This is a genomic window from Marinobacter maroccanus (genome assembly GCF_002933275.1).
GTDB classification, from domain to species: Bacteria; Pseudomonadota; Gammaproteobacteria; order Pseudomonadales; family Oleiphilaceae; genus Marinobacter; species Marinobacter maroccanus.
Window position 1 is genome coordinate 1 of record NZ_PSSX01000002.1, and the last position, 57671, is coordinate 57671.

At 54.0% G+C, this 57671-nt stretch carries 48 protein-coding genes (1 of these 48 running past the window's edge); 27 read left to right on the forward strand and 21 right to left on the reverse strand.

Features of this window, described 5'->3' with window-relative positions; all coding sequences use genetic code 11:
- The first annotated feature begins 110 nt into the window (after window positions 1–110).
- A complete protein-coding gene (locus KEHDKFFH_RS02610; RefSeq protein ID WP_104320484.1) occupies window positions 111–929 on the forward strand; it encodes an HNH endonuclease family protein in 819 nt (272 codons plus the stop codon).
- A gap of 833 nt (window positions 930–1762) precedes the next feature.
- Window positions 1763–2389: a hypothetical protein gene (locus KEHDKFFH_RS20040; protein ID WP_146084188.1), complete on the forward strand. Its 627-nt coding sequence runs from the start codon at window positions 1763–1765 to the stop codon at window positions 2387–2389.
- An 18-nt stretch (window positions 2390–2407) separates the two neighbouring features.
- On the opposite strand, the gene KEHDKFFH_RS02620 is transcribed toward KEHDKFFH_RS20040, so the two are convergent.
- The 3 genes from KEHDKFFH_RS02620 to KEHDKFFH_RS02630 form a co-directional block, all read right to left on the reverse strand.
- Window positions 2408–3685: a hypothetical protein gene (locus KEHDKFFH_RS02620; protein WP_104320486.1), complete on the reverse strand. Its 1278-nt coding sequence runs from the start codon at window positions 3683–3685 to the stop codon at window positions 2408–2410.
- Between the two features lie 201 nt (window positions 3686–3886).
- A complete protein-coding gene (locus KEHDKFFH_RS02625) occupies window positions 3887–4165 on the reverse strand; it encodes a hypothetical protein (RefSeq protein WP_104320487.1) in 279 nt (92 codons plus the stop codon).
- Window positions 4166–4522: 357 nt separating this feature from the next.
- Window positions 4523–5449, reverse strand: coding sequence for a helix-turn-helix transcriptional regulator (locus tag KEHDKFFH_RS02630; protein WP_104320488.1), 927 nt, complete (start codon window positions 5447–5449; stop codon window positions 4523–4525).
- Between the two features lie 111 nt (window positions 5450–5560).
- On the opposite strand from KEHDKFFH_RS02630, the gene KEHDKFFH_RS02635 reads away from it, so the two are divergent.
- From KEHDKFFH_RS02635 to KEHDKFFH_RS02670, 8 genes are read left to right on the forward strand one after another with little or no spacing between them, the layout of a single operon-like run.
- The gene (locus KEHDKFFH_RS02635; protein ID WP_104320489.1) at window positions 5561–6649 is read left to right on the forward strand and encodes a CBASS cGAMP-activated phospholipase; all 1089 of its coding nucleotides are present in this window, start codon (window positions 5561–5563) and stop codon (window positions 6647–6649) included.
- A gap of 45 nt (window positions 6650–6694) precedes the next feature.
- Window positions 6695–7729 carry a cyclic GMP-AMP synthase DncV-like nucleotidyltransferase gene (locus KEHDKFFH_RS02640; RefSeq protein WP_104320490.1) on the forward strand — a complete coding sequence of 345 codons (1035 nt, stop codon included), beginning with the start codon at window positions 6695–6697 and terminating at the stop codon, window positions 7727–7729.
- A gap of 8 nt (window positions 7730–7737) precedes the next feature.
- Window positions 7738–9522, forward strand: coding sequence for a ThiF family adenylyltransferase (locus KEHDKFFH_RS02645; protein ID WP_104320491.1), 1785 nt, complete (start codon window positions 7738–7740; stop codon window positions 9520–9522).
- Window positions 9519–10058, forward strand: coding sequence for a Mov34/MPN/PAD-1 family protein (locus KEHDKFFH_RS02650; protein ID WP_158253180.1), 540 nt, complete (start codon window positions 9519–9521; stop codon window positions 10056–10058). Before KEHDKFFH_RS02645 ends, KEHDKFFH_RS02650 begins: the two co-directional genes overlap by 4 nt.
- The gene (locus tag KEHDKFFH_RS02655; RefSeq protein ID WP_104320493.1) at window positions 10059–12512 is read left to right on the forward strand and encodes a type I restriction-modification system subunit M; all 2454 of its coding nucleotides are present in this window, start codon (window positions 10059–10061) and stop codon (window positions 12510–12512) included. It begins immediately after the preceding gene.
- Window positions 12506–13789, forward strand: coding sequence for a restriction endonuclease subunit S (locus KEHDKFFH_RS02660; protein ID WP_104320494.1), 1284 nt, complete (start codon window positions 12506–12508; stop codon window positions 13787–13789). The genes KEHDKFFH_RS02655 and KEHDKFFH_RS02660 overlap by 7 nt, the downstream gene beginning before the upstream one ends.
- A 44-nt stretch (window positions 13790–13833) precedes the next feature.
- Entirely contained in the window at window positions 13834–16926 is a 3093-nt protein-coding gene (locus tag KEHDKFFH_RS02665) for a type I restriction endonuclease subunit R (protein WP_104320495.1), read from the forward strand.
- On the forward strand, window positions 16913–17641 hold the full coding sequence (locus tag KEHDKFFH_RS02670) for a M48 family metallopeptidase (protein ID WP_104320496.1): 729 nt from the start codon (window positions 16913–16915) through the stop codon (window positions 17639–17641). Before KEHDKFFH_RS02665 ends, KEHDKFFH_RS02670 begins: the two co-directional genes overlap by 14 nt.
- 260 nt (window positions 17642–17901) lie before the next feature.
- Here the strand turns inward: KEHDKFFH_RS02670 and KEHDKFFH_RS02675 are convergent, their stop codons facing one another.
- The 5 genes from KEHDKFFH_RS02675 to KEHDKFFH_RS02695 all read right to left on the reverse strand — a co-directional run bounded on the left by KEHDKFFH_RS02675 (window position 17902) and on the right by KEHDKFFH_RS02695 (window position 21531).
- Entirely contained in the window at window positions 17902–18288 is a 387-nt protein-coding gene (locus tag KEHDKFFH_RS02675) for a hypothetical protein (protein WP_104320497.1), read from the reverse strand.
- A 1-nt stretch (window position 18289) separates the two neighbouring features.
- Window positions 18290–18766, reverse strand: coding sequence for a cyclin family protein (locus tag KEHDKFFH_RS02680; RefSeq protein ID WP_104320498.1), 477 nt, complete (start codon window positions 18764–18766; stop codon window positions 18290–18292).
- A gap of 114 nt (window positions 18767–18880) precedes the next feature.
- On the reverse strand, window positions 18881–19666 hold the full coding sequence (locus KEHDKFFH_RS02685) for a porin family protein (protein WP_104320499.1): 786 nt from the start codon (window positions 19664–19666) through the stop codon (window positions 18881–18883).
- A 10-nt stretch (window positions 19667–19676) separates the two neighbouring features.
- Window positions 19677–20453, reverse strand: coding sequence for a hypothetical protein (locus KEHDKFFH_RS02690; protein ID WP_104320500.1), 777 nt, complete (start codon window positions 20451–20453; stop codon window positions 19677–19679).
- A 118-nt stretch (window positions 20454–20571) separates the two neighbouring features.
- Entirely contained in the window at window positions 20572–21531 is a 960-nt protein-coding gene (locus tag KEHDKFFH_RS02695) for a helix-turn-helix domain-containing protein (RefSeq protein ID WP_104320501.1), read from the reverse strand.
- A 254-nt stretch (window positions 21532–21785) separates the two neighbouring features.
- Between KEHDKFFH_RS02695 and KEHDKFFH_RS02700 the strand changes: the two genes are divergently transcribed.
- Together KEHDKFFH_RS02700 and KEHDKFFH_RS20475 are read left to right on the forward strand one after the other, a co-directional pair.
- Window positions 21786–24149, forward strand: a complete 2364-nt coding sequence (locus KEHDKFFH_RS02700; RefSeq protein ID WP_198412729.1) for a DUF1254 domain-containing protein — start codon at window positions 21786–21788, stop codon at window positions 24147–24149.
- Between the two features lie 124 nt (window positions 24150–24273).
- Window positions 24274–24408, forward strand: coding sequence for a hypothetical protein (locus tag KEHDKFFH_RS20475; protein WP_277872173.1), 135 nt, complete (start codon window positions 24274–24276; stop codon window positions 24406–24408).
- Window positions 24409–24421: 13 nt separating this feature from the next.
- Here the strand turns inward: KEHDKFFH_RS20475 and KEHDKFFH_RS02705 are convergent, their stop codons facing one another.
- The 3 genes from KEHDKFFH_RS02705 to KEHDKFFH_RS02715 form a co-directional block, all read right to left on the reverse strand.
- Window positions 24422–24832 carry an ACT domain-containing protein gene (locus KEHDKFFH_RS02705; RefSeq protein ID WP_104320502.1) on the reverse strand — a complete coding sequence of 137 codons (411 nt, stop codon included), beginning with the start codon at window positions 24830–24832 and terminating at the stop codon, window positions 24422–24424.
- Between the two features lie 96 nt (window positions 24833–24928).
- Entirely contained in the window at window positions 24929–26665 is a 1737-nt protein-coding gene (locus tag KEHDKFFH_RS02710) for an isocitrate/isopropylmalate family dehydrogenase (protein ID WP_104320503.1), read from the reverse strand.
- A gap of 30 nt (window positions 26666–26695) precedes the next feature.
- Window positions 26696–28165, reverse strand: coding sequence for a malate:quinone oxidoreductase (locus KEHDKFFH_RS02715; protein ID WP_104320504.1), 1470 nt, complete (start codon window positions 28163–28165; stop codon window positions 26696–26698).
- Between the two features lie 277 nt (window positions 28166–28442).
- Here KEHDKFFH_RS02715 and KEHDKFFH_RS02720 point away from each other — a divergent pair, with 277 nt between their 5' ends.
- The 6 genes from KEHDKFFH_RS02720 to KEHDKFFH_RS02745 all read left to right on the forward strand — a co-directional run bounded on the left by KEHDKFFH_RS02720 (window position 28443) and on the right by KEHDKFFH_RS02745 (window position 37454).
- A complete protein-coding gene (locus tag KEHDKFFH_RS02720) occupies window positions 28443–29627 on the forward strand; it encodes a thiamine pyrophosphate-dependent dehydrogenase E1 component subunit alpha (protein WP_104320505.1) in 1185 nt (394 codons plus the stop codon).
- A 1-nt stretch (window position 29628) separates the two neighbouring features.
- Window positions 29629–30606 (forward strand): alpha-ketoacid dehydrogenase subunit beta, encoded by a 978-nt coding sequence (locus KEHDKFFH_RS02725; RefSeq protein ID WP_104320506.1) that lies wholly within the window; start codon window positions 29629–29631, stop codon window positions 30604–30606.
- Window positions 30607–30632: 26 nt separating this feature from the next.
- Window positions 30633–32231, forward strand: coding sequence for a dihydrolipoyllysine-residue acetyltransferase (locus KEHDKFFH_RS02730; RefSeq protein ID WP_104320507.1), 1599 nt, complete (start codon window positions 30633–30635; stop codon window positions 32229–32231).
- A gap of 9 nt (window positions 32232–32240) precedes the next feature.
- Window positions 32241–34079 carry a protein kinase domain-containing protein gene (locus tag KEHDKFFH_RS02735; RefSeq protein ID WP_104320508.1) on the forward strand — a complete coding sequence of 613 codons (1839 nt, stop codon included), beginning with the start codon at window positions 32241–32243 and terminating at the stop codon, window positions 34077–34079.
- Between the two features lie 288 nt (window positions 34080–34367).
- Window positions 34368–35333 (forward strand): ABC transporter substrate-binding protein, encoded by a 966-nt coding sequence (locus KEHDKFFH_RS02740; RefSeq protein ID WP_104320509.1) that lies wholly within the window; start codon window positions 34368–34370, stop codon window positions 35331–35333.
- 117 nt (window positions 35334–35450) lie between these two features.
- A complete protein-coding gene (locus KEHDKFFH_RS02745; protein ID WP_241956413.1) occupies window positions 35451–37454 on the forward strand; it encodes a methyl-accepting chemotaxis protein in 2004 nt (667 codons plus the stop codon).
- A gap of 76 nt (window positions 37455–37530) precedes the next feature.
- Here KEHDKFFH_RS02745 and KEHDKFFH_RS02750 read toward each other — a convergent pair whose 3' ends face one another.
- The 3 genes from KEHDKFFH_RS02750 to KEHDKFFH_RS02755 form a co-directional block, all read right to left on the reverse strand.
- Entirely contained in the window at window positions 37531–37782 is a 252-nt protein-coding gene (locus KEHDKFFH_RS02750) for a hypothetical protein (protein WP_064227974.1), read from the reverse strand.
- Window positions 37783–38016: 234 nt separating this feature from the next.
- Window positions 38017–38169 (reverse strand): DUF1127 domain-containing protein, encoded by a 153-nt coding sequence (locus KEHDKFFH_RS20205; protein WP_192875738.1) that lies wholly within the window; start codon window positions 38167–38169, stop codon window positions 38017–38019.
- Window positions 38170–38339: 170 nt separating this feature from the next.
- Entirely contained in the window at window positions 38340–38591 is a 252-nt protein-coding gene (locus KEHDKFFH_RS02755; protein ID WP_104320510.1) for an HP1242/YdcH family protein, read from the reverse strand.
- 167 nt (window positions 38592–38758) lie between these two features.
- Between KEHDKFFH_RS02755 and KEHDKFFH_RS02760 the strand changes: the two genes are divergently transcribed.
- Entirely contained in the window at window positions 38759–39727 is a 969-nt protein-coding gene (locus tag KEHDKFFH_RS02760; protein ID WP_064227976.1) for a beta-ketoacyl-ACP synthase III, read from the forward strand.
- Window positions 39728–39873: 146 nt separating this feature from the next.
- The gene (locus KEHDKFFH_RS02765) at window positions 39874–40146 is read left to right on the forward strand and encodes a YebG family protein (protein ID WP_104320511.1); all 273 of its coding nucleotides are present in this window, start codon (window positions 39874–39876) and stop codon (window positions 40144–40146) included.
- A gap of 34 nt (window positions 40147–40180) precedes the next feature.
- Here the strand turns inward: KEHDKFFH_RS02765 and KEHDKFFH_RS02770 are convergent, their stop codons facing one another.
- A complete protein-coding gene (locus KEHDKFFH_RS02770) occupies window positions 40181–42637 on the reverse strand; it encodes a YbcC family protein (protein WP_104320512.1) in 2457 nt (818 codons plus the stop codon).
- The gene (locus tag KEHDKFFH_RS02775; protein WP_104320513.1) at window positions 42634–44253 is read right to left on the reverse strand and encodes an NADH-quinone oxidoreductase subunit L; all 1620 of its coding nucleotides are present in this window, start codon (window positions 44251–44253) and stop codon (window positions 42634–42636) included. Before KEHDKFFH_RS02775 ends, KEHDKFFH_RS02770 begins: the two co-directional genes overlap by 4 nt.
- A gap of 100 nt (window positions 44254–44353) precedes the next feature.
- Between KEHDKFFH_RS02775 and KEHDKFFH_RS02780 the strand changes: the two genes are divergently transcribed.
- The 4 genes from KEHDKFFH_RS02780 to KEHDKFFH_RS02795 all read left to right on the forward strand — a co-directional run bounded on the left by KEHDKFFH_RS02780 (window position 44354) and on the right by KEHDKFFH_RS02795 (window position 48604).
- Window positions 44354–45265 (forward strand): LysR family transcriptional regulator, encoded by a 912-nt coding sequence (locus tag KEHDKFFH_RS02780; RefSeq protein WP_104320514.1) that lies wholly within the window; start codon window positions 44354–44356, stop codon window positions 45263–45265.
- A gap of 90 nt (window positions 45266–45355) precedes the next feature.
- Window positions 45356–46846, forward strand: coding sequence for a flavin-containing monooxygenase (locus tag KEHDKFFH_RS02785; protein ID WP_104320515.1), 1491 nt, complete (start codon window positions 45356–45358; stop codon window positions 46844–46846).
- Between the two features lie 81 nt (window positions 46847–46927).
- On the forward strand, window positions 46928–47605 hold the full coding sequence (locus KEHDKFFH_RS02790) for a FadR/GntR family transcriptional regulator (protein WP_104320516.1): 678 nt from the start codon (window positions 46928–46930) through the stop codon (window positions 47603–47605).
- A 3-nt stretch (window positions 47606–47608) separates the two neighbouring features.
- Window positions 47609–48604, forward strand: a complete 996-nt coding sequence (locus KEHDKFFH_RS02795; RefSeq protein WP_104320517.1) for a bile acid:sodium symporter family protein — start codon at window positions 47609–47611, stop codon at window positions 48602–48604.
- 14 nt (window positions 48605–48618) lie between these two features.
- Here KEHDKFFH_RS02795 and KEHDKFFH_RS02800 read toward each other — a convergent pair whose 3' ends face one another.
- Complete coding sequence (locus KEHDKFFH_RS02800; protein ID WP_104320518.1) at window positions 48619–49263, reverse strand: molecular chaperone DnaJ; 645 nt, start codon at window positions 49261–49263, stop codon at window positions 48619–48621.
- A 130-nt stretch (window positions 49264–49393) separates the two neighbouring features.
- Here KEHDKFFH_RS02800 and KEHDKFFH_RS02805 point away from each other — a divergent pair, with 130 nt between their 5' ends.
- From KEHDKFFH_RS02805 to KEHDKFFH_RS02815, 3 genes are all read left to right on the forward strand, one after another.
- Window positions 49394–51544: a TonB-dependent receptor plug domain-containing protein gene (locus tag KEHDKFFH_RS02805; RefSeq protein ID WP_104320519.1), complete on the forward strand. Its 2151-nt coding sequence runs from the start codon at window positions 49394–49396 to the stop codon at window positions 51542–51544.
- A 110-nt stretch (window positions 51545–51654) separates the two neighbouring features.
- Complete coding sequence (locus tag KEHDKFFH_RS02810) at window positions 51655–52554, forward strand: ABC transporter substrate-binding protein (protein WP_241956414.1); 900 nt, start codon at window positions 51655–51657, stop codon at window positions 52552–52554.
- Window positions 52547–54490, forward strand: a complete 1944-nt coding sequence (locus tag KEHDKFFH_RS02815) for a HAMP domain-containing hybrid sensor histidine kinase/response regulator (RefSeq protein WP_104320521.1) — start codon at window positions 52547–52549, stop codon at window positions 54488–54490. Before KEHDKFFH_RS02810 ends, KEHDKFFH_RS02815 begins: the two co-directional genes overlap by 8 nt.
- Before the next feature lie 38 nt (window positions 54491–54528).
- On the opposite strand, the gene gorA is transcribed toward KEHDKFFH_RS02815, so the two are convergent.
- The 4 genes in view from gorA to gspL are tightly spaced (at most 56 nt apart) and all read right to left on the reverse strand, a layout consistent with a single transcriptional unit that may run on beyond the window.
- Window positions 54529–55890 carry a glutathione-disulfide reductase gene (gene gorA, locus KEHDKFFH_RS02820; protein WP_104320522.1) on the reverse strand — a complete coding sequence of 454 codons (1362 nt, stop codon included), beginning with the start codon at window positions 55888–55890 and terminating at the stop codon, window positions 54529–54531.
- Between the two features lie 28 nt (window positions 55891–55918).
- Window positions 55919–56590 carry a GNAT family N-acetyltransferase gene (locus tag KEHDKFFH_RS02825; protein ID WP_104320523.1) on the reverse strand — a complete coding sequence of 224 codons (672 nt, stop codon included), beginning with the start codon at window positions 56588–56590 and terminating at the stop codon, window positions 55919–55921.
- Window positions 56591–56646: 56 nt separating this feature from the next.
- Window positions 56647–57177, reverse strand: a complete 531-nt coding sequence (gspM, locus tag KEHDKFFH_RS02830) for a type II secretion system protein GspM (RefSeq protein WP_104320524.1) — start codon at window positions 57175–57177, stop codon at window positions 56647–56649.
- 4 nt (window positions 57178–57181) lie between these two features.
- Window positions 57182–57671 carry the final stretch of a type II secretion system protein GspL gene (gene gspL / locus KEHDKFFH_RS02835; RefSeq protein ID WP_104320525.1) on the reverse strand. Its footprint extends 815 nt past the window's final position, so 490 of the gene's 1305 nt are visible here — the last part of the coding sequence; the start codon falls outside the window, past its right edge — the gene reads right to left on this strand; the stop codon is at window positions 57182–57184.

Genomic DNA, 57671 nt, shown 5'->3' on the forward strand with positions numbered 1-57671 from the left:
ATTCACACATCTTTATGTTGGGAGGAGAAAGCTATCGGCTAAAGCAGAAGACCACAAGCTAGACTATGAAAGGTGGGTCAATTTTATTGGCCAAAGGTGGGTCAAAATAAATGGCCATTGACAAGCGCGCTCGGCAATTGCTCAACAGTGATAGAAAGGAAAAGAGACTTTTGAAGTTTAATGCCAGGAATACCGTGCTCTGCTTTCTCGGTGTGTGCTTAATCTCATTTACACAAGGCGTACACAGCAATTCGGTCGTTAAAAAGTCAGGTTCGGGACTCTGCCATCCTCCCGAAAGTCGCTGGTACGAGCGCACGACGGATTTTCAAGACTTTGATTCAGTGGAGAGCTGCCTTAAGTCGGGAGGCCGGTTACCCAAGGGCCTCTCCGAAACTCTGTTATCTGACCTGGGAAAAGATGAACACGCACCCAATGGAGCTGACACTTATGCCAGGGAACGTTTCGGGCACGGCTGGTCCGATACTGATAACGACTGCCAAGACAGTCGCGCTGAGGCACTGATTGAAGCTTCGAGCACGCCCGTTATGTTTGATAGTTCCAATGGCTGCCGAGTCGTGAGAGGGCGCTGGGTGAGCCCCTTCACGGGAGAAGTTATCCAAAATTCTTCTTCAATCGATATAGACCATGTTGTTCCACTCCGATGGGCTTGGGATCATGGCGCGCGAGATTGGCCAGATGGGAAAAGGGAGGCCTTTGCGAATGACCCACGCAATCTTTGGCCTGTTGAAGCCCGCTTGAATCGCAGCAAAGGGGCTAGGGGTCCAACGGAATGGTTACCACCAACGAGCAAATGCCAGTACATTGCAAGGTTTTTGCGCATCACCAAGCTTTATGGTCTCGATTCCACATCACCAGGATCGAACAATCAAAAGGAGGAGCTTCGACGTCTTCTTGAACGCGAGTGTTAGTTCAATGCGTCCCTGAATCCACCTCTTGAGATGTCTGCTAGCTTGCTACAGACGGAAAAATCACTTGAAGCTCGACGTTGAGTTCACAGGGAGTTTTCGGCTTCGGCCTTGATATGGCAAAGCTTCTGATACCGAAGGGGCCAGTTATACGTCAAAATTCAAAACGACGTATAACTCCAGTTGAAACGACGGTAAGAGCTTCGCCAAAAGGATTTCTTCGGGCTCATCAGTTCGCTTCGAATGCATTGTGTGGAGTATTCTTCCCACCTGCTGCGAAACGTACGGGCGATCGGTAACAGCTATAGCTCCAAACCAAATATGCTATGATCGAGGACAAGACAATGACGATAACGGAGAGATGGAAGATGGTTGGTCCAAAGGTTATCTAGTTCAATGGGTTACGCTTGGTTTTCGGAGTGGTCTCCAGATTGCTCTTAGAGGATCGGATGCTGAAAGCCTCTCTAAAATCGACCTAAGTCGTCGGGCTTGCCTAGCTCCCCTCCCAAGGGAAGCGATCAGTCCTTTCGAATCTGGGTACCCCTGAAATCCCACGAATTACCGCTGAACCCGCTGTGCAGCACAACGGCTTGAAGTCTTTCAAGGCAGTCACCTCGATTCTCGATTCAGCAACGCCAAGGCATCCTGATCCTCACCCCTTAAGTCCGCATTCGCATTCTGTAGTCGGCTCGGCATTTGCGCCTGACTTTCTATTGCCCGGCCTGTCAGCTAGTCAATATGTCAGAACTAGTAGAAATTGGATTCTCACCAGAGTGCGAATAACTGCTTAAGTCGGTAAGCTCATTTGTAAATCATTAGACGTGAGAGACGCGAAATTGGGAAACGTATTGGGATTCCTGCCTTGGGCAGTCGACTCCGCATGGTCTTACATCAGTGCACAAGGGCCAGAGTTTGCACTTAGTATTGCCGCCATATCGCTTGCCGTTTGGAACGGACGACAATCATCGCGACATTCAGCTCTTTCAGTTTTGCCAGCCTTTTCTGCATGGGCCGACTATCCACGAGACAAAAATCGTGACTGCGAAATCCGTTTGGCTAATAAAGGTTTTGGGCCCGCCATAATTGAGGACACCATGGTTTTCTTTAACGGGCAGCGCAAAAAAGGATTCCAATTTGAAAGCGTCGAATTAGCGATTGAAGAGGCGTTTGGCAAAGACTTGGAAAATTGCTATCAGGTTGCGACTGGCGAGCGTGGACATGCTATCGGAGTGGGGGAAGAGATACCTCTAGCCGGGTTCACAGTACAACCGGGACTGGTTGATCTTGGCCACAGCGCATTTGGCGACCGGCTCCGTCCAATGACTGTGACAATCAAATATCGAGACATCTATAGCCGCAAATGGGTGTTCATCGTGAGAAACTTCGTTGGCCACACATTGCGGGTCAACAGTCCGAGCTACTTTTTCTGGCAACGGTTCCGTTTTCGGAAGTACCTAGGCTGAAAGTCACTCAAATTCGCGTTAATCACGCGGTTTTTTCGCATCGTAGATCTCCTCGGGCGTCTTCCAAACCCTCAAGACCTCCAATACATTCGGTATCCGCGCCAATGCGCGTGCCGAACGCAAGCGTTCATGGAGTAGTGCTTTGTCTTCTTCGCTGGAGTGGCCAATCGCAGTTTCCAGCTCGTCGAAGAATTCATGGATCCTCTTGAATCGCCCCCATTCCGCAATGATCCCTTCGAGCGCTTCTGTGCTTTCGGTTACAGCCTCCTGCCTGATCTTATTGTCTTGTTCTATTCGCCACTTTTCTCGTTGGCGTGCCCATTCTTCTCGCTCTCGGCGAATTTGTTCCGAGGCCACTGCGAACTCTTCAGAAATCTCGGTCGTCGCTTTCCGTAATTCTCGTGCCACAGTTTTCGCGAACCGCCTTAAATCTTGCGCATCTCGAATTGTCCATTCTTTCTGCCAACTGGTTCTGAGATAAGGGCTGTAAGCTCGCAGACGGAATTGGCCAGATGGCCGGTCTTGTTTGCTGGGCCAGCGAGACGCCATCCATCGCTGTGACTTTTTCAGATCCTTGACGGGAACATACTTTCCGTCCGTGTAAACGACTTCAACTTCGTGACTGTTCTCAATAAGTGTCAGCCCGATGGCAACAGATTCGAGGTAGACGAGAGTGGAGCGACCAGGTGACCAATGGTTTACGTCGTAGCGGTCTTTGCCGTCTTGAGGCCGATCATCAACCTGAGGTCTTTGAAACTGCTTGTTCGAGGCCTCAAGCCTGACCGCCCAACCGCGATTTTCAAATTCCTGGAACAACGTATTTGCGATACACAGTGCCCTATCAAGCTTCTGTTCTGAGGTGATGATATCCACCAAGTTCCACTTGAACGGTTTCAAATATCCGTTGCCGGTCTCACGGCCCCTAAGAAATAGATCCTTCGCGCCTCTTATGAGTGGATGGAGTGACCCATCACGAATTGGGCGAGGGCGCTTGGTTCGACGATTGTGCAGTTTGAATGGCTTTGGCTTAACAACGTTTTTCGTGGGATCGAAGATTCCAGAGCGGCACCAGACCAGATCGTGATCAGGCGAAGGAGCGGGGAGTGGAGGCACCGGCACTTTGTGACCCGCAGCCAATTTGCTCCAATAACCGCGTTCTGGTCGCGGGACATTAAGGCTGGTGCAGACGCGGGCCAAATAGCTGGAGGAGACGCCATATTTTTTCCCGAGCGAAGTCATGGGCTCCCGCCAGACCTGATCATATAGCGTTTCACGACTGACATCGTCCATAGTCATTGTGCAGGTCCGTATTCGGGCAGGTAATCGACAAACTTGGGCAATCGAACTTGCCCCTGGCGTCGAGAAATCAGAAAACAGCTCTTTGAAAATTTCAAAATGAAAACGGGAGTCTCGGCACTCACCCGGTCAGAGAGTTAGAGGAGAGCTGGATTGTATTGAGTGCCGCACTGCATCGTTCACGAACTCTTGGTGGAGCTTTTATTCGTTTTCACACGCAACGATTTTGAAACCATGATCAAGTAGCCTTTCATTTAGCTCAGCGGTTCCGCTCTCGAAAGCCTCTTTAGCAGCACATTCGGCCGCGAATGCCACTTTTTGTTGCCTTCCGACTCGATTCAATAATGTTTTAATGTCGCTCCACTCAGAAACATAATTGGCACTTATTTCGGAAAGGTTTAGCTCAAGAAAGACGGTGTCGCCATCAATGTCTCTCTCGATGTCGATATCCTGCTCATGCTTGTATTTTGCATCTACCATATTTCGTTGTCCCTGTAAGATTAATTTTTTTGAAACAGTCGTATAGAAGGTTAAATAAAAAGTCGAGTCAAAGCACCAACCATTGTGCAGATCTACCCGGTAATCATTTCTAGCCCAAGAGAGCCTGAAACATTTCGGTCAATTCTGCAAAAGCCTGCCCCCTGCCTGAGATGCTGCTTTTCCCAGTGGCGGCGAAAATCAGACCAAATTTAATTCGCTATCGTCGAGCTGGCTCACCGAGAATTCCGTCCTCACGGGGTAAACTTGAGACCTTCTTCGCAGCTTTATTGCTGGTGAGCACGTCTTCGACTTATCAAAATCCGAAGAATTAGCGTTCGAAGCAACGCTCTCAAGGATTTATTTGGTGGTACCGGCGTCACTTGGGCTTTGATACCCTGGTGCTAAAAAAGCATTCTTCACACCGTACAGCGCAAGAGGGTCTTTCAAACAGAGCATATACTCTGGACCGGTAAGGCTGTGGTCGGGGGAGCAATCCACTTGCCAGTGCCGCAGTATATAGCCCGCATTCGCAGCCCGAACTCTCACGTGTTTCACGCCATTCGTCATTCCGAAGTCACGCTCAATAATATCCGGTGATTTCTGCGCTGGGTGAGGAATCAGGTCTATATCTACAATTCGGTTCCACTGATCATCAGCCTGCATAGTCTCGTGCCGCTCAATCTCCGACTTCTCGACCACTTCAGTCCCCTCCATCCGCGTAAATACGAAATCGCGGAACTCCCCGGATTTTCTATCGAAGGCCCGGGCGTGCCAGCGCAATCCGTCATTTACCATGGCGAATGGCACGATCTCTCGCTGTGAAAGGCCGCTCGAATGGGAATGGTAGCTTAGAGCAATTACTTGCCGCCTGTGAATTGCTCGGGTAACGGGTGCGAGCACGTCAAGGTCAGGCTTATTCAACGCGGTTGGTAGTTCGCAGCGGATGAGTGCTTCTCCAGCAGGATTCGCACCATCCCCGAACCCCTGGGACAAAGCAGTCAACACTCGTTCTGGGATGTGAGGAAAGCTTGGCTTGAAGGATGGGCCAGTCACATACGTCTTTTCTCTTCCATCAAAATTGATGTTACCGGGAAAGTATTCTCGATAAAGGCCAAGGTCCCTGGTCGCCATGGCAGGGGCTATGCCGAAGCGTTTCATTAGATTTTGACGACCGATGTCACCAAGAAAGTAAAGGCGAAGGTCGATGTAAGAAAGTCGCTCAATTTGCTTTTGAGTCAACTCGGAAAATGCATCGGGCTGAAGTTCATTCTTTGAATTTTTCATCCATTCATTGTGCCACGTTACCGGAGGCGGTGAAATCGTTTTTTATCGCTTGCCATAATCATTATGATTAGGTAACGTGATCAATAGTTGATCAATGCGTGGAGGGCAGAGATGCGACCATACAGAGTCCTATCAATTGATGGCGGTGGCATTCGCGGCATATACAGTGCCGTACTTTTGGATGGCCTTGCTAAACGGATAGCTGATGCCAATGGTGCTCCGACAGAAAGGCTGGATGTTGGAAAAGCTTTTGACCTAGTTGTGGGCACCAGCACTGGTGCGCTGTTATCTACAGCCCTTGCCTCGGGGGTGGCACTAGAAGACGTCATAAAACTCTACAAAGAGCAGGCTACCCGCATTTTCTCGAATCCTACTCCGCCAAGTAATCTAAGGATGAAGTTTTACAAATGGATAGGTGGGTGTCTCGGCAAACCTGCAAATAGCTCAGACGCACTCCAAGAAGCGTTACTCAGCGTTTGGGGGAACGAAACCGTCGCAGAGATGTACCAGAGGCGAGGCATTTCACTCTGCATTCCCTCCATCAATGCAGAAACACATCAGGCATGGGTTTGGAAGACACCGCATGACACTCGCGAGAATCGGCTACAACGAGACAATAATTACCGGTTGGTCGATGTTTGCATGTCCTCTGCGGCTGCGCCACTGATCCTCCCAATTCATGGAGTGGAAAAACCTAAGGACGCCGCAAGGCATGTTAACTGGTTTGTGGATGGCGGACTCTGGGCCAACAATCCAATTATGGTGGCATTGGTTGAGGCATTGAGTTTCGCGCCGGAAGATGCCCCGATTGAGATAATTTCTGTCAGCACTTGCCCACCATTCAAAGCGCCAAGGGTCGATTCGACCTCTTGTAATCGCGGATTAATGGGTTGGTCTGGCGGTATTGGCATGATGGAAATGGCTCTGGATTCTCAATCCGGTGCATATGACTACATGGCGAAAGCCCTATCCACCAGTTTGGCGGGCAGGGTGAAATATGTCCGTCTCTCAGACCCTCCTGTTAGCACGGAAATTGCCAGCGAATTGAGGATGGATAACCCGTCCGAGAAAAATATCAGCGCCCTAGTAGGGCTTGCCCATCAAGCAATCGACCTGAATATCAGTGAAGCAACCACAGGAGATAAGAGTAAGGCACTCTGCGCACAGGTTTTTTCAAATTTGCAGGCAGTTGCGGGTTAGAAGCGCCCGTTTTAGACGCCGGTAATCCGAGTGAGGTGACTGAATATGTTCGACAGCTCAAACCAGATATCGAAGTACCACAACGACCAGGTCAACCTACCGAAAGCTGAGCGGGACAAGATGCGTTCGCGTCGCGACGCGAATCGGAAACGACTGAAGAAGGGGTTGGCTAAAAATCAGAAGCCTTCACCCGTTGGTTGTCATTCCCAGGGTTCTTACGCCATGTGGACCATGGTGCAGGACGCAAACTGCGACTTTGACATCGACGATGGCGTGTATTTTGAAAAGGCTGATCTCGTTGGTCGCAATGGAGGAGTGATGACGGCCCTTCAGGTACGCCAGATGGTCTGCGATGCTTTGGGGACAGAAAATAATTTTTCCCGCTCGCCAGAGCTTCTGAAAAACTGTGTCCGCGTTTATTACAAGGAAGGGCACCATGTGGATGTGCCCGCCTACCGCCGCATCGCGACCGAAGACTTCTTGAGCGGAGAGACGACCTATGAATATGAGCTGGCCAGTGCTGACTGGAAAAGTTCAGACCCCCGAGCGGTCACCCGATGGTTCACACAGGTAAACCAAGAGCTGAGCCCAGACCCCAATTCGAACGGCGGGCAGTTCCGTCGGGTCGTTCGGTTGTTAAAGAAATTTGCTCGCAGCAGGCCATCATGGAAGTCCACTATGGCCTCGGGGTTTATGCTCACGAAATTAGCCCAAGAGGAATTTCGGCCCTCGGAGGGACGGGACGACAAAGCGTTGCGTAACACAATGAAGGCAATTTCGAACCGCTTGGCCTTCAATGAAACCGTCAATCATCCAATTCTTTCAGGGGAAACCCTGACAAACGATAACGACGGGCGTCCGGCCTTCATCAAAAAATGCCTCGATGAAAATTTAGCGCACCTTGCCGTTCTCGATGATCGGGACTGCACCCATAAGCAAGCAATGAAGGCTTGGGACAAAGTTTTTAAATCAGACTGGTTCATCCACCAACCCGAATCCGGGGAGGCTGTTCGAAAGGCTTCCGTTTTCGGGGTTCCAACAGAGGCGGTGGATAAACGCGGTGGTGGGCGGTTCGCCTGAGATGCCCTATGAATCTTATTGAGAAGCGGCATACAACGGCAACATCCGAAATTGATGAGTGGCTTCAAGGATTGGAGCTACCCGTGGCACGTCTCGCTCAATCGGCTCTATCTCGCTTAGGCTTTGGTCGGTTCAGCGAGGGCTGGTCCATGCCGCTACCGATTGATGGTGGCGGCTCGATGCTCCTATTGCTCGACAGCCGTTTTCCATATTCTGTTCCTCGAATCGCCGTTTTAGAACGCGATGACATTTTGCTTTGGCCACATGTCGAGCACAACGGACTCCTCTGCATCGCAGGTGACAACGCAAACGTTGCGACATGCCAGCCACTTGAGATAGTTCGGAACACCCTGTGCGAGGCTGAAACCTTGCTTCAACAAAACGAACGCGGGGAACTCGAAGATGACTATTTGATCGATTTTCATGCATATTGGCGCAGGAACATCGATGCATCAGAATCCACGATTTATTCGATTACCGACCACCTGGATCAGAGTCGAATCGTCAGTGCCTGGCATGGAAAGAGCGGGTACTGGGTAGGAGAGACACCGGGTGACCTTCTGGGCTGGTTCAAGAACCGAAATGGAGAGCCGCCAGAGGGAAAAACGAAACCAGCTGGGTTAATAAAGTTAATTCGCTTACCCGAGCCTGCGGAATACCCTACGACGGTCGTGCAACTCCGTCATATGCTCGCTCATTTATCCCATGGTGGCCTGAGTGTTCTTGATCAGCTGCTACAGCAGGAGCCACAGCGCGTGGTTGTGTTGCTAGAAGGTTTAACGGCAACAGATGAGAAAGCCTCTGCTGGCCTAATCATCCAGGGGGCGAGTAACCCTCGAAGCAAGTCCAACCGCGTGAGAGCACCTCTTTCAAAAGGGTTCCGACCTGGCCGTGTTCCAGGGAAAATTCTTGCCACTCGGTATAGCTTGAGGCGAGCGCCGGTTACAGCATTGGATTCCAGTCGTAGTCGTATGGATCCGTCTATCATTTCCGTGATTGCCTCGAAAAAAGTGGCCATTATTGGCTGCGGGTCCGTGGGTTCTTCAGTGGCGCGAATACTCGTCCAAAGTGGCGTAAACAATTTGGTCTTGGTCGACCCAGAGCGACTCGGCTGGGAAAATATCGGAAGGCATGAGCTTGGTGCTCAATATGTCGGAAATAGCAAAGCTGAAGCCCTGGAAAAGCACCTCCGTAGAAACCTACCCCACGTAAAAGACATCCGCGCTGTGAACAAAGATCTCGTCAGGGCTATTTCTGAGGATTCGCGGTTATTCGCGGGCTGTGACCTCATTATATCAGCCACAGCAGACTGGAATTCTGAAAGCGCCCTGAACGACTTGCAGATCGAGGGTGAGATTCATTGCCCGATCATCTACTCTTGGCTCGAAGAAAAAGCAGCTGCTGCCCACGCTCTTGTCGTTTTTAGGGAGAATCGTGGTTGCTTTGCATGTGGGTTTGGGTCAACGGGAAAAGCCAAGGTGTCCGTCACCCGATGGCGCGAGGCTAAGGCAGACCTCCAATGTGGCGGAGGTGTCAGTGTTTATGGGAGCGCGGAACTCGCCAATGCTCACGCGCTCACGTCCTCATTGTCGATTGATGTGTTGACGAGTAAGGTCTCGGAGACAATAAGGCGAGCGTGGATTTCGGGGGAAGATACTCTTTTTCGGTATGGTGGCTCCTGGAATCAAGACTGGCTATCCGAGCATGGTGAGCCAGAGAAGTATGGTCGAGCAGTTGAAACCGATTGGGATGCAAACTGGGAATGTGTCAGTTGTCGAAAGAGAAAAGGATGATCTACCGATTCAAAATCCATAACATCATCCTGACCGTCGAATTATCCGATTCGGTGCTTGCCCACTTCAACCAACATGCTCAACACTCAGACGCATCCCCGGAAGCTGGGGGGCAACTCTTCGCTAACATTACCGAGGAGGGATGTCACTGGTTCGTTTCAAGTGCCACCGGGCCAAGACCCAGTGATCACCGATCACGGTTCTTCTTTAACCCTGATCGGCGAATTGAGCGGCGTGAAATAAAGGATGAATATGAACAAGGCAAGCACTACGTCGGTGATTGGCACACTCACCCTCAGCAGTCTCCGCAGCCCTCCGCAAGTGATACCCGAAGCATGGGAGAAATATTTGAAAAATCGATCCATCAACTGCCTGGCATTTTAATGATCATTGTTGGCACCCATCCACCGCCCGACGGGGTCTGGGTTTCTATGCACAGCAGTCTAGGAATGGCGCTACCTCTACCATCGTTGTCCGTTCCGGATTCGAACCAAGCACTACCAAAGACCGAAGTACCTAGAGCAAGCGAGAACTAAATGGCAATTAAGAAGACTGATCTGTATTCCTCTCTCTGGGCCAGTTGCGACGAATTGCGCGGCGGTATGGACGCATCCCAGTACAAGAACTATATCCTGACACTGCTCTTCGTTAAGTATGTTTCGGACAAATACGCTGGCAAGAAGCATGGCGCGATTGTCGTTCCTGAAGGCGGCTCGTTTGCGGATATGGTTGCACAGAAGGGGAAGGCGGACATTGGCGATCAGCTCAATAAGATCATCGGTAAGCTGGCCACCGAAAATGACATGGCCTGGCTCTCCAACCCTGAAAACGACTTCAATAATGAAGATCGCTTGGGCAAGGGCAAGGCCATGGTCGACACGCTCTCTTCACTGGTCGGGATATTTGAGAATTTAAGCCTGGGTAAAAATCGCGCAGACGGCGATGACCTGCTGGGCGATGCCTACGAATTCCTTATGCGCCACTTTGCGACCGAATCAGGAAAGAGCAAAGGGCAATTTTATACACCATCTGAAGTCTCTCGCATTCTCGCCAGCGTCCTTGGAATCGACAAAGATACCCGCCAGGACGAGACTGCTTATGACCCGACATGCGGTTCTGGTTCCTTGCTTTTAAAAGTCAACGACCAAGCGCCGAACGGGCTTACGCTCTATGGTCAGGAAAAAGACAACGCGACCGCCGCACTGGCAAAGATGAACATGATCTTGCATGACTGCCCCTCAGCAGATATCTGGCAAGATGACACACTGGCTGAGCCTCATTGGCTTCAAGATGATGGCAATCTGAAGACGTTCGATTATGCCGTAGCCAACCCACCTTTTTCGTCCAAGTCTTGGAGCAGCGGAATAACCATCTCCCAAGATCAATTCAATCGCTTTGAATATGGAGAGCCGCCTGAAAAAAACGGGGATTACGCCTTCTTGCTCCATATCATCAAGTCGTTAAATAGCGCGGGCAAGGGTGCAGTGATCCTGCCGCACGGTGTCCTGTTCCGTGGGAACGCCGAAGCCGATATCCGCCGTAATATCATCCGCCAAGGCTATATTCAGGGCATCATCGGCCTACCAGCAAACCTGTTTTATGGGACTGGCATTCCTGCCTGCATCATCGTCATTGACAAAGCTGGCGCAAAGGCCGAGCGCCCGATTTTTATGATCGACGCCTCCAAGGGCTTCATGAAGGATGGCAACAAGAACCGCCTTCGCTCTCAGGACATCCACAAAATCATCGATGTCTTTAATAAAGGGCTGGTAATTGACCGTTACTCCCGATTGGTGCCCTATGACGAAATAGTCGGAAAGAACGAGTTTAACCTCAACATCCCGCGCTACATTGATTCCAGCGAGCCAGAGGATATTCACGATCTGGATGCGCATCTTAATGGCGGTATCCCTAATCCTGATATTGATGCGTTGCAGGAATACTGGGATGTTTTCCCGACCTTGCGCAGCACTCTTTTTGAAGAAGGTACGCGCGAGGGCTACTCAGAGCCTTTGGTCGAGGAGCGTGAGGTAAAGGCGACTATCCTTTGCCATAACGAATTTGAGAGTTTTAAAGCTGGATGCCTGGAGCTTCTGGAGGGTTGGAAGGACGCCCATCAAGATAGGCTAATGTCGATAGATGTTGGCACAAGCCCGAAAGAGCTTATCTTTGATATCTCTGAAGATTTGCTCACCCGCTTTGGCGACGCCCGGTTACTTTCAAAATATAACGTTTATCAGATCCTGATGGATTACTGGGCCGAAATAATGCAGGACGACGTCTATATGCTGTCCCAAGACGGCTGGAAAGCCGCCAATGTTGTGCGTCAGCTCGTGCCCGTAAAGGATAAGAAGGGGAAGTCCGTCTACAAGGAAGATCATGATTTTGAGTTTGGTAGCGCCAAGATTAAGAAGCGTTATCGTAGCGATATTGTTAGGCCGAAGCTCATCATTGATCGCTATTTTTCGGAACAGCAGGCAGCGCTGAATGATCTGGAAGCCGCTCAGGATGAAGCCACACAGACGCTGGAGGCCTTTATCGAAGACAACAGCGGCGAAGATGGCCTGATTGAAGATGCCAAGAACGATAAAGGAAAGGTCACGCAGAAGGGCATTAAGGATCGATTAAAAGAGAGCACCGATGATGAAGAGATTGCAGCTCTCAAGGAGTGCATTGAACTCGTCACAGCCGAATCTAAAGCCAAGTCTGAGGCAAAAGCCGCAAAAGAGGCACTGGATGATTTGGTCTTCAAGAAAATCCCGACCATTCCCGAAGATGGGCTAAAAGATATCGTCGTTAACGAAAAATGGTATGCACGCGTTGAAGAACATGTCGTCGAAGAAATCGAACGAGTTACGCAGAGCCTTGCCAACCGGGTAAAAACGCTGGAACAGCGGTATTCCAAAACTCTGCCGTCACTGAGCGATGATGTCTCAAAATACACTGATCGTGTCGAAGCTCACCTGAAGAAAATGGGGTTGTCATGGTGAGGAAAGGCTATAAACAGACCGAGGTCGGAGAGATTCCAGAAGACTGGGATGTAAAATCAGTGTCTGATTTTGTCGCACTATTGGAGTCTGGTGTAAGCGTTAACTCAGTTGAGGTTGGGGATATTTCAGGCTCTGAGTGCATTCTGAAAACTTCATGTGTTTTTAAAGGCGAGTTCAAGCCAGAAGAAGCAAAGGCGATTGCTAAAAGGGATATTCAGCGTGCTAAAACGACTGCAAAAAAGAATGCAATTATTGTAAGTCGAATGAATACGCCAGAACTTGTTGGAGAGGTGGGGCTGGTTCCTGATGATTTCAATAACTTATTCCTTCCCGACCGGTTGTGGCAGACAAAATACCAGAGGGGAGTTAATGTTTCTCCTCTATGGCTTTCCAAGTGTATTTCATACCCACCAATCGCGAAGAAGCTAAAGGATAACGCGACTGGTACTAGCAACAGTATGAAGAATATTTCAAAAAATACATTCCTTGAGCTAAAAGTTCCGGCACCAAAATACTGTGAACAGGAAAGAATTGGTCAAGCGCTCAATGATGTAGATGTGTTAATTAAAAATTTGGAGGAGCTAATCGCGAAAAAGTGGGATATAAAAAATGCCATGATGCAACAGCTTCTTACAGGTAAAAAGCGCCTTCCAGGATTCCTCGGGGAGTGGTCAAAAATTAGTATGGAAAAGGATGCCGAGCTTAATGCGAGAATAGGCTGGCAGGCTTTGACTACGAAAGAGTACTTGGATTCAGGTGATTACTTTTTGGTAACCGGTACAGATTTTATTAAGGGGCGGATTAATTGGAATTCTTGCCATTTTGTTGATGAATGGAGATATAGTCAAGACAGGAAAATTCAACTGAAAGAAGGAGACGTCCTTTTAACTAAAGACGGAACCATAGGTAAAGTTGGGTATGTAGATGAATTGAGTTTTCCAGCAACGTTAAATAGTGGTGTTTTTGTTATTCGACCACGTAATGATAATTTTCATCCGTTATTTTTGTTTTATATTTTGATGTCCCGCGTTTTTGACGATTTTCTTTCAAAAATTACGGCAGGGTCAACCATAACACATTTGTATCAAAAAGATTTTGTTACATTCGACTTTTATGCACCATATTTAGATGAGCAAAGGGAAATATCAAAAGTACTTTTTAATATCGATAAAGATATCGAAGCTCATGAAACCAAGTTAGGAAAGGTAAGGGCGTTGAAGGAAGGTATGATGCAAGAGCTTCTGACGGGAAGAACACGCATTGTTGATGAGCCTTAAATGATGAGGTAGCCGAAGAAGAGCGAATGCAAGGGACTTAACTTATGAGTGATGTGGGACAAAGGGAAAGAGAAACTCAAAACCGGATCGTGAAGCTGTTTCATGAGCAGCTTGATTATGAGTATCTCGGTGATTGGCACGACCGCGAGGAGCTTAATAGCAACATCGACGTCGGGTTGCTTGAGGGATGGCTTCAAGGTCGCGGCATCAATGACACATTGATAAAGCGGGCATTGCGGGAACTGGAACAAGCAGCGGCGCTTGGTGACGGGCGGCATCTTTATGATGCAAATAGGGATGTCTACTCACTTCTACGTTATGGCGTGAAAGTGAAAGAAGGTGCAGGAGAGCAATACAGCACCGTTTGGCTTATTGACTGGGAGACGCCGTTTGCCAATGACTTTGCCATCGCTGAAGAGGTTTCGATTAAGGGTGAGAATAAAAAGCGCCCTGATGTTGTTCTTTACGTTAATGGTATCGCTCTCGGAGTGATCGAGCTAAAGCGCTCGTCCGTTTCTGTTGGCGAGGGTATCCGGCAGAACCTGGACAACCAGAAAAAGGCCTTTATCCGGAATTTTTTTACCACTATGCAGCTTGTCATGGCGGGTAACGATACGGAAGGGCTTCGCTATGGAACAATAGAAACCCCAGAAAAGCATTATTACCGTTGGAAGGATGAGGTAGAGAACGGTTTCGACCACTCTCTCGACTTTCATCTCTCCAGAATGTGCTCGAAAGAGCGTTTTCTCGAAATCATTCACGACTTTATTGTATTTGATTCGGGCGTAAAAAAGACCTGCCGCCATAACCAATTTTTTGGAACCAATGCGGCACATAAGTTTGTGCAGGACCGCAAAGGCGGCATTATTTGGCATACGCAGGGTTCAGGTAAAAGCCTCACAATGGTCTGGCTTGCCAAGTGGATACGCGAAAACATTGCAGATGCCCGTGTTCTTGTAGTTACTGATCGCACAGAGCTTGACGACCAAATTGAGAAGGTCTTCACAGGTGTTCAGGAAAAAATCTATCGCACCAAGGACGGAGCAGGACTCATTAGTGCTCTGAATGCCACAACCCCATGGCTGATTTGTTCTTTGGTACACAAATTTGGCCGCCAATCGGAAGAAGGTGATTCCCAGGCGACCGAAGACTACATCAAAGAATTACAGGACAATCTGCCGTCTGATTTTAGTGCCAAAGGCAATATCTTTGTATTCGTGGATGAATGTCACCGAACACAATCCGGCAAACTCCACGAGGCCATGAAGTCAATTCTGCCTAACGCTGTTTTTATTGGCTTCACAGGCACGCCACTACTGAAGGAAGAAAAGAAGCGCAGCATCGAAGTCTTCGGTCCGTTTATTCATACCTATAAATTCGATGAAGCTGTCGATGATGGTGTTGTCCTCGACCTTCGTTATGAGGCACGGGACATTGACCAGTATGTCATCTCTCAAAAGAAGATTGATCAATGGTTCGAGCTTAAAACCAAGGGATTGTCTGATATGGCGCGTGCCCAGCTGAAGCTGAAATGGGGCACGATGCAAAAAGTCCTTTCTTCCCAGGACAGGCTGGAACAGATCGTCAACGATATCCTTATGGATATGGAGACTAAGCCCAGGCTTATGGATGGTCGCGGCAACGCGATGTTGGTGTGCGCGAGTATTTATCAGGCCTGCAAGGTCTATGAACTATTCCAGAAGACTGATTTTGCAGGAAAGTGCGCGATTGTCACGAGCTATCACCCGTCGCCTGCGGATATCAAAGGCGAGGAGAGTGGGGCGGGTTTGACCGAGCGAATTCACCAATATGAAATTTACCGCAAGATGCTCGCAGATTACTTCGAACAGCCCGAAGACGAGGCTATGGGAAAGGTCGAAGAGTTTGAAAAGAGGGTGAAGAAAACGTTCATCGACGAGCCAGGTCAAATGCGCCTTTTGATTGTGGTCGATAAATTGCTCACCGGCTTTGATGCGCCGTCCGCTTCCTACCTCTACATCGATAAGCAAATGAGAGATCATGGCTTGTTCCAGGCGATCTGCCGAGTCAACAGAATTGATGGCGAGGACAAGGATTACGGCTATATCATCGATTACAAAGACCTGTTCCATCGCTTGGAGGGTGCGATTGGTGACTACACCAATGGCGCTTTTGATGGGTATGAGTCTAAAGATGTGGCGGGCTTGCTCTCTGATCGTCTGCAAAAAGGTAAGGAAAAGCTCGATGAGTGCCTTGAGAGTGTAAAAGCTCTTTGTGAAGCGGTGCTTGAGCCCAAGGGGCAAAAAGAATACCGGAATTACTTTTGTGGCGATGTTGCTAAGCCGGAAGAACTGCGCGCCAACGAGCCAAAGCGCTTGTCACTATATAACGGGGTAGCAAAGCTCCTTCGGGCCTATGCCAATCTTGCCAATGAACTAGAAGATGCCGGGTACACGGCAGACCAGGCTAAAGAGATTAAGAGTGAAGTTGAACACTTCAACAAGGTACGGGAAGAGATCAAGCTGGCAAGCGGCGATTATATCGACATGAAGAAGTATGAGCCTGCAATGCGCCATCTTCTTGATACCTATATAAGAGCAGAAGACAGCGAGGTGGTCGCCGACTTCGAAGAACTAGGCCTCATTGACCTAATCGTCAAAAAAGGTTTGGCAGGCCTTGATGATATGCCTGCTTCTATGAAGGCCGATGAAGAAAACATGGCCGAGACCATCGAAAACAACATGCGCAAAGTCATTATTGACGAACAGGCTGTTAATCCAGCCTATTATGAGCGTATGTCTGAATTATTGGACGCACTGATTGAAGAGCGACGTCAGCAGGCCATTGGCTACAAAGAGTACCTAGAAAAGGTCAAAGAGCTATCATTACAAGTTGTGAATGCGGGCGGTATCGATTCGGACGCATACCCCAAATCGATAAACACGCCTGCCAAAAAAGCGCTTTTCGATAACCTCAGTCAGGATGAAAGTCTGGTTTTACGCATTGATACAGCGGTGCGCCACACCAAAAAAGCCGATTGGATTGGTAACCGCATCAAAGAGCGTGAGGTAGCGGGCGCAATCAGCCAGGAGCTTGCCAACGACAGCCGTCTAGAAGAAATTGTGGAACTGGTGAAAAGCCAATATGAGTACCGATAAACGCGTTATCATGGTCTCGGATATTCCAGTAGAGGTTGTTCGAAAGAACATTAAAAACCTTCACCTCGGTGTGTATCCTCCTGAAGGCGTGGTGCGCATTTCCGTTCCATCCCACGTCTCAGATGACAGCGCTCGCTTGGCTGTAATTTCGCGCTTGGCCTGGATTAAGCGTCAGCAGGATCAATTCAGAAAGCAGCCCAGGCAAACACAACGTTGCTACGTTACCGGTGAAAGTCACTATTTCAGGGGGCGTCGCTACATTCTCGATGTTGTCGAACGCACAGGTCCTCACCTTGTCGAACTTCGCTCCAATGCCAAGCTCAAGTTGGTCGTTAATCCGGGCACATCCGAGAAAGGGAGACACTTAGCGATGGATCGCTGGTACCGACACGAGATGAGGGCGGAGGTCAATGCCTTGTTGGAAAAATGGTTACCAAAGATAGGCAAGCCTTTGCGCGATTGGGGTATCAAGCGTATGAAAACCAAGTGGGGCAGTTGCAATACTTCGGCAGCAAGGGTCTGGCTAAATCTTGAACTGATAAAGAAATCCCCAGAGTGCCTGGAGTATATATTGGTTCACGAACTTGCTCATCTGCACGAACGCCATCACAACGACCGCTTTGTCCAGATTCTGGACCAGCTGCTTCCAAGCTGGAGGCGAAGCAGGGATATTCTCAAGAGTGAGCCTCTTGCTCACGAGGATTGGACTTACTGACAGGTTAGTATGTTATTCAGGGATCTACTTCGCATTTTCACAGCCAAAAACTGACCCGCTGGTCGCCAACTGTGCCAACTCAAAGCGTTAGGGGACTTTCCTCTAAATTGTATATTTCCAGCGCCAAGCTTTTTCTACAAGGGCGAGTCTGAGCGGCTCCTCCGTCCGGATATCCTATTTAACATAATATACATTATGCGCAGCTGTATGTGGGATTATGTTTTGGTTTTCGGCTGGTGGATGCCCACACAAAGTGCTACTTATTCGGTCGTTTGCGCAACCGCTGCTGCCCACTCATCTTCTGTCATGTGATCACGGATAACGAATCGGCGATCGAGCGCAAGGGATTGAGCTGCTTCCCACTCGTCATTCAACAGATCAAGTTCCGCCTGCAGGTCAGCAGGACCAGCGTCGTGATCTTTATATAATTCGGTCAAAACCTTGCCGGATTTAGCAAACGTTTTGTCGAATTGCTTCAATTCATCCCGGAGGGCCGCTACCTCCTGCATAACGACTTCGGCCCTGGCCGGTTCGGTGATGGCCTGCTGTGCGAGCCTTTCGAAGCTCTTGAGCATGTCCTGGGTCAGGATCGCGCCGGATGCGTTGGGACCACCCAGAAAAAAAGCAACTATGATTGCCACCAGCATCTTACTGGCCTCCCGCCTGATAACTCATGGTTCTTGGGTTAAGTTCCTTCAACTCAAACTTCGCCAGCTTTCCCCACTCTTTTGCCGTAACAGTTGCCTTCATCTTGCCCATCAACGCCAGGAACTCGGATTGGGCGGCGCGGCGTTCCGCGTTGTATTTCTGAATGAGAGTTTCCAGGGTTTCGCGTTCGGTTGAATAATCCCGGCTCAAAGTCTTCAGTCTTTTCGAATAGTGTTGCACTGCAGTGGCGTGCTGGCTGATTAACTGTTCCCTTTCAGCTGCTAAAGCCGCAAACTTTTCAGCCCTCGCCGGGTTATCTATTTCGTCGGCAATCAAATTCTGGAAATCGGCACGAGTTTCCGCGCGCTGCTTTTCCAGCTCCTCTGGACTCGAGTCTTTCGATTTGCTGGCGCAGCCGATAAAGGTTGATGTTGCGATACTGGCAACGAACACGATAAAAATCGGATTAAGTTTCATTTGTTTATCCGGGTTTTCGGCCTTTGTATGTCTGATCTTTGACCAGTTATGGTTGTTCCGCTATCAGTTCTGCGCAACATATAGTTTTTCAGGTCGGCACCCGATGTGGCTATTTCAGAAGCTGATACCCAGCCCCAGATAGGGACCGCTTGCTGTCATGTCCCAGGTAGTTCCGTCGTCTTCGTAGTCCCAATAAAGCTGGCGATACCCCGCCTTGGCATTGAAATTACTGGAAAACTCCCAGTTTGCACCAACCATGAATTGATACGTCAGATCGGAACCGCCACCCCCGACATCCGCATAGCCCAGCAAGGACCACTGCTTGTTAAGTGGGTGGAGTGCACGCACACCAACCACCGCATCAGTCCAGCTATCCGACTCGCTGGCGCTTGTGACCCCACCGGGGAAAACAATGGCTGGATTCGTCGCAAGGACAACTCTGGCCTCAGTATCGAGCTTCGTGATTCTCAGTGCCCCGACCATATCGATAGCGGTGGTATTGTCCAGAACCCGGTAAGCAACTGATCCCTGGTAGACATACAGCTTGCTTGTCACGTTTAACGCGCCATCGACAGTCACCTGACCGAAGGGCCCGCTTACACTTTTTGAGCCCTCATCAGACAACTTCATGTAAACCGCTTCCAGGCCAAAGGTCCAAGGACCTTTGCTGGCTGTAAAAAGCCCCATAAAACCTGAATCGAGGTCGTCCACGATGTCACTGAAAGAAGCATCCACATCACTGGTGACGCCCCGGATACCAACCCTTCCGTCCATAGCGGCTGCGAACACGTAAGGCGTGGCTTCAAATTGCCAGCCGTCACTCTCAGCCGAGGAAGCCATTTGGCTCAGGCCGCAGGCCAGGACGACCAGCGGAATTGAAATAAACCCAATCAAGCGCATGGGCCCTCCCCTAAAAGTAGAATTTGAGGTAGGCCAGCGCACCATCGTACTGCCAGTTCAAGTCTCCCTGGAAACTTCTTTTTGAGACAGCAACGTCGAGTTCTACAGCATTAATACCAACACCAATCGCGATGACTTCAGTCAAGCTGAAATCGAGACCGACAAAGACGTCGTAAAGCGATCCTTCATAATCACCGTAGTCGACTGCAAAAATTTCGCCGCTCCCGCGCAGCGCCCACCTGTCAGCAAACCGGTACTCTCCGCGCAAACCGATAACGGGCAAGGGTGCTGTAAGGTCGTTCGATTCGACACTGCCGACCGATGATGCTGATAAAGTCGCCTTCATGTCGGCTACATAGAGACCCACAGTTGCACCAAGAAAACTGCGATCGCGTTTGAGGAACATCCAGGTGTATGCAGCTTTATAGATCGAGAGGTCAAGATCGGTATTTACAGTGCTGCTGATGGGATACGTTGTATCCTCCCAGACTATTTCCCTTTCAATCTGTTTCGAGGATGAGCGAGAAAGATCGAATACGCTGAAGTCGAATCGATGTTTCTCTGCGAATCTCCAATAGCCGTCCACGCGAAAAACCGTATCCGATTTCTTGAGTCCAAGGTCGTCTTCCAAGTCTATGTCCGTTCCACGGCCAGACTCCCCGTCAACTCTCGTCTGACTTTCGCGATCCGTAAAAAATGCGCCGACACTAATACTGAATCTTGGGTCTTCTTTAGCGATCGCCGTGCTCGTGATCATCAGCAACACAAAAAGCCAGGTGGCTCGCATGTTATCCCCTCCCCTGTGATTCCTTTCTTTCAGTATTCCTCTGAACGCATCCGCTTGCTATCAAGAAAACGCATGGAGCCGATTTGCGGGAAGAAGATGGGGCGGAGGCTTACAGTTGCTATCGGGTCGCCCGAGCAAGCGTCTGGCTCGGGCACTCACCAAAGGCTTTCTTGTACTGGGTGGCAAACAGGCTCAGGTGGCTGAAGCCCAACCTGAGCGCTTCATTTGTGACTGTGGTTTGGCCACCTGACGCCTTTAGCCTGCTGCGTACATGGTGAAGCCGCATCAGGCGTAGATAGCGGGACGGGCTCGTTCCAAAGGCATCCGCGAAGGCGTACTCCAGGTATCGACGGCTAACACGCATTGCAACGCACAAGTCATCGATGCTCACCGGCTCTTCGGTTCTCTCGCGCATATAACGCTCGGCCCGCTTCGCGACAATGAAATGCCCCCAGGCCTGAGAAATGACTTTCGCCGGAGGGACATCCATCGCGCTCAGAACGGCACCCAGCATATTGCGGAGATCGGTCACCAACCACTCTTCCGCCGGGCTAGCCAACGGACTCTCCGTTAGTCGAAATACGTTTGAGATGGCCTGTCTCAGCTCCGCTAGCGTTTCGGGGGCGGGACGGGTCGTGATACAGGAAGCCACCCGGGGTATGTTCGTTCGAGAAGTGGATTGTTCGATTGCATCGATCCACTCGGGAGGAATGATTAGAGATGTCCACCCGTACATTGCCGAAACATAGCCGCTAAGCTCCTTGCCAGGTGGGAACAGTAACAATTGCGAGTCATCGACGTGATTGCCGTTCCAGGTAGCCTGAGCGCCTCTTGCGAGGGCGCCAATGCTGAATCGCCCAGGGTCCAGTTCGCCCATCACACGGATCGGCAGGTTGACCGCACCGACGTCGATTGAAAGGTCGCCCAGTGACATCTGATCAAGCGCGACGTGGAGATTGCCAGACTTCAGTTGGATAAATTCGAGGTTGGAACCACTGATGGCATGGTTAACCTCGTCCAGATCATGAAACACCGGAGGCTGGTAGTGATTCCCTGAAATACCACGTGTCACGTCCATGGACCGCTCCCTGCGATTTCTTGATAGACCCTGTTTGAGCTTATGCCAGCTGCCACCTCACCGCAAGAAACCCCTCAATAATAAATCCAGCGCATATCGTTCTCCTTCTTACCTACCGCAGCCCCAAGTCCACCGTGTCTTGCGCATAACTGATAGCGCCTGAAAGACGCACCGGTGATGCTAAGGAACGAGCTTTAAACAAGTCACCGGTTCGCACATGCGACAAAAATGGACATCAAGCAGGAGCAATTGCTGTGAAAACATCCCTTCACACCACGTTCAGACTCACCATTGCGAGCGTGTTTGCGCTGGCCATGCTGCCGGCCGGGGCTGCCAGCGCTGCTGCGCCCGCTGTGACGCCAGCGGAAGCCCGCGCCATCGCCAAGGAGGCGTATATCTACGGCTATCCCATGGTGGACGGCTACCGCATCCAATACGGCTACTTCGTTGACAAGACCGACCCCGAATACAAGGGACAGTGGAATGAGATTCACAACATCCCGCGCGTTTACACCCCGGAGGATAAGGCCGTCCAGACGCCCAACTCCGACACTCCGTATTCCTTTCTCGGTGCAGACCTCCGGGCTGAACCGCTCGTTCTGACGGTCCCGGAAATTCCAGAAGATCGCTATTATTCGATTCAGTTCATCGACGCCTATACATTCAACTTTGCCTATGCCGGCAGCCGAACCACCGGTAACGAAGCGGGTAGCATCATGCTGGCTGGCCCGAATTGGGAGGGCGAGAAGCCGCCGGGAATCAAGGAGGTGATCCAGTCAGAGACCGAGATAAACACCCTTATCTACCGCACCCAGCTTTTCGATCCGACCGACCTCGACAACGTGAAGAGAATCCAGTCGGAGTACAAGGTGCAGCCTTTGAGCCAGTTCCTCGGCCAGCCCGCGCCCACCCCCGCACCGGCCATCGACTTCATCAAGCCGATCAGCCAGGAAGAGCAGAAAAGCTCTCTCGAGGTGTTCAATATCCTGAATTTTGTCCTTCAATTCAGTCCGACTGTTCCGTCCGAGAAGGAACTCATGGAGAGGTTCGCCAAGATTGGCATCGGCGCCGGAAAGACTTTTGATCCCACAAAGCTTTCCCCTGAAATGAAGAAAGCCTTCGAGGAAGGCATCGGCGACGCCTGGAAAGAATTTGCGGGCGGCGCAAAGTTATTGGCGGAAGGTAAAATTACCGCCGGCGATGTCTTTGGTACGCGCGCATCCATGAAAAACAATTACTTCTATCGCTGGCTCGCAACCATTGGCATCTGGGGGAATTCAAAACAGGAAGCGATGTACCCTATTTATTTTACTGACGCTAGCGGCGAAAAGCTCAACGGCACTAACCGATATACTCTTCATTTCCCGAAGGGCCAACTGCCACCCGCGAATGCGTTCTGGTCGCTCACCATGTATCAGTTGCCTGAGAGCTTGCTGGTGGCCAATCCTATCGACCGCTACCTCATCAATTCGCCGATGCTGCAGAACCTGAAAATGGATACCGATGGCGGCCTCACGCTCTACATCCAGCACGAGTCACCCGGCAAGGATCTGGAGTCAAACTGGCTTCCTGCACCCAAGGGACCATTCTCAGCTTATCTGCGCATCTACTGGCCGGCAGAAGCAGCCCTGGACGGCTCCTGGACGGCTCCGAAACTGGAAATGGTGAAACAGGACAGCGAAAAGGTGACCGTCGACAACTTCGTTCGCGCTGAAGCGGATACCTACTTCAAGCGTTATGAAGCTGTCGGCGGATTTGGAAAAATGGTCCATATACGTCAGCCGACGCCATTGGATAAACAAGATGTTATTCGCATGAATCAAGACACCCTCTATTCTATCGGGATCTTTGATTTAACAACCCCACTCACTATTACCAAACCAGAAACAGACCGCTGGCAATCAATGTTGCTCATCAATCAGGATCACTCGATTCTGCCTGCGATCTATGAACCGGGCACTTATACGTTCACACAGGAGCAAATCGGGACCCGTTATCTGGCGGTGGTTTTCCGGACTCTTGTGAATGCGAACGACCCCGATGACATCCTGCAGGCGAACGCTTTGCAGGATCAGATAACGGTGCAACAGGCAGACGCGGGCGCGTTGGAGGTCCCTGACTGGGACGAAGAGTCACTGGGTAGAGTACGTGACGCGCTCAATGTCCTGTCTGCCACTCTCAGCGACACGTCTGTCATGTTTGGGGAAAAAGACAAACTCAATCCGATCCACCATCTTCTTGGAACGGCGTTTGGCTTCGGGGGCAACCCGAAGAAGGACGCAATGTACATCAACGTCTACCCCGAGCAAAACGACGGCTCAGTGAACCACAGACTGTCTGTCAAAGACGTCCCTGTTGATGGATTTTTTTCAATTACTGTCTACAACAAGGACGGCTTCATGGAAGCGAACGACCTCGGGATCAATTCGATCAACAACTTGACGGCGATACCTGATCCAAACGGAGGGGTTACAGTATTCTTTGGTGGTTGCGACGACGGTCGGGTGAACTGCATACCAATTACCGATGGGTGGAATTACCTCGTGCGCCTCTATCAACCGGGGCAGGCTCTCCTCGACGGCAGTTGGTCATTTCCGGATCCGACACCTGTGAACTAGGGGTATTTGCATACGAGCAGTAATGGTTTCTGCATACGCCAGGGTCGGAGTTTTCTTCGTATACTAACTATAAGCTTGAATGCGATACCGAGAACCGACTTAAACCACTGGAGGTTTAAAACCTATGAATGTTATCCCTGTGATTACCCTGTTTGGCGGTTTGGCGGCATTCTTCACTCTGGCCATTTCGCTCAGATATGCCGCCGGCAAAACTCAGATGATTCAGAAGCAGAAGGACAACCAACTCACTGGCTCTTAAGAGTCAGTAGCGGTCAGCCATCTGGATTGCTTGCGAGTTCCTTGAGCGCCCTCATAGCCTCATCGGTGCGATCGCTGGGCACAAACATGTGGTCGTGATAGAACCCTGCGATAACGTTGGTGGTAATGCCCCGCTCTGCCAGCAGGCTTGTTACCACCGATGTCAGCCCCAGAGCTTCCAGACTGGAATGGCCCTCAAGGGTGATGCGACGGAAAATTCTGTAGTAGTCCAGGCCCTCCGCTTTGGCCTCCTCAAGAGGAATTACCAGAGTAAGGCCTTCCAGTTCGGCAATGCTGACAATGGGCTTGAGGTGTTCCAGATCGCCATACTTTGCCTTTGGCACAGTGCAGTAAACGTACGTCGTCTCATCCAGTGTTGGCGAGAGCTGCTTGATCAAATCCTTCAGGAACTGTGTTCGCATCATTTTGACTGTCCTTAGGCCGAGAGTCGTTAGAATTCATTGAGGAAGTTTGGCAGCGCTGATTTTCAAACAAATCCTCTCTTTAAAATAGCAAACAGATCACTGGAGCGCCTTTTCCACGGCTTCCAGAAAACCGATCATATCCACCACCTGTTCAGAATCCGGATCAACGGTTTTACCCTTCAGATCGGCAGTAACAATGCCCCGATCGACCGTATCGGTTAACGCGGCCTTCAATTGGATGGCGTATTGACTGAGCGGCTCGTTACCCTCTCTTTCACCGAGAGTTTCCAGGGCGTTGGCCAGCGCGAAAATCAACGCCGACGGGTTGAAATGGGCGACTTTCCCGTCGCTCTCCAGGTACTTTAGATACAAGTCATGAGCCGTGCCATGGGGCGCCTCGAACAGCATGGTGCCGTCCTTGCTCTCGATGATCGAACTGGCGGTCGCCAGGCTGCCACCGAGTGCCGCTGAAATATCCGAGAAGATGTCGCCATCCAGGTTCTGGGAGGGATAAAGTGCGTTTCTGGGTGGGTCGGTGATCATCTTCTTGAGCTGGCTCGAGGGCCGCATGATCATGAACGAGGGCGGCGGCGTGTGTTCGCTGGCCAGTTCCCGGCGCACTTCGGTAATTACGTCGCTGTAGACTTCATCGTACTCCATGTACTCGCGCTTGAGGCCGAAATACACCTCTTTGTCCTTGCGGGAGGCGTCCCGGAAAACCTGCAGAACCCAGTCCTTGATGGCTTCCCGGTCGTTGGACATTAGCAACATGGGGTCGCCTTTCCTGACCCGGCGGGCATGCTTTTCGTCACCGTCGACAATCACCTTGAGGATGCCATCCTCTTTCGCCGCCATGTTGAAGCTACCGTACTGGTCACCGCCACCGGCACTCATGCGTGATATGGACACGTGGGCACCCCGGCCCGGAATGCCAAACTCGCGAAGCTGATTTACCAGCTTGAGCAGTTTGCGCCCGGTGGTGTTGTCCGGCACACCCCAAAGTGCGCGCTCCGGCGGATTGGAGACAATGCGCGCCGCCTGGGCATCAATCAGCTCATAGTAATAATTGAGCCCCAGATCCTCGATCTGCTTCTTGTAGTCGCTGTGATAGATGTCCTCGATCACCGAGCGCATGGCGCCGTCGTAGCCGGGAATCACGGTGTCTTTCAGGCCCAGGTACACATCGCGTTTTTCTGCGATGGCCCGCTGGAAAAAACGGTGGGCCCAGGCTTTAACATCCTCGATGTCGTTGGTTGCCAGCAGCCAGGGATCGCCCTTGCGGATTTCTCGCCGGTGAAGCTCTACCGGGTCGCCACTGCTACCTACAAACATCAGTTTGACCACACCGGTTGCCATGGACAGCTGGTTAAAGCTGTCCTTGATGCCACCAAATTCCATGGTATCCACTTCAATATCGCGCCCTACCCACTCCGGCCGGCGGATATTGAGGTTGCGGAACTTGATGTCTTCCCGGGTAATGTTGCCGCTGATGCCCTTGCGGATCGCGCCGTTAGGGGACTTGGTCGCCAGCGGATGCAGGTTGTTGCCATCCACATTCGGGTGCTTGCGGAGCAAGTCCTCCAGTTGCTGCCGGTTCACCGTCATACCAGCGTTCTTCACCCCCACGCCGTGGCGCTGGAGCGAATCGATTGCATCGATAACCACCTGGCCATTGGTCAGCAGACGGTTTTCCGCGGACAGATCGATCTCCTCAAGCTGAATATCAAGCCGTGAGCTCACGAATTTCTTGAGAATATGCTCGAACGCAACCTGCGCCATTTCGTCACCATGAAGGATAACGAGAGGCGAGGTCACACTGATTCTGCTGTCCATGGGGATCTCCCTGCTGTTTGTTGGCCTGACTTAGTCCTGCTGTGATGCCGATTGTTTGATACCCAACCGCTCGTTGACGGCATCGCGGATTTCCCGGTAACGCTCCGGATTCCTGGCCAGGGTATCGAGATTGTCCTCGGGGAATATCTCTTTTTTCTTTTTACCGGCTTCCTCACTGGTAAAAATAGACGGCAATAGCTGTTCCAGGCAACGCAACATCACTTCCGGCGATACCGAGGCGCCCGGTGATGCGCCCAGCAATGTGCCGTAGGTCTTGTCCCTTGATACCAGAATCTCGGTTCCCATTTGCAGGTCACCATCCCGGATGATCTGCACCCGCTGGCCCGCCTCGACCGCTTTCCAGTTGAACTTCTTGCTCATTCCCGGCGCAAAGCTGTCCAATTCCTCGAACATGCTCTTCTCGCCTTTGAAGGTCTCCGAAACCAGATACTTGACCAGCGGAAAGTGCTCAAGCGCGACGTTCAGAAGACCCGGGATATCGTGCAGGCGCATGGAGCGCAGGTAATCCAGGAAGCCACGGCCTCTTTCCAGAACCGGTTTGAACGAGGCAAAAGGACCGAACAGCAAATAATATTGGCCATTGGCTACCCGCAGATCCAGGTGTGGGACAGACATTGGAGGCGCACCAACCTTGGCTTTGCCATAGGTCTTGGCCCGATATTGCTCAGCCTGCTCGGCGCTGATCGGGGCCTGAAGGAAGCGGCCGCCAACCGGGAAACCGGTGAATCGACGGGCAAAAGGCACGTGACTCTTTTTCAGGATCGGGAATGCCCCACCCCCGGCACCGACAAACAGCACGTCTGCCTTGTACCGACGATCATCTCCCCTGCTCTGTGTCTCTACAAGCCAACTGCCAGACGGGCTGCGATGGACTCGCTTAACGTGGGTGCCGTATTCAATCTTTACACCCAGATCCTTAACCGCATATTCGGCCATTTGCTCGGTCAACGCCCCGAAGTTGACGTCGGTACCCGTTTCGATAACCGTCGCCGCCATTTTTTCATGGCGAGGGCGCTCCTCCATGGTGTACGGGATCCAACTCTTGATCTGGTCGAAATCTTCGGAATAGCGCATCTGTTCGAAGAAATGGTGCGCGGACATCTCGTTGAAACGAAGTTTCAGTTCCTGAATTGATGGTTCGGAGACGATGGTGCAGTGCTTGGTCTGGTTGATAAACGACTTGGGGTTCTTAATGGCCCCCTTCTGGATCAGATAGGCCCAGAACTGCTTGGCCACATTGAACTGGGCATGAATCTTCACCGCCTTTTCGACCGAAATGACCTCTTCGTCCACCGGGGTGTAGTTGAGCTCGCAGTTCGCCTCGTGCCCTGTACCGGCGTTATTGAACACCCAGGAATTCCCTGCCCCCGGGCCATCCAGTCTCTCCAGAATGGTGATATCCAGCTCGGGCGCCAGTTCCTTCGCGATGGTCGCGAAAGTGGTACCCATTATCCCTGCGCCAATGATGATTACATTCATTAAAACTTACCCGCGTGAGTCGAATGTCTGAACAAGGTGGAAAACGTGTATGTATTGACGGTAGCACGCTTCGCCAGGCACGGAAAACGCATCCCGAGCGCTCTTTCCCGAGGGAAAAATCTGAACAGGAGGGTCTACCCCTGGTTCGCAGTTTACGTTAAGGTAAACATTGCCTGGCACGAATCACACCAGATTCCGCCAGGCTGTCTACAATGACATTAACTACACTCCCACAAGGAGTGTTTGTTCCTCAGGCCACTACCCCAGGAAGAGGATTATGACAACAACAAAGTCCAAAGTTGTTTATTCCCCAGTGTTTACCGACGGTGCGGAATTTCGGATTCCCACGTTCAAGCTTCTGAAACAGGACGGCAAGCTCTACAAGAGCGCCAAGGCTCCTGATCTCGACAAAGACAAGGCCCTTCGTATCTATCGGGCCATGGTCACCACCCGGATACTCGACGAGCGCATGCTGGCCGCCCAGCGGCAGGGCCGCCTGAGCTTTTACATGCAGTGCACCGGTGAAGAAGCTGCCGTGATTGGCAGTGCGGCGGCCCTGGATGATGGCGACATGATTATGGCGCAGTATCGGGAGCAAGGCGCCCTCGCCTACCGCGGCTTTACCATCGACGAATTCATGAACCAGCTGTTCGGCAACGAACTGGACTACGGCAAGGGCCGCCAGATGCCGGTACACTATGGTTCGAAGAAGCTGAACTACATGACCATCTCCTCGCCATTGGCCACCCAGATTCCGCAGGCCACCGGCTATGCCTATGGTCAAAAGCTTCGCGGTGAAGGGCACTGCACCATTACCTATTTTGGCGAAGGCGCCGCATCCGAAGGCGATTTCCATGCTGCCCTGAATATGGCCGCGGTCCATCGCGTACCGGTGATCTTCCTGTGCCGGAACAACGGTTATGCCATCTCCACGCCGGCCGCCGAACAGTTTGCTGCCGATGGCGTTGCACCCCGGGCGTACGGTTACAAGATGGACGTGATCCGGGTGGATGGTAACGACATTCTTGCGATGTACCAGGCCACTCAGGAAGCCCGAAAGCTGGCTGTGGAACACAACCGCCCTGTATTGATTGAGGCCATGAGTTACCGCCTGGCGGCCCACTCTTCCTCCGACGACCCTTCCGGCTACCGCAGCAAGGATGAAGAGGCCGTGTGGCGCGAGAAAGATCCGATCCTGCGCATGCGCCTCTGGCTGGAAAGCAAGAAATGGTGGAGCGAGGACGACGAAAAGCAGCTCCAGGAAAACATGCGCCGCGAGGTGCTCGAAACCATGAAGCGGGCCCAGAAACGGCCACCACCGCCGCTTGAATCGTTGGTGAGTGATGTCTACGACGAGGTTCCGCCGGCTCTGGCTGAGCAGTTCGACAAATTGAAAGCGCATATCCGCCGGTATCCGGACGCGTACCCGAAGAGTGCCGAATACGCCAAGGGAGGGGCCTGAGATGACCAAGATGAACATGCTCCAGGCCATCAATAATGCCCTCGACACCGCCATGGCGGAAGACGAGCGAGTGCTCTGTTTCGGTGAGGATGTGGGCGTCTTTGGCGGCGTTTTCCGTGCCACCAGCAACCTGCAACAGAAATACGGCAAGGCCCGTTGCTTCAACACGCCGCTGGTAGAGCAAGGCATCATCGGCTTTGCCAACGGTCTCGCCGCCCAGGGTTCGGTGCCCGTGGCCGAGATCCAGTTTGCCGACTATATCTTCCCGGCGTTTGATCAGATCGTGAACGAATCCGCCAAGTTCCGCTATCGTTCAGGCAACCTGTTCGACGTGGGCGGGCTGACCATTCGCGCGCCTTACGGCGGCGGCATTGCCGGTGGTCTGTACCACTCACAATCACCGGAAGCCTACTTTGCCCACACCCCGGGCTTGAAAATCGTGGTACCGCGTAACCCCCATCAGGCCAAGGGGCTATTGCTCGCCGCTATCCACGATCCCAACCCTACCCTGTTCTTCGAGCCCAAGCGTCTGTACCGGGCCTCGGTGGGCGAAGTGCCGGATGAAGACTATCGCCTGCCTCTGGGTGAGGCCGAAGTCACCAAGGAAGGCACGGATGTAACGATTCTGGGCTGGGGCGCCCAGATGGAAGTGATTGATCAGGCCGTGGAACGGGCCGAGAAAGATGGCATTTCCTGTGAGGTCATCGACCTGAGGACCATTTTGCCCTGGGATGTGGAAACCGTGGCCAACTCCGTGTTCAAGACCGGAAGGCTGGTGGTCACCCACGAAGCTCCCCTGACCGGCGGATTCGCCGGTGAAATCGCCGCCACGATTCAGGAACGGTGCTTCCTGTATCTGGAGTCTCCGATCGCTCGGGTAACCGGGATGGACACCCCATTCCCGCTGGTGCTGGAGAAAGAGCACCTGCCCAACCACCTGAAGGTCTACGAGGCCATCAGGGCGAGCGTTGAATTCTAGGCTGATATCAGGACAGGAGAGCGACTATGAGTGATTTTATACTGCCCGATATCGGCGAAGGTATCGTGGAATGTGAACTGGTCAAATGGCTGGTCAGCGAAGGCGATGTCATCGAGGAAGACCAACCAGTGGCCGAGGTGATGACCGACAAGGCCCTGGTGGAAATTCCGGCGCCCTACAAGGGCCGTGTTTCCCGCCTCTACTATAAGGAAGGCGATATCGCCAAGGTCCATGCCCCGCTGTTCGAGCTGGTGGATGAGAGCGAAAGTGGTGGCCAGGCGCCGGCGGCCAGTTCTCCGGAGCCTGCCAAAGCAGAGCCAGCCAGTGAGACCAGCACCGAATCCGCTACACGCCCAGCGTCTGACGATGACGCGACCGAGGACTTCATCCTGCCGGATATTGGCGAAGGGATTGTCGAGTGCGAGGTGGTGGAATGGCGGGTCGCCGAAGGTGACGAAATCGAGGAAGACCAGCCCGTTGTGGATGTCATGACCGATAAGGCCATGGTCGAGATTACAGCACCCAAGGCCGGGCGCGTTACCAAGCTTTATCATCAGCAGCAGGCCATGGCCAAGGTTCATGCCCCGCTGTTCGCGTTCATTCCCCGGGATCGGGAAGAACCGGACGAGCCCAAAGCCAAAGCGGAGCCCGCTGCTCAACTCTCAACCGCAACGGCCTCACCTGTGGCTTCAGCCAGCCGACAGCGTACTCCTGCCAGCCCCGCCGTTCGTCGCCTGGTTCGGGAGCACGAGCTCAACCTGGGTGACATCGCAGGCTCCGGCAAGGACGGCCGGGTGTTGAAAGCCGATGTGCTGGCTCATCTTGAGGAGGGCCCAAAACCGGCCCAGACTCAGGCGCCCGCCGACGACACCCAAGCTGCCACCACGGGCGGTGCCCGCAGGCAGCCCGCGCCCGAACAGGAAGTTCGGGTAGAGCCTATTCGTGGTATGAAAGCCGCCATGGCGAAAAGCATGGTGAAATCGGCCACCACCATTCCTCACTTTATCTACAGCGAGGATATCGACGTCACCGATCTGCTCAAGCTGCGGGAACAACTGAAGCCGGAGGCAGAAGCACGGGGCTCAAGACTTACGCTCATGCCCTTCTTCATGAAGGCCATGGCCCTGGCGGTTCAGGAATTCCCGGTACTCAACAGCCAGCTCAATGATGACGTTACGGAGATCCACTACCTGCCCCACTGCAATATCGGTATGGCCGTGGATGGCAAGGCTGGGCTTATGGTGCCGAACATCAAGGGCGTTGAAAGCCTGTCATTGCTGGGCATTGCCGACGAGGTGGCGCGCCTGACCGAAGCGGCGCGATCTGGTCGCGTCAGTCAGGAAGACCTCAAGGGCGGCACCATTACCATCTCCAACATCGGCGCATTGGGCGGCACCTACGCATCGCCCATTATCAACGCCCCAGAAGTGGCCATTGTTGCCCTGGGACGCACCCAGAAACTGCCCCGGTTTGATGCCAACGGTCAGGTGGTGGAACGCGCCATCATGACCGTGAGCTGGGCCGGCGATCATCGCATTATCGACGGCGGAACCATCGCCCGATTCTGCAATCGCTGGAAAGGTTACCTGGAATCGCCTCAAACCATGCTCCTGCATATGGGCTGACGTTTCATCATGGCGCAGAAGACGCAACTGCAGCAGTTCTACATTCCCGAAGAGCAGTCGATCTATCTGCTCAGCCATGATGATGCCAAGAAGCTCAAGGACTGGGTGGCGCTCTGCGCTGCCCAGCTCCGCCAACTCGGCTATGAGGACATTGAGCTGATTGGCAAGGGCGCGTACGGCTTTGTGTTCTCTGGCCGCCTCCCCGGAACCGGGGTCGGAGGCCCGGAACATGTGTTCAAGTTCACCCGCATCAACCTGCCCCGGCACCTTCAGGACCGGCTTGAAGATGAAGCCTACATTCTGGAGCAGGTCCGGCACCCCAGGGTGCCCCGGCTGATTTCCTACCAGCGGGCCAATAACCAGCCGATTCTGGTAATGGAACGCGCCGCTGGCCTGAACCTGGAAGAGGTTTCCCTGCGTGATGGCCGTCTGAAACCGCGGCTCATCATCCGCATCGCGGACCAGCTAGCCGATATCCTCCGGAACCTGCGCCGTGAAAACGGTCCCGCTGGCAGGCCCATCGTTCATGGCGATATCAAACCTTCTAATCTGGTCTTTGACGCCAGTACCGAAAACATCGCTCTGATTGACTGGGGCTCCTCCGTGTTCGCCCAGCTGGACGCCAACCAGCAGTTCATTACCGCCAACGTGATGGAGCTGATGTCCGATAACCTGCAGCAAACCAACGCCCGGCTTGGGGACGTCTATTTTATTGGCGATGAACAGCTCAATGGCGGCCTGTCTTCTCCCCGGTTTGACGAACAGGGCGCGGCCGGCACGCTCTATGCCCTGGCCTCCGCGCAATCCTGCCGTTTTGGTCATCGGGCAATCCCGGCTACCTCCCTTGGTCTGCCCATGGAATTCGCCCGCATGCTGGATGGCATGCTGTCGCCGGATCCGGACACACGTCGAAAAGCCGGTGATTACTATCTTGAAGAAATGCCTCGGATGGCCCGGACGGTGATGATCGATCTGCCCGAAAAACCGGACACGGCACAGGTACCCGTGTGGGTGCGCACCTCAGACCAGGAAATTGACACGGTGGTTTACAGCTCTCGAAAGTCTTTCCTACGCGAGGAAGGCGCACCGGAAACCCTGAACGATGTAAACGACGTGCAGCTGGATCGCTACTACAAGAACTTCATGCAGGGCATGGGCGAAACCGAGAAAGCATTCCTGGCGGCCGTCAGCCGGCTTGGGCGCTACCCGGTGGAAGGCGGGCTGGCCGTGCGCTGGGAAACCGATGGCATCTACATTGACACTTCCCTGAACCTGCACGATCCGGCTCTGAAATCGGCGTTTGTTCAGGCGGTCAACAACATGGTTTACCTGGCCCAGGCGATTTACCGGAAGGGGATTTTCAAAAGCTGTCTGTTCAACGCCCGCAACACACTGCACGTTGATCGCGACGAACCGACCCAACCCTTTGTGGTATCACCGGATATGAGGCTGCACTACGAGGTAAGCGCAGCGCCGGAAGTAGAAGATGAAAGCCGGGTCCACTCCTACTTCGAGGATGGCCCGGACCCGGAGGAATTCCTGGTCTTGCCCGACACCATTATTCATGCCCTGGAAGAGCTGAACGCCATTCATCACACAGGCATGATCATTTTCGAAGCCCTGCCCCGCCATCTCAAGATCCACAGCCATTACCGGCTTCTGGACCCCGACAGGGAGCCCGAATTCCGCCGGTTGCTGGACGAGATCCTGTCAGCGGTAGAACAGATTACCGGCCTGGGCGTTTCCGGGTTCATGAAGATGCCTTACAAAGACACCCGGTTCTTTCCCCATATCGAACGCCTGCCTGAGAGGTACTACCCGCGCAATCCAAGGACCGAGCACGCTTAAACCTCATCCCGAGCCAACTTTCCCATGTCCGATTTTTCGGACACTATTGTCCGGTAAAACCAACAAATCCAACCCCGCACGACACCAACTGTCCCGAACACCGGACACTTCACGCAAAAACCGGGTAGCGAGGCCCTCTAAATCTTAAAAAAACCTTTTACAACAGTGGCTTGGCCAACTGGCACAGTTCCTGTATTGAAACAGGTCATAACTACAAAAAATGCCTGAAGAACAAATCGTTAAGCATTCTGTTTTTCAATATTGCTCGGAAAATAATAAGGAACAACTATGCGTTTACTCGTCCTGGCTCTTCTGCTTGTAAGCCCCCTGTGTTTCGGCAAAACCGTTGTAATCATCCAAAGTTACCATCTGGAATATAAATGGGACGCAGATTACATCGACGCTGTACGATCTGTGCTTGGGGATGATCACGACATTCACGTGTTCGAACTCGACACCAAACGTCTGTCGAAACCGGAGTGGCCACAGAAAGTGGCTGAAATCCAGAGCAACATTGCGAACATCAACCCCGATGTTGCTATCCTCGGTGACGACAACGCCTTTGCATTGATGGCTGATCACCTGGTCGGGCAGCAGATTCCGGTTGTTTTCCTTGGCGTGAACGGCGGCCCTGTTCAGCACCCTACCCTCGAGCACCCCCTGGTTACCGGCATCCTTGAGCGTCCGTTTTTCTCGGAAAGCATCCGTCATCTGAGAAAAATACTCCGGCAGAAGGATCGCTTCCTGGTTTTGATGGATGACTCACCTACCATGCGCAACGCAGTCAACGAGTACTTCGGAGACAAGCGTCAGACCACGATCTATGGCTCAGAGCTGGACATCGTCCTGACTAACGACAAGGACACCTGGCTGGACACTGTGGTGAATGCCCATGAGCGCTATGATGCTGTTGTGCTGGGCACCCACCACACGATCCGGGACAAGAAGGGCCAGTACGTCATACCTCACGATCTGTTAAAGGAAGCCTTTTATCGGGCCCAACTCCCCCTGTTTTCGTTCTGGGATATTTTTGTTGGCGAAGAACAAAGCATTGGCGGTTTTACTATCTCGGCCCACCAGGAGGGGCTTACTGCAGCCCGACTGGCATCGCTGATTCTTAATGGCGTCAAACCAGACCGAATTCCCCATCTGAAATCTCTGAGCGGCCACTATGTCTACAGCGAAAGCGGACTGGCGCACTGGAACCTGCAACTGTCGCCTCTGATTGCCAGTCAGTCTAATTTCGTTGAATAGATTCTGATTGCGGGTCTTCCATGGGGCCGGGGCCGATCTCACCAACCGAACTCAGAACTTCAGGTTTGATCGGCCCTGCCGTTAACCATAAAAACAATCCGATAAAAGGGTCGTACTTTGGCTTCTTCATTCCTTGAATCCGCAGAGCGCAAATTAGGCGTACCGGGCAAGCTCCTGATTGCGCCCGTTTTTGTTCTCATACTCTTCGCTTCCGTTACCTTTTTCAGCGTTTCCGAGTTCCAGCAACTTGACCAACGCATGAACACGGTCGCTCGGGATCTGGCACCGGAAACGGCCATTGGCACCGAGTCGGTAATCAGCGTATACCGAATGCGCCTGAGGGTTTTCGACTACTACGCAACCGGCCATGAGGAGACACTCCAACGCTTTGATGAACTGGAGGCCGATTTCAACGCCGTTATGGCCAGAGCACAGGAAAACATTCAGGAGCCGGAGCGCGCCAAGCTTGTGGACCGAATTGAAAACACCACCAAGAGCTATATCGACGCCTTCAGGAACGAGCTGGTACCCGCGAAACGACAAGTGCTCGCCATTATTGATCAGAAGTTGGACGAGCACGGCCCCAATGCAACAAAAGCGCTCAGGCTGGCGCTGAACGGTGTCGCGAACCGGGAGCCAGACAGTGAACTCAGAGCCGGGCTGGAGCAACTCCTCAACGATGCCCTGATCATGCGGATGACTGCCGAACGGTATCTGGCAAATGGTGACGAGGATTCGAAAAAAGCGCTCGGCTGGGCGATTGAAGATCTGTCCGACGCACTGAACCTGATCGATGCGGAGAATGGCCCGGAATTCGTCCAGGTTTATCTCAATACGGTCGTGGAAGAACTTGGGAGCTACCGAGCAGCAGTTCAGGAGATGCTTGAGCAACAGAGCATCCTGGTAGACGTGAAGTCCAGTAAACTGGACGTTCTGGGGCCTGAAATCGCGAGTATGACCCGAGAGCTTGAAGCCAGCATTTTCGACGCGCTTGAAGTAGAAGCGGATGAAGCAACGGCGGAAACAGACCTCGCACTCAAATTCACGCTCGCCGCTTTCGCTGTGTCGGCGGTTCTTGGACTGATCGTTGCAGTGGTGATGAGTCGCCTGATGGGCTCTAGCGTAAAACGGGCGAAAACGGAGATTCTGGGCTATCTCGACGACATCGCCAACAACAACGGTGACCTGTCCACACGGCTCACTCCCGGCCGCCCCGATGAGATCGGTGATTTTATTGGCGCCGTAAACACCTTCCTGGAAACCCTGGAGGAAACAATCTCCCAGATCGTGACGGCTTCTCGCCGGCTTACCGGCGAGTCTGAATCCCTTTCGGGCATAACGGAGCGCACCACTGCCAACTCCGAGCAGCAGCGCGACCAGATCACTCAGGTGTCTGCCGCCATGCAGGAAATGGTCTCAACCTCAGAAGAAATTGCTTCAAACACCAGTGATACCGACGAATCGGCCCGCAAGGCCTCCTCACTGGCCGATTCCGGTCAGGAAACGGTGGGATCAGCTATTCGCGCCGTTACCAACCTTGCCAATCAGGTGGAAAAAGGATCAACCCGCATCCAGCAACTGGAGAACGAGTCAGCAGAGATTGGCAATGTCCTGGCGGTGATTCAAAGCATTGCGGAACAGACCAATCTCCTGGCCTTGAACGCCGCCATCGAGGCGGCCCGTGCCGGCGAAGCAGGACGGGGGTTTGCCGTGGTTGCCGATGAGGTTCGCGGCCTGGCCAGGCGGGTGCAGGAATCGACCGTAGACATCGAGCGGATAGTCTCCCAGCTTCAAAGTGGCGCCGCCGGCGCGGTCGTGGACATGAGCAAGGCCAAGCAGATGGCCGAGCAAGCCAGCGAAGAGGCAAGCAAATCGGGCGAGGCACTCACCGATATTCTCGCCGCGGTTAACAACATCGTCGAAATGACAACCCAGATCGCCAGCGCCACCGAACAACAAAGAGCAACGGCGGCGGAGATGACCCAGAATGTGGAAATCAGCAGTGGCGCCATCGAGGAGCTGGCCGGGGATATTTCCCAGGTAAACCAGTCAGGCCGATCTCTGGCGGACATGGCCGATGAGCTGAACAGTCTGGTTCGACGCTTCCGGACGAGCGATTAATTCGGCGCCGGAATGTCGCTAACCGGCCTTCACTGTATATCGTACCGCAGCATCTTGGGATTCGCTGGTTTGACCGTCAACTCTGCAACCGGTCTTTGAATACCTTCCAGTCGATCACGTTGCCGTCGGAATCAAAGTGAACGTAGCCACGGAAGCTGGGGTCATCTTCCCAGGCTTTCACAAAGCCAACAGTTTCACCGGCATCGGAAACGATCTCAAAGGCTTCACTACGGGCGTGGGCTATTTCAGTGTCGGGTTCAGTATCTGAACGCTTGAGGGTAACGGAGGAGTCTAAAGGCAAGGTACTTCGAAGGAATTCCTGGATCATCGTCAAGCTCTCCTTTCAGGGTGAACCGGTGTGGTTCTGGAGGTAGCCTAACTATAAGCGGATCCGGTAATAGAAAATACAGATTCAGATCAATTTTCTTAGATTTTTTCGAGATAAAAACGCTTTAAGAACAATGGCATATTTCATTCTTGTGACAATGCGTAACCTTCCGAGCTGATTATTTTTCAACCAGTTCAGAAGGTTACCTTAGCCATTGCCAATCGCATGTAACGATCAGAATTTCCAGAACGGAGTACTCAGTTTCTGTTCAACCAGCTCCGGGGAAAATCCAACGTCATTAAGCAACCGACGATCCATTGTCATTACCAGGTGGATAAAGTTGCGCTTCATCCGCCAGGCTTTGTATAGAGAAGCAGCTCTTTTCATTTCATGACTCCTTAGTCAACCCAAAATGTCGGTCTATCAAAACCGGGACCTTGTTTAATTAGGATCCTATTCTAGGCTTGACGAGGAGTTTTCTGAATACTTGGAAACCCCTATAAACAGGGGCTCCCAGCATTTTCAGGCTGCACTATCGTTTCATTTTTATAACGGTTTCATGACGCCTTGCCGTTTGAAATCAGCACCTGGTAAAGGTCGTCCTTGAGCTGTGCCCGCTTCTGCTTCATGCGATGCAGTTTGTCGTCTCCTATGGGAGAGTCCCGCTTTTCCAGCCCTTTAATTTCGTGATCAAGCTCCGTGTACTCCTGAAGCTTTTCATTGAACCTCAGGTCATTGCCCTTGAGTTCCTGAATAAGGTCTTTGTACTGGGGGAATTCTAGGTGAAGCTCGTGGCTGGAAATGCCCATCGTTTTACTCTCCTTTTCTTTGCAGAGTGTTGATCAAGGCTGATCACCTTCAGCATAGACGAGCGTGCCAGTTTCTGGGCGTCTTTGACAAATCGCTAATTACGCACGACGTTGCATGGGTATAGCATGATGGTACGTTATCCAGTTACGCCTCGGGACACTTGCGAATGACCTTTGCACGAATTACCGGCACCGGTTCTTACCTGCCTGACAACATTGTTACCAATAAAGACCTTGAGAAGATGGTCGACACCACCGACCAGTGGATTCGCGAGCGCACGGGAATCGAAAGACGTCACATAGCCATCGAAGGCCAGACCACGGTGGATCTGGCCGAGCAGGCTGCAAAAAACGCCATCGATGCGGCAGGCATTAAAGCGGAAGACATTGATCTCATTGTTTTTGCTACCTCTACGCCGGACAAGATCTTTCCAAGCTCCGCATGCATCCTGCAGGCTCGCCTGGGCATTCATGGCTGCCCTGCTTTTGATATCCAGGCCGTTTGCAGCGGTTTTGTTTACGCACTGGCAACAGCGGAAAAATTCATTAAGACCGGCAGCAGTAAGAAAGCACTGGTCATTGGCGCCGAGGTCTTTTCCCGCATTATTAACTGGGAAGATCGCGGGACCTGTGTCCTGTTTGGCGATGGCGCCGGTGCGGTGATCCTGGAAGCCGATGAAGAAACCGGCATCCTTTCTACCCATATTCACGCTGATGGCCAGTATGCGGACTTGCTGCACGTTCCCTGCGGTATTGCCGATGGCTACGACCAGGTAAAAGCGGGGCGCGCGTTTGTCGAGATGAAAGGCAACGAAGTGTTCAAGGTGGCGGTAAACACCCTGGGCAAGATCGTTGATGAAACCCTTGCGGCGAACCAGATGCAGAAATCGGAGATCGATTGGCTGGTTCCGCACCAGGCCAATCTTCGCATCATCTCGGCCACGGCAAAGAAGCTGAACATGTCCATGGACCAGGTTGTCGTAACGGTTAATGAGCACGGCAACACGTCTGCCGCATCCATTCCCCTGGCTCTTGATGTCGCCGTTCGTGATGGGCGAATCAAACGCAACGAGGTGCTTCTCCTTGAGGCCTTTGGTGGTGGCTTTACCTGGGGTTCGGCATTGCTCCGGTACTGATTGCTGACTTTCTGGCTTCTACCGGGCTTGGTTCAGGAACGGGCTTCAACATCAGTTGAGGCCCGTTTTTCATTGTGTTGACCGCACCCCGTCAGATAGACTGTATTTTTATACAGTACAACCAACGCTCACTGCGAGGAATAACCATGGCAGTACAAACAGTCTACTTTTCTGATAGGGACGGCCTGGATATGGCACTGAAAAATCCTGAGACGATGCTGTTCACTTCAAAAGCCGAAGCCGACGCCCGGGACAAGGTGCTCGAACTGGCCGAGGAAATTCAGGTATTCCTGGCCCGCAAGGTGGAAGGTCTGGGAGACGATCTGGCGGAACGCTGCGCCATGGCCATTGCCGAGGATAAAGATCTGTTCCAGAAGGCTCTCAAGAAGCCTGAGCTGCTGAACGCAGAACAGGAATAGAAAGCAGTGGCGGCCAGCGCTGGCCGCCCTCTCATCACACTACTGCTATCCAGCTGCCATTGTCGTAACGTTCGGCACCGTTGTCGGTCATCCGATGCAGGCTCACCCACTGGTTTTCCACCAGCGCCGCCACGTCAGGTTGCTTGTGCAGGACTGATTCAATCCGCTCCGCAGGGGCATCAATCAGAACCGTCAGGCGAACCGGTTCATGGCGCCAGTAGGTGCCGTCGTGAACAGACTGCAACGGAAGGCCAATTCTCAAATGCGTGCCATTGCCTTCCACCACTCCGACATTGCCCCCAACCACCGAATGCAGCAGTTTGTTGCCGGAACCATACACTCCCGGTACGGTGACCGATGCAAAGTACTGGAGGTTGATCCAGTTGGCGACAACCATGGGTGCCGCCAGAAGTGCCTCAAGAAGACCGCCATCGTTGTCCAGTTCCGGGTCGTAGTCGTGCAGGAAAACCCGGCCCGACAGATTGCAGCCCCGGGTCTTGTCCCGTTTGGCAAAGATGATCGCGGCATTGTTGGCCAACCCCCACTCCGGGCGCACCTCGGACCAGTCCCGGGTGCGGGTTTCCATGGCCTGTTTGAGGTTTTCATCGTCCAGACCATTCAGTTTCAATGGTGTGGCCCGCTCCTTGCGCACGCGGATGCCGGCCTCTTCAAACCCGGTTTCCAGGTCAGCCAGCTTCTGTACGTGGGAATCCGGGACCAAATGGCGATCGGCAATCGTAACCTTGTCCGTCGCTGTGCAATGTTCGGCAGCCAGCGCCCATGTGAAATCCGGGATCTTGATACCTTCGGCTGCCAGCCCCGCCCGAACCTGGGGATCATTCACCAGGCGAGCCGCAAGCCGCGCATTCACGCCGCCGCTCTGACCACCGCAAGCGCCGCAGTCCAGACCCGCCTGGTTCGGGTTGTTGTCGGTATGACTACCGTGGCCCACCAGGACCAGCAAGGGTGCGAAGCCCCTGGTGAGTGACATACCACGGAGCATGTTTGCAGCCAGCGCCACCTTCTCGGCATCCGATAGCGGATCTCCCCCATGGTTGTGCACCAATCGACCCTCAACGCCCTCTTCCTCTCTGGCTTTGTGGCCTTTCTTCAATGAATCTTTCACCAGTTTCCAGGCCCAGGCCAGCCCGGTTGTCTCCACCAGCGTGAAAGTCGACAGGCTGGTATATTTCGCCTTTCTTACTGATTCCCGGGCGATCTCTCTCTGATCCCGTGATCGATTCTGGGCCAGGTCCTCGCGCAGGCTGCCCCTGGTGTCGATTAACCGGTACGAGGCGGGCAACAGCCCCGGCAAACGGCGGGTTGGAGCGTAGGGTCCATGGGGCTGGTGGTCTATGGGCATTCCGAAGAATCCGGCAAAGCCGAGTGTCTGAACACCGGGGAGAACATACTCAAGGTGCCGGCGCATCACTTCCGAGCGGACATCAATACAGAAAACGGCCTGAGCAACCGGTGTTTCGCTTTCCGGATCTGATGCAGGTTGTCTTTCCGGAACAGCCGCGAGTGCCCGCCAGAGCGAACGCTGATAGCCGATTTCAAAGGCACGCTGCCAAACCCATAGCCTGCTGCGGTTGTCATGGTCACCGCTGCGACGCGCCCGCGCTCTCTGCTTCTGCCACTCGGCTTTCTGGCCCGTGGAAGCAAAGGCAACACCTGCGCATTCCCAAACCAGCATAATGGCCAGAATTTCCGAGCAGCGGTCCGATGAGCGACCCTCGAGGCCGGCCCGCCAGTCCTCGCCGCGGCACCAGGACGCCCAGCCGTTCACTTTCAGCAGCAAGCTGTGGCACAGGGCCTCCAGCTCCTCTCCTGAGACATGAATCCGCTTTATGGCGTCCAGAATGGCCTCATCCATGTCGTCAGGCAGGGTTTTGAAGAAGGCCCTGGCGCCCTTGAGCCCGGTACTGAAATCCAGCGACAGATCCTGGCGGATTGACTCCAGCCAGAACTGGAACAGACTCGTGTCCGTGTTATCGCCAGCGGCTGACCAACGACCCTGTCGCTGATCGAAGAAGGCGCCACAAACCCGCGACACCTGATCACACGCTGTGTCGGCCAAACCAGCGCCTTCGTCGTCGCCGCTTGCATCCTTGTACGTATCGAGAATGGAACTCCTCAGGGGCGCTGCTGTAGAAGGATTGCGACCGAGCCAATCCAGGTACCAGGCAATGTTCCGCTCGTCACCGCGCTCGGCGATGCTGGCCTGCAGATCCTCCTCGCGGATTCGGCCGCCCTCCCAGGCCTCCCGGTAGTACTCTGTTGGCATGAGCATGCTGAATCCGCCGCGCTCGCCGAGCACCTGATCGGCCCGCGAGGCCGGAAGATGACGCAACCCCCAGAACGAATTCACAGCAATCCACTGGTCCAGGGGCCAGACCGGGGCGATCAGGTCGCAGGCCTGCCGGAACGGCTTTCGCCAGCCATCGTTCATTACCTGCAACTCAGGTACCGACACGCAGACGTTACTCATGATCTCTCCTCCAGTCTGAACGGATGATGGGGAACCCGGCGAAACATGGTGGGCACCTTCAGGGCTTCCGAAGCCAGGAATCGCGTCAGCCGATCAAACGGCAACTCAAGGTAAAGCCCCTGGCGGAAATGGGCACAGAGGCCGCGAGTTGCCGGGAACCGGGCGCCAAACACGATCATCAGGGAACAGGCGGCCAACAACGTGACCATTGCCGAAGCAACCGCCCAGGCTGCAGTCGGGATAGCGAACCCTTCATGCACGGGCACTGCCGGGCCAACCATGAAGTGCAAAAGTGAGTAGACGGGGACCAGAAGCACCGCCAGGCCGACAAGACGCAGCTTCACGGGAGTCGTTGCTCCGGCCGGAATGCCCATTGCCGCTGCAGACACCGCCAGCACCAGCAGCGCTCCGAATACCGGGTTGTTCTCGACGATCCAGGGCGCCTGGACCAGAATGGCAGCCGCCACCAGGCCGGTTGAGCCGGCCCAGAACAGCCGGCTGGCCGTCGGCGATTCCGGGAAGCGAGTTGCTGCTGAAACGGCTACGGTACGACCGGAGGCCAGGAAGGAATGCGCCTTATAGAGCGAATGCGCCAGAAGGTGCAGCAGAGCCAGGGTGTATGCCCCCATACCGATTTCGAACAGCATAAACCCCATCTGGGCGCAGGTAGACCACGCCAGAGCATGCTTGACCGAGTACTGGGTCATCATGGTCAGGACCGCAACGAAGGCTGTCATTCCACCAATCACCAGAAGAATCATGTGGCCGGCCGTGAAACCATCGAAAACCGGGAACAGGCGCAGCCAGAGGAACCCGCCCAGGTTGATAACCCCGGCGTGGAGGAGCGCAGAGACCGGCGTCGGGGCTTCCATTACCCGGATAAGCCATCCATGGAAGGGAATCTGGGCACACTTGAGCACTGCCGCCAGGGCCAGAACAACCGACGCAACCGTCAGCGCCGTGGATCCGCCGGCTCGGGCGGCCTCACTCTGAACCATCTCCGGCAGGTAAAAGGTGCCATAGTGAAGATACAGGGCCACCACACCGGAAATAACCAGTGCATCGCCCACCCGGCTGACAATGAACTTCTGGACTGCCGCCATGCGCGCCTGGGGACGGTCCTGGTAGAGGGTGAGCAAATGATGCAAGGCCAGGCTGACACCAATCCAGGCACCGGCCAGAATCAACAGGTGGTTGGTGAACACCAGAACCAGAACTGAGGCAACAGTCACCAGGAACCATGGGAGAAACCGGTCACGGCCCGGATCCTGGCTGAGATAATTGTCGGCAAAGCGCAGGATCACCCAGCCAATGAAGGCAACCATGAGGGCCATCCAGACTGCGATGCCGTCCGGGTAAAGACCAAATCGACCGCCAAGGGTCGCAAGAGAGTTGCTGTTACCCCCAACCTGGCCTTGTACCAGCAGCAACACACCCACCATCAGGGACGCAGCCATGGAGGCCACCATCATCCATCCGGCGAGGCGCCAGCAGTGGTTCAGCTTAAGGGGGCTTTTCAGCCAGCCACTCAGACCGGCCAGCACGAAAAGGCTCACCGGCAGCAGCAGCCAGATTGCGAGGATCAATAGCGATGACAATTCGGCGATCGGATTCATATCAGCAAACCTCCTGTTTGCGAGTACTTTGCCTTTATTCGTCCCATATAAAAAATGGTTTATACTGATCACTTCATTCTGTTTTTGAGAACGAAAAGCCATGAAGCTTAACTATCACCACCTCTACTATTTCTGGAAGGTTGCCCGTACCGGCCACCTGACCCGCGCTGCAGACTCGCTACATATCTCCCAGTCGGCATTGTCGGGACAGATCCGGAAGCTGGAGGAGAGCCTGGGCCATGACCTGTTTATCCGCGAGGGGCGGCGTCTGAAGCTGTCTGAAGCCGGGCGTATGGCTTTCTCATACGCCGAGGAGATCTTCCGGCAGGGTGAGGAGCTGACGGCGCTGTTTGCCTCTGGTGCCCAGCCCAACCGCGAAATACTGAGGATAGGAGCAGTCGCCACCCTCTCCCGGAACTTCCAGGAAGGCTTCCTGCAACCCCTGCTTAATCGGGAGGATCTGGAACTGAGCCTGCAAAGCAGCCACATTGATGAATTGCTTCGGCGACTCTCCGCCCACCGGTTGGACCTGATCCTGGCCAACCAGGCCGTACAGGGCGATGAGCAGAATCCATGGCGCTCCCGGCTGATTGCCAAACAGCCGGTAAGCATCATCGGCCCCCGGGGCATGGATATTCAGGGTGATTTTTCCGAGGTACTGCGCGGCAGGAGCCTGATTGTTCCGGGGCCCGACAACAACATACGCCAGGCTTTTGATCAGCTTTGCGAATACCACAGGCTGCGCCCGAACATTGCGGCAGAAGTGGACGACATGGCCATGATGCGACTTCTGACCCGGGATACCGGCCACTTCGCCATCATGCCGCCGGTGGTGGTGCGGGACGAAATGAAGAGCGGAGCCCTGGCGGACTATGGCGCTCTGCCCGGCGTCTTTGAGGAGTTCTATGCCATCAGTATCCGGCGTCAGTTCGAGACGCCGGCTCTCCGGGAGTTGCTGTCTCAAACCGAGGATAACTTCCTGACCCGGACACCGATTGGTCATTCTGACTAGCCCGTGTGGCGAAAAATGTCATCCTTTCAGGCTGCTTACCTCCGTATACTGGGGACGAAAGACGACAATAATAACGCCGGACACCCGATCATGACCCAGCATAGCAAGCGTGAACGCCCGTCCATTCTGATTATCGGTACCGGTTTCGGTGGCCTGGGCATGGCCATAAAACTGAAACTGGCAGGCTTCACGAACCTGACCCTGCTTGAGAAGGCGGACCGGGTTGGCGGCACCTGGCGCGACAACACCTACCCCGGTGCCGCCTGCGATGTACAGTCGCACTTTTATTCCTATTCGTTTGAGCCCAAGCACGACTGGTCCCGCAAATTTGGATTGCAGCGGGAAATACTCGGCTACATGGAGCACTGCGTTGAGAAATACCGGCTTGGCGATCACATCCGGTTCCATGCGGAGGTACAAGAGGCAGCCTTTGACGATCACTCGAACCAGTGGACGGTCACCCTGGCAAGCGGCGAGCAACTCACAGCGGAGGTGCTGATTACCGCCACCGGCCAGCTCAATCAACCCGCCTGGCCAAAACTCGACGGCCTGGATCGCTTCCGGGGCAAGATGTTCCACTCGGCCCGCTGGGATCACGAATACGACCTGACCGGTAAACGGGTGGCCGTCATTGGTACCGGCGCCAGCGCTATCCAGTTTGTCCCGGAGATTGCACCGATGGTCGAACAGCTGGACCTGTTCCAGCGTTCCGCGGCCTGGGTGCTTCCCAAGCCAGATCGTTCATTCAAGCACTGGGAGCAGACTCTGTTCCAGAAACTGCCGCTCTGGAATCGCTTTTATCGTTACCTGATCTACTGGAAGAACGAGAGCCGGGCCCTGGCGTTCACCAAATTCAGTGGCCTGCTGGAGTATTACGCCAATCAGGCGAAACGTGAGGCGCGAAAGCGGGTGACAGATCCCGCCAAACTGAAAAAGATCATTCCGGACTACAAGATCGGCTGTAAACGCATTCTCATTTCCAATGACTGGTATCCCGCCATTAACCGGCCCAACGTGAACCTGATTACCGACCCGATCGACCGCGTTGACGAGACTGGCGTGATCACCCGGGACGGCCACCACCATCCTGCCGATGCAATTATTTGTGGCACCGGTTTCCGGGCCTCGGAGTTTCTCTCGCCCATTAAGATAACCGGCCGGGGCGGCAAGACGCTCAACGAAGCCTGGCAAAACGGCGCAGCCGCCTTTAAAGGCATCACGGTCAGCGGCTTCCCGAACATGTTCATGCTGTATGGGCCAAACACCAACCTGGCCCACAACTCGATCCTCTACATGCTGGAATCGCAGTTCCGATACGTTCTGGAGTGCCTGGAAGCGCTCGAAAAATACCCACATTCCGCCATGGACGTCCGCCAGGATCGCCAGGACCGCTTCACCCATGTGGTGCAGAAGGGCCTGGAAGACACGGTCTGGAGCTCCGGTTGTACTTCCTGGTACCTGGATGCCAATGGCCGTAACACCATTAACTGGCCAGGATTTACCTTCACCTACCGGTTTGCCACCCGCCGGGTGGATACCGCTGATTACCAGTTCCTGTACCCAGGGCAAACAACAGGTTAAGTACCTGTTTTGCGGTTTGCCTTGAAGTACCAGCTAAATCATAGGATGATTGGGTTATCGGTTAGAAGGATGATAAACACCATGCTGGAACGTATCCGCAAGGGCTCCCTGGTGGAAACCGCCATAGAGAGCCTGAGAAACGCTATCGAAAAGGGCGATTGGTCTGTGGGTGATCGCCTGCCCGTGGAATCGGAACTGTCTGACTCACTTGGAGTCAGCCGCAACACTGTGCGCGAAGCGGTTCGGGTACTGGTCCACGTTGGCATGCTGGAAACACGCCAGGGCGATGGCACCTACGTGCGCGCCACCCGCGATGCCGGGGAAACACTGCGGAGGATTGCCCGCACCCAGCTGGCGGATCAGCTGGAAGTCAGGATCATGCTGGAAACCGAGGCCGCCAAGTTGGCCGCGGCCAGGCGAACAGACCAGGATCTGCGACAGATGACCACGGCCCTGGATGCACGCGCTAGAGCCGGAAGCGATCTTCAGGCCCGCATCCGCCACGATGAAGCCTTCCATCACGCGCTGGTAGCCGCTTCCCATAATTCCGCGCTGGTAGAGCTGTACGATTACTTTTCCCACGCGGTCAGCCAGACCATCGAGCAGACCGAGACCGATACGGATCTTCCGGAGCCCTCCCAGGAAGACCACGAACTGCTGCTGGCCGCCGTCAGGCGACAGGATGAGAGCAAGGCCGAGACCCTGGCCAGAGAGCTTTTAAAGCCCAGCCTTCAGGCACTCAAGAGTCGGGGATCCTGATTCATGAAGTTCCGTGTTGATACCTTCACCCTGCTGCTACTCGGCGCCATCGTATTGGCGACCTTCCTGCCGGCCACGGGCCAGGCCGGAGATGCCCTGGCAACGGCCGGAACCATCGCTGTCGCCCTGCTCTTCTTCTTCCATGGCGCAGCACTTTCCAGGGAACAGATAATTGCCGGCGCCACCCACTGGCGGCTGCATATCCTGATCACCTCACTCACTTTTATTTTCTTTCCGCTGGCAGTGTTGCCAATCAATGGCCTCAACGAAATAGCACCCTCGTGGATGCCGAAGGATCTTGGGCTCGGGTTCCTGTATCTGGGCGTGCTGCCCTCCGCGGTCTCTTCATCCATCGCCTATACCGCGATGGCCAGGGGCAACGTACCGGCGGCCATCTGCAGTGCAGCCGCCTCCAATGTTTTCGGCATGATGCTGACGCCGTTCCTGCTGTTGCTGCTGGTAAGTACATCCGGCGGTGGGGATTTCTCCATAGCGGAGGCCCTGAAAGACATCATCCTGCAACTGCTGCTGCCCTTTGCGGTGGGCCATGCCCTGAGGCCCTGTCTAGGTGGATTCCTCGGCAGAAACGAAACCCTGATGTCACGGTATGACCAGTGCGTGATCTGGCTGATTGTTTACTCAGCGTTCTCACATTCTGTGGAAAGCGGATTGTGGGAAAACCTGCCCCTGCAGGCCATCCTGTTCGCCATCGGACTGTGCCTGGGTTTGCTGCTGTTGTTTATGGTGTTTGCAAAGTTTCTGGTGCGGCGATTTGGCTTCAGCCTGGAAGATGAGGCGGCGGTGGTGTTCTGCGGCTCTAAAAAGAGCCTTGCATCAGGCCTGCCCATGGCGAAGGTTTTGTTCTCCGGCCATCCCGGTTTCGGCATGATCGTATTACCGATCATGTGCTACAACCAGATACAGGTGATTGTCGGAGCGATCCTCGCCCAGAAGTACCGTGAAAAAATTGAGCGAGCAAACGCGAATAAGGTTGGCTGACCGGACTGGCGGAGTTAACCGCCGCCCATCCCGCCAAACAGCGTGGCGAGAATCACCAGACCGACAATCCAGCCAATCACCGCCGGCCAGAAATTCACCATCTGGGGTGGCTGCTCACCCTGCTCTTCCGCCATACCGGGCTCGGGGTAGTTACGCTCGTCTGCTGCCTCAGGAGTTTCTTCCACGCTAAACCAGCCAAACCACTCCCCCAGAAACTGGGCAACCGGTGCCAGGAAAGTCCCGTTTTCAGCCATCGGGCGCACCTGGGGCTCCAGTTGCCGGCCAATTTCGCGCCGCAACTGCGGCTGATCGGCAGGCGGTTCGCACAGAATAGCTTTCCAGATGCCCGCATCCTTGCTTCTGGAAGAGTCATTGAGCAGTGCCTTGATCTGGATAACCACCTCACGGACTACTTGCCCATCGTTGGCATCCAGGGGACGTTCAGTCGCCTCGTCTGGCATTTGAGTCGGATGTGCGGGCTGAACAGGTTCCGCTGCCCGCTCTGCCGGGGCCGGCGCATCGCCCACCGCTTCCCGGAAGGCCTGCTCCAGGCTTCTGGCCTCGTCATCAGAGGCGAATTTGAGCTGTTGCTCATACGCATCCTGGATTTTCCGACGATCGCCGGTTGGCTCAATTCCAAGGATTTCCCAACAATTCATACAGCTGCAACTCCCGGGCCGAGATTCATTACATTTCAGAGAGACAAAACGTCTGTAGTCCCTTACGATAGGATCCAATCATAATAAAAACGCTTTATCCTTTTTCTCGGCAGATTATAGAACGTCAACCATGCATCAATCGACCAAAACGGCATGGGTTGGTAACCACCGCCCGCTCGTAACCGCCTTCGGCATCAGCCTCGCCCTGTCCGCCCTGCTGCCAGCCAGCGCGTTTGGCCAGTCTGATACACCTGACTTCACTTCCGGCTTGCTTGCCCTGGAAGGCGAACAAAGCGAAATCCCCGAAGTCCTGACGACGACACGTTTACGCCAATCGAAACTCCGCGTGCCCGGCACCACCACGATCATTACCGGCGACATGATCCGGGATCTCGGAATCATGACACTGGTAGAGGCGCTCCGGCTGGTTCCCGGCATGGTGGTTGGCCACTGGGGCAGCACCAACCCGGTGGCGACTTACCACGGCACCTCCCAATACGAACAGCGCCGGCTGCAGGTTCAGATTGACGGTCGCACCGCCTACAGAATCAGCCTGGCAGATGTAGACTGGCTGAGCATGCCGGTGGCACTGGAAAATATTGAACGCATTGAGGTGAGCCGGGGGCCCAATTCCGCCGCTTATGGCATCAACGCGTTTCTTGGAAGCATCAATATCATTACCCGCTCACCGCAAGACACGGCGGGCGTAGAAGCCTATACCTCGGTTGGGTCCCGTGGCCACCTTCGAACGTTTACCTCCGTGGGCGATACCGATGCCGACAAAAGCTGGCGGTTATCGTATGAAAAGCGCAAATCCAACGGCTTTGACAGTCAGATTGATGGCGGCCAGGAGATTCCCTTTCATGACGGCCACGAGATCAACAACTTCAATCTCGACAGCGTATTCCGGATTGACCGCCAGCATTCGATTGACGTGCGAGCAGGCGTTCTGGATGGCGTGAATGAAGAAGATCTTGAGAAATCCGGCAAGCTGGGAGCAACCACGAACCCGGACATCATCATGGATGACTACTACCTCCATGTCCGGTTCGACGGAGCGACCTCGCCTGATCACTTCTACCATATCCAGGCAAGCTATCAGAATCAGCGACAGAGGCAGCGGTGGACCGTTTCCGCGCCTGCAGCGGAGATCAATGCCCTGCTGCCGACAGGGCTCCCACCCTTCCCCGAGGACCAGGGTCCGTTCATCGCTGACCTGAACGAAGACCTGGAAGAAACCCGGCAGGAAATCGAATTCCAGGACACCGTTATTTTCAGTGACCAGTTCAAGCTGGTCTCGGGTGTGGGCTATCGCAAGGACTCGTTCAATTCGGAAACCTTCTTTAACGGCAAAGGGGACAATTACCAATCCCGGATATTCGCTAACGCTGAGTACTCACCCTTTCGTTGGCTGACCTTCAATGCAGGCGGTAACTGGGAGCAGACCACGACAACCGATGAAGACTATTTTTCGCCCAGAGCCGCGGCAAATTTCATCCTGAACAACAACCACGCCCTGCGGTTTGTCTTTTCCCGGGCGGTCCGCACACCCGATGCCTTCGAGCAGAATCCGGACTGGTCCTATACACCTACCAACGTTCAGCCACCCTTTGAGGCACTGGATGGCCAGAGAATCAAAGTGGAAGACATCCTGGACCCTACTACGTCCACTTACGGGCAGGAGCTGGAAGAGGAATGGATTACCTCCCGGGAGATCAGCTATTTTGGCCAGTTCCATCTGGAAAGAGCCCTGCTCTCGGTGGAGGTGCGCTACTTCAACGACGATTTCCATGACATGATCAGTGGGGTCATCAACGAAGAAGAATGGTATATCGCCAACAACGTTGATCTGGAGCAGGAAGGTGTTGAGCTGGAAACCTCACTGGAATTTTCCGGCACCAAACTTCGGGCCACCTACGCCTATCTGGAACAGGAAGGCCAATACACAGGCGATCCGGCCGCACTGCCTGTGGACAAACAGGAACGGGCTGTCGATCTACTTGCCCGACTCTCGGCCCGCGATTCCGGCAGCTTCGCCTGGATTCAGGATCTGCCCATGGGGTTCATGACGTCGGCGGCCATGTACTGGACCAATGAAGTCCGTGATACTCGGTTCGAGCGCGCCGATTTCCGTTTATCCCGCCGGGTGGACAAAACCGATTACAGTTATATGCTGGCACTGACGATCCAGCATTACCTTAACCCAAAGCCATGGATCAGCCCGGATAACCGGATTGAGGATCAGAACCAGTTTTTCGTTGAGGCTGGTATTCGTTTCTGAATTTAACAAGGAAAGCGCGAGCCCTGGACGGTATGGAACGAAGGTCAGGCACGATACACCAAGAGCGGGCCAATAGCGGAACCCGGAGCCTTTTTCCCAGGGCCCTCTGGGTGCTGCTTCTTACGCTGGTTTCCGCGTTTGCGCATGGCCAGGAGTCACCGGCGAGAAGTGTCTACTTCGCCGGTTCAGGCAACGCTCCCCTTGATCAACACCTGGTGCAACTCCTGAAAGGTGAGCTTGAGCCAGCAATTTCCTTGATAGAGGTTTCCGAGGACCAACTGGCCACGCTTGATAGCGGCCCGATTATCACGGTGGGACCCGCCGCTTTCTCCCGCGCTCGCCAGGCAAACCGTTCCGCTCACATTCTCGCGATGCTGGTTGATAAATCATTTATTTCAGGCTTTGCGGAACGCTCCCCCGGCCAGATCACCGGCGTTCTCTATGACGTTCCTCTGATCCGCCAGGCTCTGACCGGAAAGGCCATCCTGCCACAGGCTACCAAGATAGCCCTGCTGGCAACCGCAGACTCGGTGGAACTCTATGAGCCGCTGATTGATGAACTGCCTGCCTATGGCATGTCGGCCAGAATTTTTCTGGTCGACAGCAACGATAAGCTGATTCCAACGCTGGTTCGGGCCCTGGGCTATGGTGACTTCCTGCTGGCCGCACCTGACAGCGCCATCTATAACCCCAGAACCATCAAACATATTCTTCTGACCGCCTATCGTCGTAATCAGATCGTCATTGGACCGACTCAGGCTTATGTGAAAGCGGGATCCCTGGCATCCAGTTATGCGCCGTTCCCGGAGATGGTCGAGCTGGCCAATGATTTCCTGGAGAGGTTTTTCGAATCCGGACAATTTCCGGAACCCTCCTACCCGGAACATTTCCGGGTCGAAGTCAACGCTCAGGTTGCACGCTCCCTGAACATCCCCCTTCCCAGCCGTGAGGATATTGCCACACGGGTGGATCGACAACTGACCGTCAACGGGGAGGTGTCTGATGAGTAACGTCTATCGACAGCAACGCCCCCTGTCGCGCAAACTTTTGCTCCTCGGCGCGCTGCCGGCCGTTGTCATGTTCATTGTGCTTATGGTGTTCTTCACTTCCGCGCGCCTGGAAGACGCCCGCCGGGATTTGTCAGACAGCAGCCAGATGCTGGCGGACAGCCTGGCCCCTGCGCTGGAGTACGCCGTGGTTTCTGGTAACACCCTGGCACTGGATCAGATCCTTTCCCAGTCACTGCGCCGCAGTAAAGCCGACTGGATCCGCGTTTCTGACGTTATGGGCGACCAGATCGGATTCGTTTCCCACGAGCCGGTCGACCCCGGTGAAATGCCAGAACGCTATCAGATCTTTGAGGCCGAAATTCTCCAGCAGCCGCTGGAGCTTGGATCCCAGAGAACCGCGGAGTGGTTTGAGCCGGATTACGGCTTCGGCTCGGGCTCCCTGCGCGTTGGAACGGTTCAGGTTGGCGTTGGTCACGATGTCCTCGCCGACAGGCGACAGGATATTCTCTGGACCTCGATCGCCGTGGGCGTGGCTCTGCTTCTCTTCACCATTCTGATTATCAATCATTTTCTCGGGACGATTCTGGCGCCGATCCGGGATCTCGCTGGACGAATCGGCAAGCTCACCGCTGGTGACTATCAGGAACGCCCCCTTAATACTCATCAGAGCTCTCTGGAGATCGTCGCCATTGAAGAGCAGCTCAACCAGCTTGCCCGTCACCTGGCCGGCCTGAAAACGGCCCGGGACCAGACACTCGCCGCATCCGAAGGTGCCCGGGAGAAGGCTGAAATGGCTAACCAGGCAAAATCCGAGTTCCTCGCCACCATGAGCCATGAGTTACGCACGCCTCTGAACGGGGTGCTCGGCATGGTGGATTTGATACAGGAAGACTCACTGACCCACCGTCAAAGGGAGTATCTCAATACCGCCCGCCAATCCACCGAAGATCTGTTGACGGTGATCGCGGACATACTCGACTATTCAAAAATGGACAGCGGCACCCTGAAACTCGAGAGCCAGGAGTTTGATCTCCGGGAACTGATTTCAAACTGCACCGCTACCTATCGACATCTGGCTGAACAGCAGGGCCTGGCCCTCAATCTGAAATTCTTTGGTGACTGGCCGGACAACCCGGTTGTGGTTGGCGATCCGGCGCGCCTGCGACAGGTGCTTGCCGGCTTGGCGGACAACGCCATCAAGTTTACAGGCGATGGATTTATCAACATTCAGGCAGGTTGTTTCGCCCTGGAAGACAACTGCATCATTCTCAACTGCTCGGTGAGCGATTCCGGTTCCGGGATTCCGGTAGATCGACTGCAGGATATCTTCAACTCCTTCGAGCAACTGGATGGTGGAAATAGCCGGGGATATGGCGGCACCGGCCTGGGTCTCTCTCTGGTCCAGCGCCTGGTGGAACTCATGGGCGGCCACATTCAGGTAGAAACCGATTTGGGGAAAGGCTCCTCGTTCCGCTTTGAGCTACCCTTCGAGCTGGCCAATCCGACCAGTCAGCCAGAGCCTTCCGGCCCACCACCCAGGGAAGCCATCAATGGCACCAGCCACGCACTGGTGGTGGAAGACAACCCGGTAAACCAGCGCGTAGCCACGGCCATGCTCAAACGGCTGGGTTTCCAGACGGATTCCGCCAACAATGGCAAGGAAGCATTGGAGAGAGTCACCACCAATCACACTGGCTACGACATTATTCTGATGGATTGTCAGATGCCGGTGATGGATGGTTACGAAGCCACCCGATATATCCGGGAGTGGGAACAGAGCAACGGGCAGACGGGCACGCCGATTATTGCGTTAACAGCCGATGTGCTTCCGGGAACCGAAAAGAGCTGTCTGGACTGCGGCATGAACGACTACCTGGCCAAACCTGTTCGGAAGGAAATGCTTCGAGAGGTGCTCAGCCGCTGGATTCAGCTCTAGAGAAGCACCGGCGCCCTCGCCCGGGCGCCGGAAATAGCTCAGGCTACCGGCTCCCGCATGGTGACAAATTCTTCGGCAGAGGTCGGATGGATGCCGAGGGTGGCGTCAAATTGAGCCTTGGTGGCACCAGCCTTGATCGCAACCGCCAGTCCCTGGGTAATCTCACCCGCGTCTGGGCCCACCATATGGGCACCTAGCACCCTGTCGGTCTCATCATCTACCACCAGCTTCATCAGGCTACGTTCATCCCGACCGCTGAGGGTGTATTTCATCGGACGAAATTCGGAGCGGTAAATCCGCAGGCGATGCCCCGCTTCCCGGGCTTCTTCCTCAGTCAGCCCGACCGTACCTATATTGGGCTGGCAGAACACGGCGGTTGGAATAGCAGAATAGTCCATCTCGCCTTTGCCATCACCGAACAGACGTCTGGAGAGCACCATGCCCTGGGCCAGGGCGACCGGCGTGAGCTGAGGCGTTCCAATGACATCACCCAGTGCCGTGATTGAGGGCACAGCAGTCTGGAAGTGATCATCCACCACAACGTGCCCTGAAGCGCTGAGCTGAACGCCAAGATCCGTCAGGCCCAGACCGTCGACAAGCGCCCTGCGCCCGGTTGCCGCCATCACCAGCCCGGTTTCCAGAGTTTCGCCATTGTTCAGTTGAACCCGGTAATGAGCATTTTCGGCCTCAACGGATTCAATGGTCACGCCAAACCGCAGGTTCACGCCTTTCTTGCGCATTTCCTGTTCGGTAAACCGTCGGATGTCACCATCAAACCCGCGCAGAAACAGATCGCCACGGTAAAGCAAAGTCGTCTCAACACCCAATCCCGCCAGGATGCCGGCAAACTCCACAGCAATGTAGCCGCCGCCCCACACCACGGCCTGCTTGGGCAGCTGTGGCAGGTAGAACATCTCATTAGAAGTGAGGATGCATTCCTTACCGGGCACATCCGGAATAACCGGCCAGCTACCTGTGGCAACGGTAATGTGTTTGGCCCGGTAAGACGTATCGCCAACCACCACGGTATTGGCGTCCGCCAGTGACGCCGTCCCTTCGATGATGGTCACCCCGGCGTTTTCCAGCAACCGGCCGTAAATACCGTTCAAGCGTTCAATCTCGGCGTTCTTGTTGGCCACCAGCTTTGGCCAGTCGAAACTGACATCATCGAGCGGCACCTGCCAGCCATAACCGGCGGCGTCTTCCAGCTCGTCGTGGACATGGGCCCCGTAAACAAAGAGTTTCTTGGGCACGCAGCCCACGTTCACACAGGTTCCGCCAAGGTACCTGGATTCAACCACGGCTACCTTGGCGCCCCGCTGGGCAGACATTCGGGCGAGACGAACACCACCGGAGCCGGCTCCGATAACGATCAGATCAAAATCCTGCTGGTCAGACACAGCTTCTCCCGTTAAACGTTAAATAAGGTCAGGTTTGGCCGGATACGGCCCCTTTGGTCTCCGGATGCACTTCCCTGAACAGCACGTGATCCTCAAAATCGCCGAGCTGTATCTTGCCAAGGCTCCGGAACCCCTCGGATTCGTAGAAGGGCAAATAGCGATTGTTGCCGGTATCAAGAACCAGGCCACTGCCCCGAGGATTCTCTGCACAGAGCTTTTCAACGGTTTTCAGCAACAAACGGCCATAGCCGCGATTCTGGTATTTGGGGTTAACCCCCATCATGGGCAACTGGTGCGCCAGCGGTTGCGGCAGCATGTCACGAATTTTCTGGTGGTAGTCCAGGTACCGGCGTGTGGAAGCAAAACCGGTGGTCAGGACCATACGAATCCGCCAGCTGATCTGATCAGCCAGGTTCATCCTTAATTCCGGATCCCCGATGAACGCCACCGCTACGAGCGTATCGTCAACCATCACACCGATCGCATCCTGATCAAGCTCAAAATAAAGGTCTATCAATTCCCTTATGGTGGCTCTCACACGCTGATCGTAGCCGGGGCGTCGGTGATCGAAAAGATACTGGAACGTCGGCTCGTTCCGGTAGGCGTGGAACAGAATGGATCTGGCTTCATTGCGCGCCGTTTCGTCGAGACGAACAATGGCTGGCTCGGATTTGTTCTTGTTGTCGCTGCCGCTACTCATCGCTTCCCTCTCCTGCGTCAGTTCCGTGCAAAAGGCCCGGAATCTGGTTTTCAGAATCAGATGGCCAGTGTTAAACGAACGGATACCCGCCCGGGTTCACTTGCCCTGTCCATGGCGGCCTGGTCGATGACCACGCCATGGTTGCCATTCAGGCGCTCCAGCCACGCAGCCACTTCAGCAAAGGGCGCGTTCTCAAGCCAGACACGAATGGCGCCTTCGCCGCTGGGTTCAAACCGCTGAAGCGACAGGCCAGCCTCACCGGCGGAACGGGTCACCAGGGCCATCAGGGCGCGGCCATCAGCGGGCGTGTCGGCCGTTGCCGCCGCACTGTTGCCACCAGCATTCCCCAGGCGTTGAATGGTCTGTTCGTTAGCCTGCATCCAGGCCAATAATTCACCGGCGTTGTCTCGCGCGGCTTCAGACTGCTCATGAAAGCCCGCTGCCGGGCGCCATACGGCAAAATACAGAATGCCAAGAAACACCGCGATGGCCAGTACCATCAGGGCCTGCTGGTCGCGGCGGGGCAACTGATCGTATTGCGCAATGAGTTTGCCGACCGCCGGCTGATCCTTGATTCGGGAAAGCATACCCTTAACCTCCAGAGACCGTCAGGCGGCCACGTGCACCACTGGCCTCGTTCACCACGGAGCCTATCTGCGCTTCCAGGCCCTGGTTTGCCAACCCGTTTCGCAACGCGCTCAGGCGATCGTAGCTGTCCGCTCTCACGTCGACGATCAGCTCACCGCGGGAACGGCTGTAGTTCACTGAATTGAAGTTAACCCCCTGGCTACCCGGCAGTCGGGCATATTGCTGGCCGGTGTATTTCATCAGGGTGATGAAGTCCACTTCCGGGCCGCTGGAGCCGGCAACCCGCAACTGCCCTTCGATAACACGCCGCACATTGCCTGCATGGGTGCGCCGGTCATTGGGGAAAGCGTCTCGATAAATCGCCATGGCCTCGCTTCGTAATTCGTCTGCCTGATTCTGGTAGTAAAACCCCATCCCGGCATTCAGAGCCACCTGAACCCCGAACCAGACTGCTGCCACCGCAATCAACGGCTTCCATGGTTTCAGCGGGCTG

Coding starts and splice junctions, on each gene's coding strand:
- KEHDKFFH_RS02610 (WP_104320484.1), top strand. CDS start 111: ATGGCCATTGACAAGCGCGCTCGGCAATTGCTCAACAGTGATAGAAAG.
- KEHDKFFH_RS02620 (WP_104320486.1), bottom strand. CDS start 3,685: ATGACTATGGACGATGTCAGTCGTGAAACGCTATATGATCAGGTCTGG.
- KEHDKFFH_RS02625 (WP_104320487.1), bottom strand. CDS start 4,165: ATGGTAGATGCAAAATACAAGCATGAGCAGGATATCGACATCGAGAGA.
- KEHDKFFH_RS02630 (WP_104320488.1), bottom strand. CDS start 5,449: ATGAAAAATTCAAAGAATGAACTTCAGCCCGATGCATTTTCCGAGTTG.
- KEHDKFFH_RS02635 (WP_104320489.1), top strand. CDS start 5,561: ATGCGACCATACAGAGTCCTATCAATTGATGGCGGTGGCATTCGCGGC.
- KEHDKFFH_RS02640 (WP_104320490.1), top strand. CDS start 6,695: ATGTTCGACAGCTCAAACCAGATATCGAAGTACCACAACGACCAGGTC.
- KEHDKFFH_RS02645 (WP_104320491.1), top strand. CDS start 7,738: ATGAATCTTATTGAGAAGCGGCATACAACGGCAACATCCGAAATTGAT.
- KEHDKFFH_RS02650 (WP_158253180.1), top strand. CDS start 9,519: ATGATCTACCGATTCAAAATCCATAACATCATCCTGACCGTCGAATTA.
- KEHDKFFH_RS02655 (WP_104320493.1), top strand. CDS start 10,059: ATGGCAATTAAGAAGACTGATCTGTATTCCTCTCTCTGGGCCAGTTGC.
- KEHDKFFH_RS02660 (WP_104320494.1), top strand. CDS start 12,506: ATGGTGAGGAAAGGCTATAAACAGACCGAGGTCGGAGAGATTCCAGAA.
- KEHDKFFH_RS02665 (WP_104320495.1), top strand. CDS start 13,834: ATGAGTGATGTGGGACAAAGGGAAAGAGAAACTCAAAACCGGATCGTG.
- KEHDKFFH_RS02670 (WP_104320496.1), top strand. CDS start 16,913: ATGAGTACCGATAAACGCGTTATCATGGTCTCGGATATTCCAGTAGAG.
- KEHDKFFH_RS02675 (WP_104320497.1), bottom strand. CDS start 18,288: ATGCTGGTGGCAATCATAGTTGCTTTTTTTCTGGGTGGTCCCAACGCA.
- KEHDKFFH_RS02680 (WP_104320498.1), bottom strand. CDS start 18,766: ATGAAACTTAATCCGATTTTTATCGTGTTCGTTGCCAGTATCGCAACA.
- KEHDKFFH_RS02685 (WP_104320499.1), bottom strand. CDS start 19,666: ATGCGCTTGATTGGGTTTATTTCAATTCCGCTGGTCGTCCTGGCCTGC.
- KEHDKFFH_RS02690 (WP_104320500.1), bottom strand. CDS start 20,453: ATGCGAGCCACCTGGCTTTTTGTGTTGCTGATGATCACGAGCACGGCG.
- KEHDKFFH_RS02695 (WP_104320501.1), bottom strand. CDS start 21,531: ATGGACGTGACACGTGGTATTTCAGGGAATCACTACCAGCCTCCGGTG.
- KEHDKFFH_RS20475 (WP_277872173.1), top strand. CDS start 24,274: ATGAATGTTATCCCTGTGATTACCCTGTTTGGCGGTTTGGCGGCATTC.
- KEHDKFFH_RS02705 (WP_104320502.1), bottom strand. CDS start 24,832: ATGATGCGAACACAGTTCCTGAAGGATTTGATCAAGCAGCTCTCGCCA.
- KEHDKFFH_RS02710 (WP_104320503.1), bottom strand. CDS start 26,665: ATGGACAGCAGAATCAGTGTGACCTCGCCTCTCGTTATCCTTCATGGT.
- KEHDKFFH_RS02715 (WP_104320504.1), bottom strand. CDS start 28,165: ATGAATGTAATCATCATTGGCGCAGGGATAATGGGTACCACTTTCGCG.
- KEHDKFFH_RS02720 (WP_104320505.1), top strand. CDS start 28,443: ATGACAACAACAAAGTCCAAAGTTGTTTATTCCCCAGTGTTTACCGAC.
- KEHDKFFH_RS02725 (WP_104320506.1), top strand. CDS start 29,629: ATGACCAAGATGAACATGCTCCAGGCCATCAATAATGCCCTCGACACC.
- KEHDKFFH_RS02730 (WP_104320507.1), top strand. CDS start 30,633: ATGAGTGATTTTATACTGCCCGATATCGGCGAAGGTATCGTGGAATGT.
- KEHDKFFH_RS02735 (WP_104320508.1), top strand. CDS start 32,241: ATGGCGCAGAAGACGCAACTGCAGCAGTTCTACATTCCCGAAGAGCAG.
- KEHDKFFH_RS02740 (WP_104320509.1), top strand. CDS start 34,368: ATGCGTTTACTCGTCCTGGCTCTTCTGCTTGTAAGCCCCCTGTGTTTC.
- KEHDKFFH_RS02750 (WP_064227974.1), bottom strand. CDS start 37,782: ATGATCCAGGAATTCCTTCGAAGTACCTTGCCTTTAGACTCCTCCGTT.
- KEHDKFFH_RS20205 (WP_192875738.1), bottom strand. CDS start 38,169: ATGAAAAGAGCTGCTTCTCTATACAAAGCCTGGCGGATGAAGCGCAAC.
- KEHDKFFH_RS02755 (WP_104320510.1), bottom strand. CDS start 38,591: ATGGGCATTTCCAGCCACGAGCTTCACCTAGAATTCCCCCAGTACAAA.
- KEHDKFFH_RS02760 (WP_064227976.1), top strand. CDS start 38,759: ATGACCTTTGCACGAATTACCGGCACCGGTTCTTACCTGCCTGACAAC.
- KEHDKFFH_RS02765 (WP_104320511.1), top strand. CDS start 39,874: ATGGCAGTACAAACAGTCTACTTTTCTGATAGGGACGGCCTGGATATG.
- KEHDKFFH_RS02770 (WP_104320512.1), bottom strand. CDS start 42,637: ATGAGTAACGTCTGCGTGTCGGTACCTGAGTTGCAGGTAATGAACGAT.
- KEHDKFFH_RS02775 (WP_104320513.1), bottom strand. CDS start 44,253: ATGAATCCGATCGCCGAATTGTCATCGCTATTGATCCTCGCAATCTGG.
- KEHDKFFH_RS02780 (WP_104320514.1), top strand. CDS start 44,354: ATGAAGCTTAACTATCACCACCTCTACTATTTCTGGAAGGTTGCCCGT.
- KEHDKFFH_RS02785 (WP_104320515.1), top strand. CDS start 45,356: ATGACCCAGCATAGCAAGCGTGAACGCCCGTCCATTCTGATTATCGGT.
- KEHDKFFH_RS02790 (WP_104320516.1), top strand. CDS start 46,928: ATGCTGGAACGTATCCGCAAGGGCTCCCTGGTGGAAACCGCCATAGAG.
- KEHDKFFH_RS02795 (WP_104320517.1), top strand. CDS start 47,609: ATGAAGTTCCGTGTTGATACCTTCACCCTGCTGCTACTCGGCGCCATC.
- KEHDKFFH_RS02800 (WP_104320518.1), bottom strand. CDS start 49,263: ATGAATTGTTGGGAAATCCTTGGAATTGAGCCAACCGGCGATCGTCGG.
- KEHDKFFH_RS02805 (WP_104320519.1), top strand. CDS start 49,394: ATGCATCAATCGACCAAAACGGCATGGGTTGGTAACCACCGCCCGCTC.
- KEHDKFFH_RS02815 (WP_104320521.1), top strand. CDS start 52,547: ATGAGTAACGTCTATCGACAGCAACGCCCCCTGTCGCGCAAACTTTTG.
- KEHDKFFH_RS02825 (WP_104320523.1), bottom strand. CDS start 56,590: ATGAGTAGCGGCAGCGACAACAAGAACAAATCCGAGCCAGCCATTGTT.
- gspM (WP_104320524.1), bottom strand. CDS start 57,177: ATGCTTTCCCGAATCAAGGATCAGCCGGCGGTCGGCAAACTCATTGCG.